Genomic DNA, 56,441 nt, shown 5'->3' with positions numbered 1-56,441 from the left:
GGTTCGGATTACACCTACGAGTCGGTGGGCCGTGTGAGCAACCGGGGTTTTGAGGCCACCTTGCGCTCACAGTGGCGTGCTTACACCATCAAGGCTTCTGCGGTAACTCAGGATCCCTTCAATGAAGTGAGCCAAAAGCCGATGGACCGCAGGGCCAAGAATTATGGTTCCCTCGATATCTCTCGCACCTTTGGCCTTTATGACGCGGGTGCCAGACTGTATGCTTCTGGTGAGCGTCCGGATGGTTCACACACTTTGGTCGGTTACACCCTGTGGTCTTTCTACGCCAGCCGCAAGATTGACGAGAACTGGACGGCTCGCTTGCGTCTGGAAAACGCTTTCGACAAGCAGTACCAGCTGGCCTATGGTTACAACACCCCAGGCCGCGGCTTGTTTGCCACCTTGCAATACAGTCCCAAGTGATGACCCCTGCTGCCCTTGCCCCCCAACGCATCGTGTGCCTGACCGAAGAGGCCACCGAGTGGTTGTACCTGCTGGGGCAAGAGCAGCGCATTGTGGGCATCTCGGGCTACACGGTGCGTCCGCGCCGGGCCCGGGAGGAAAAGCCCAAGGTCAGTGCTTTTTTGAGCGCCAAGATCGACAAGATCCTGGCGCTCAAGCCCGATTGTGTTTTTGGATTTTCTGACCTGCAGGCCGACATTGCGTCTTTGCTCATCAAGGCCGGTGTGCAGGTCACCATCTTCAATCAGCGCAGCGTCGACGAGATTTTCTCGATGCTGTATCAGGTCGCAGCCATGGTGGGCGAGTCCGATCAGGGACTGGTCAAGCTGTCTGCCATGCGCGCTGAGTTGGAGGCCATCGCGCACAAGGCGGCGAGCTTCAAGCGACGCCCCAAAGTGTTTTTTGAAGAATGGGACGAGCCGCACATCAGCGGCATCCGCTGGGTGTCTGAACTCATCGGCATCGCCGGTGGAGACGATATTTTTCCTGAGCTGGCCGTGCAATCGCTGGGCAAGGACCGCATCATTGCCGACGCGCAGACCATCATTGACCGTGCGCCGGACATCATCATTGGCTCGTGGTGCGGCAAAAAATTCCGACCTGAAAAAGTGGCGGCCCGTCCTGGCTGGCAAGACGTGCCAGCAGTGCGCAACGGGCAGTTGTTTGAGATCAAGTCGGCCGACATCCTGCAACCGGGCCCAGCGGCGTTGACCGATGGCGTGGCGCAGTTGCACCGCATCATCAGCCAATGGGAGGCCGAATATGCGTGATTTTTGCTGCACACCTGAGATGAAGCTGGCCCTGCGTCAAGCCCGAAGTGAACGCGCGAGTCTGCACGCGTTTGGCTTGAAAACGCTGCTCTTGTTCATGCCCTTGTTGCTGGCGAGTGCGTGGGCCGTGGCGTTGACCGTGCAAGACGACCGCCAGCAAAAAATCGAGATCAGCAAACCGCCGCAGCGCATCGTGAGCTTGCTGCCTTCACTGACTGAAACCGTGTGTGCGTTGGGCGCCTGCCACCGGTTGGTCGGGGTGGACCGTTATTCCAACTGGCCCGCATCCATTGCGCAGGTGCCCCGCGTGGGCGGCGGCCTTGATCCGAACATTGAAAGCATCGTCGCGCTCAAGCCCGACATGGTGTTGGCGGCGGGCTCGACCCGTGGTGCAGACCGTTTACAAGCCCTAGGCCTGACGGTGTTGCGCCTGGAGCCGCGAACCCATGCCGACGCACAGCGTGTGCTGCGCACCGTGGGCGATGCCTTGTGGGTGTCCCCCGCCGAAAGCGAACGCGTTTGGCGCGGGATCGAGGCGGGCGTGCAAGCCGCCTCCCAATCGCTCAGTCCGCAGGCGCGCCAACAGCGGGTGTATTTTGAAGTCAACGCCGCCCCATATGGCGCCAGCGAAGCGTCCTTCATCGGCGAAACGCTCACGCGCATGGGGGTGGGCAACATTCTGCCGGCCTCGATGGGGCCGTTTCCGCAGGTCAATCCCGAGTTTGTGGTACGTGCCCAGCCTGACGTGATCATGGCTGGAGACAGCAGCCGCATCAGCATGGCGCAGCGCCCGGGTTGGTCCGCTTTGCGTGCCATGCAGGCGCAACGCATTTGCGTGTTCAAACAAGCCGAATCCGACATGCTGGTGCGTGCCGGTCCGCGCATGGCCGAAGGTGCCAGACTCATGGCCGATTGCCTGAACAAAGCCGCAGGGGCAGGGCGATGAGCGATCAGGCCCGTGCGCACCGCTGGGTTGGTTTGTTGCTCTTTGTCGGTGCGACGTCGGTCCTGCTGGGCACCGTTGCGGGCAGCCAGGGCTGGCAAGCCTGGTGGCCTGCTCAGGCCGATGAGGTGTCGCGCCAGATTGTGTGGGACATCCGCCTGCCACGCAGCCTGGGCGCTTGGCTGGGCGGTGGCTTGCTGGGCTTGGCCGGTGCCGTGGCGCAGGGGCTGTTTCGCAACCCGCTGGCCGATCCGTATTTGCTGGGCAGCGCCTCGGGCGCGTCGTTGGGCGTTGGCACTTATTTGAGCCTGTTCGGCGGCAGCGCCTGGGTCATGACTTGGTGGATGGGCTTGGGGCTCACGGGCGCGGCTTTTGTGGGGGCCGTGCTGGCCGTCATCCTGACGTTGCTCTTGGCGCGTGGCGTGCAGCAGACCCTGCGCTTGCTGCTGGCCGGTGTGGTGGTGGGCGTCGTGCTCGGCGCCATCACTTCAATGTTGTCTTTGCTACAGCCGCAGGTGCTGCAAGCCATGCAGGGCTTCATGCTCGGCTCCACCTCTTTTGTCAGCTGGGCGGCTTGTTCCACCCTGGCCATGGTTTTGATCCTTTGCCTGGCCCTGGCCTGGACCTTTGCCCGCGTGCTGGATGCTTTGACCTTGGGCGAGTCCACCGCGCAAACTCTGGGCGTGCCGCTGCGTTCAGCCCGCCTGGTGCTGGTGGGCGTGATTTCTCTGGCCACGGGTGCCGCCGTGGCACACATCGGGCTGGTGGCGTTTGTGGGCTTGGCTGCGCCGCACCTGGTGCGTTCGCTGGTGCGATGCACCCATGCGTGGCGCTTGCTGCTGGCCGCACTCATGGGCGGCGCTTTGTTGTCATTGGCCGATGTGCTGGCCCGTGTGCTGTTTGCCCCGCAAGAGTTGCCGGTGGGCGTGCTCACGGCGGTGCTGGGTGGGGGCTATCTGTTGTGGCGCGTGTACCGGGACACGCACCACGGTGCAGGAGCCGCGCCATGAGCTTCGCCCTGGAAACCCTGCAACTGCTGGTGGACCTGGGCGGCCGCCGCGTGCTGAACGGCCTTGACCTGCAGATCGCCACGGGTCGATGGACTTGCGTGGTCGGCCCCAACGGCGCGGGCAAATCTACCTTGCTCAGGGCGCTGGCCGGTTTGTTGCAGCACAGCGGGCAGGTGCTTTGGCAGGGCCAAGCGCTCGAAACCATCTCTCGCCGTGATCGTGGTTTGCAGCTTTCCTGGCTGGGGCAGGGCGAAGCGACCACGCTCGACCTGCGCGTTTGGGACGTGGCCATGCTGGGCCGGCTGCCGCATCAGGGCTGGCTGGGGGCCGCAACCGAACAGGACCGTCAAATGGTCGAAGCCGCCTTGAAAGCCACCCAAGCCTGGGATTGGCGCGAACGCACGCTGGGAGAACTCTCGGGCGGCGAGCGCCAGCGCGTGCTGTTGGCTCGAGCCATGGCGGGCAATGCGCCGCTCATGCTGATGGACGAGCCCTTGGCCAACCTCGACCCACCGCACCAGGTGGACTGGCTGGAGCAGGTGCACTGCCTGATCGCGCAGGGCACCACGGTGGTCAGCGTGCTGCATGAAATCGGCATGGCCTTGCATGCCGATGAGGTGGTCGTCATGGACGAAGGGCACGTTGTGCACCATGGTGCTTGCAGCGACACCGACACCCACGCGGCCATCGAATGTGTGTTTGATCACCGCATTCGCATTTGTGCGCTGGATGGACAATGGGTCGTGCTGCCGCGTCTTTGACAGCTGTTTGGACGCCATGCAAATCGAACCCGTGCCCACCGAACGTCGAAAACCCGTCGAAGTGGCCGGGCGCCGGGGACTTGTCATCATCCACACCGGTGACGGCAAAGGCAAAAGCACTGCAGCCTTTGGGCTGGCAATCCGCGCGCACGGACGCGGCAAGGCCGTCAAGATTTTTCAATTCATGAAAGTGCCCTCTGCACGGTTTGGCGAGCACCGCCTGTTTGAGCAAATCGGCCTGCCCATCGAGGGCTTGGGTGACGGCTTCAGCTGGAAAAGCCGAGATCTGGAACACTCCGCGCAACTGGCCCGCGAGGGGTGGCAAAAAGCTAAAGCCGCCATTCTGGGGGGTGAACTGTTTCTGGTCGTGCTGGACGAGCTGACCTATCCGCTACGCTATGGTTGGGTGCCGCTGCAAGAGGTCATTGTCACCTTGCGTGGACGGCCCAGTCATGTGCATGTGTGCGTGACGGGCAGGCGTTGCCCACAAGAGCTGATTGATGTGGCCGACACGGTGACCGAAATGGTCAAAATCAAACACGCCTATGAACAAGGCATCCCCGCCCAGCGCGGGATTGAAGACTGAAGGACCGCAATGAGCGCACGTTGCATCATGGTGCTGGGCACGTCCAGCGGTGCTGGCAAAAGCTGGCTGACCACGGCGCTGTGCCGCCATTACGCCCGCCAGGGGCTCAAAGTGGCCCCCTTCAAAGCGCAAAACATGAGCAACAACGCCCGCGTGGTGGCCCGTGCTAAGGGAATGGGTGAAATCGGCAGCGCGCAATACTTTCAGGCACTGGCCGCCAAAGCCGAGCCCGATGTGCGCATGAACCCGCTGCTGCTCAAACCCGAGGCCGACACCCGCAGCCAGGTCGTGCTGCTGGGCGAGGTCAATGAAGTGCTGAGCCATACCCCCTGGCGTGGTCGCAGTGAAAAAGTCTGGCCAACCATTGCCGCAGCACTGGATGAACTGATCGCCGAAAATGATGTGGTCGTGATCGAAGGCGCGGGCTCACCGGCCGAGATTAACCTGATGGACAGTGACATCGTCAACCTTCGCGTGGCCCGTCACGCCAACGCGCAATGCCTGCTCGTGACCGATATCGACAAGGGCGGGGCCTTTGCCCACTTGTACGGCACCTGGGCGCTTTTGCCACCTGAGGACCAGCAGCGCATCAAAGGTTTTGTGCTGAACAAGTTCCGAGGCGATGCCAGTTTGTTGGCGCCCGCGCCCGAGATGCTGCAACAACTCACCGGTGTGCCTACTGTGGCGGTGCTGCCCATGTGGTGGCAACACGGTCTGCCTGAAGAAGATGGCGTCTTCGATGACCGCAGTCGCGCCACTGGGGTGGTGACCCAAACCGTGGCCGTGATCGCCTACCCGCGCATCAGCAACCTGGATGAATTTCAGCCACTCAAAAACGTGCCCGGCCTGCGTCTGCTCTGGGCGCGCAGTCCAGCCGATCTGGCGGGCTTGCTGGCGAGCGATTGGGTGATCTTGCCCGGCAGCAAACACACCAGCAGCGACCTGGCTTGGCTGCGCCAGCAAGGACTTGATGAGGCCATCGCCCATCACGCAAGACACGGTGGTGCGGTGTTGGGCATTTGCGGCGGGCTGCAAATGTTGGGCGAAGCGCTCATCGACACACAGGGCATCGACGGCAATGCACCGGGTTTGGGCTTGTTGCCACTGGTTACGCACTTCGCGCAGGACAAAACCGTGACAAAAACCCAGGCCCGTTTCGCTCAAGTGCAGGGCGCATGGTCTGCCCTGAGTACTGTCGAGGTGTCAGGCTACGAAATTCACCACGGCCAGACCCAGGGACACAGCGCCATGCTGGCGGATGGCGTCGTTGTGCACGAAGTCATGCCCGGTCTGGCCTGGCAAAGTGGCGATGGGCAAGTGCTGGGCACATACCTGCACGGTCTTTTTGAGTGTCCTGCCGTCCTGCAAGCCTTGTTTGGTGCGCAGGCCCCCACGCTGGAGACGGTGTTTGAAGGCCTGGCTGATTACATCGCGCAACATGTCGATGCGGACATCTTGCGCAAACTGATGGAGCCAGCCCCCGCTCAGTGACCGCTGACGACCACCGGGATTTCTGTGGCGGGGGGCGTGTTGCGGCTGCGGCCACAACGCACCATGCCGTCGATCATGACCATGCCAATGCCGGGAATGTCGCCCAGCTGAACGCTCTCCAGCAGAGTTTTGCCTGCGGTGTGCTGAGCTCGGTCCATGAAAACAAAATCGGCTGCCCGACCGACTTCGATCAGTCCGCAATTGAGGTTGCGGATTCGCGCCGTGTTGCCCGTAGCAAAACAAAACACCAACTCGGCCGGGATGTTGGCCAGACTCGACAGCAGCGACACCATGCGCAACATGCCCAGCGGTTGCACGCCCGAGCCCGCTGGGCCATCGGTGCCCAAAATGATGCGGTGCGGGCACTTGAGTTCAAGTGCCGCCCGTGCCGCCGCAATGGCCACCCGCTCGTTGCCGTTGTGCACGATCTCGATGGCGCGTGAGGATTTTTCGCACAACTCACAAACATGGGCTTCGGGCAGCGAGGTGTGCCCGCCGTTGATGTGGCCAATGACGTCGGCATCGGCTTCAAGCACCACGTCCTTGTCGATCATGCCCGAGCCCGGAATCGAGGGGCCGCCCGTGTGGATCGTGCTTTGGATGCCGTGCTTGCGGGCCCAGGCCACCATTTGCTGGGCCTCGTACCCGGCCTTGACGGAACCCAGGCCGACTTCGCCCAGCAACGTGACGCCTGCGTCGGCCAGGTCCTTGAAGTCTTGCTCGGTCATGCCTTTTTCGATGATGGGCGCACCCGCGATCACCTTCACGCCCCCAGGGCGGAAATTGTCAAAAGCGCGTTGTGCCGTGATGGCCAGTGCTTTGAGGCCCACGATGTCTTTGGGGCGGCCGGGCAAATGCACTTCACCGGCCGAGACCATAGTGGTCACGCCGCCGTTCATGGTCGAGTCGATCCAGCCGATCTGGTTTTGGCGCGGTGTCCAATCGCCAAACACTGGATGCACATGGCTGTCGATCAAGCCTGGGCAGACACAAGTTTGCCTGGCGTCGATCACGGTTTGGGCGCCTTCCAGATCGCAATCCTTCTCGCGGCTTACGGCAGTGATGAGGCCGTCATGCACGACGATGGTGTCTGCCTGCAAGATGGGCTGATCAAGATCGCCCGAGAGCAGCAAGCCAATGTTCTTGATGACGACTTTGCCGGATGTGCCGGTGGTGCTGAGGTCTGCCATGAGGGGGTCTCCTTATTGAGTGGGTTGGATGTGAGGGTTGACCACGCGAAACACGGTGTCAATGACGAAAGCTTTCCATTGCGCCACAGCCTGTGGCGCGTCGATGTTCTCGCCCAAAAAGGCCGACAGCGTGTGGCGGTTGGACATGTAGAAATAGCCCGTGGCGGCAATCAGAAGATAAACGTCACGCGCCGAAATGTCTGCGCGAAACAGGCCTTGCGACACACCTGCGCGCAAGATGTCGCCGATCACCGCGATGGCTGGCGAGGAATACTCTCGTGCCCGCAAAGATTTCGCAATGTGTTTGCCCTTGTGCAGGTTTTCGGTGTTGAGCAAGGTGACAAATTCCGGGTGAGCCCGGTAGTAGTCGATCACGAAGTGCACCACCTGCTCCAGCGCGGCCAGTGGCTGGCTCACATCCAGCACCAACTCGGCCTCGGCGTCGTTCATGCGCCGGTAAATCGTCTCCAGCACTTCGATGAACAAGCCTTCTTTGCTGCCGAAGTAGTAATAGATCATGCGGTCATAGGACTTGGCCTGCCGCGAAATCTTTTCGACACTGCCGCCTTCATAGCCGTGCTGTGCAAACACCTTGATCGCAGCACGCAGAATGCTTTCGCGTGTTTGTTGAGCGCTGTGTTCGCGAACGCCTACAACGCGCTTGGCGCCCGCCTTGGCCAGACTGGTTTTGGGTTGGCGTGCAGCAGTCACCATGGGTGTTTATTTCTCGACAAATGCCCGTTCAATCACAAAGTCACCAGGGGTACTGGTGTTGCCCTCGACAAAGCCCTGTGTCTCCAGCATGTGCTTGAGGTCGTTGAGCATGCCCGGGCTGCCGCACAGCATCACCCGGTCTTGCGCTGGGCTCATGGGTGGCAAACCCAAGTCGGTGAACAGTTTGCCATTTTCGATCAGCGACGTCACACGGCCCATGTTGCGGTAAGTCTCGCGTGTGACTGTGGGGTAGTAGCGCAATTGTTTGCTGATCATGTCGCCCAGGAATTCATGCCGTGGCAAGTGGTCAACGATCAGGTCGTGGTAGGCCAGTTCATCGACTTGTCGCACGCCGTGGACCACGATCACGCTCTCAAATTTTTCGTAGGTATCCGGGTCGCGGATGATGCTCAGGAAGGGGGCCAAGCCCGTGCCGGTCGACAGCAGGTACAAGCGTTTGGCGGGCGTCAGGTAGTCGATCAGCAAGGTGCCCGTGGGCTTTTTGCCGACGATGATGGTGTCGCCCACCTGGATGTGCTGCAGGTGTGAAGTCAAAGGGCCTTCTTCGACCTTGATGCTCAAAAACTCCAGATGCTCTTCGTAGTTGGGGCTGGCGATGCTGTACGCCCGCAGCAGGGGCTTGCCGTTCAAGCGAAGGCCAATCATGGTGAAGTGGCCATTGGAAAAACGCAGCGAGGGATCGCGTGTGGTGGTGAAGGTGAACAGGCGGTCTGTCCAGTGGTGTACGCTCAAAACACGTTCTTCAAGAAAGGCGCTCATGGTCGATCAAAGTCTGGTTGAACTGAAGAAAACCCCTTGGCCGAGCCTTGCGGAACAGCTTGGGAAAAACACGGTTGCACTGCAAAACAGGATGCGCTATATTGGTTTTAATGTAGTGAACGCAACATTTTGGTGTTGTGAATGCTACACAGAATAAAACCGTCGTGCAAGCGCGCACTTTGGCTTTTTTGACCAGCAGAAACCGAGATGACCGAACACTCAAAAACCGATGGGCTTCCCGGCATGGAGGCACCCGCGATGCCGCTGGTGCATGAGCGCGCCAAGCCGCGCAATGAGCGCATGAGCGGTGCCAAGATCGAGTGCAATGCCTGCCCCGTCCTTTGCCAAATTTCTGAAGGTCGGCTCGGGGCGTGCGACCGTTATGCCAACCGCGAAGGTCTGCTGGTGCGTGTGGACCCGGTGGTTTTTTTGCGCCGCACGCTGGAAAAAGATGAGCCAGTGCTCGTGCCGTTTGCGGCGGGTGCATCCGATGAAGGCCCAACCGAGTGGAATGGTGACCTGCTCAACACCGATCAGGTGTTTGTGACGGGCGTGGGCTCGTCCACCACTTATCCCGATTACAAACCGGCGCCTTTCATCGTGTCTTCGCAGGTCGATGGGGTGGACATGGTGACCGTGGTCACCGAAGGCATTTTCAGCTACTGCAGTTTCAAGGTGAAGATCGACACGGACCGCTTCCTGGGGGCGGAGCAAGCCAATGTGCGCATGAAGGGCGAGGTGGTGGGCCACGTCACCACCGCTGAATATGGCTCGCAAATGCTGTCGCTCGGTGGGGTGCACCACTTGACCGGGGGCAGTAAAAAAGAAGGCCGCGTCACCGTGGACATGATGCAGGCTTTGGGCAACAAGCAAGCGGTGGAGCTGACCATCGATGGCGGCGCACAGCTGGTGATCCAGGCAGGCCAAGCGCCCATCGTCAACGGCGTGCAGGAGCAGCGCATGCGCGTGGGTTGCGGCTCGGCTGTGGTGGGCATTTTTGCCAAGCAATTTTTGGGCTTGGCCGACGAGGTGGTGGTGCTCGACGACCACATCACCGGCGTGCTGACCGAGCACCAGGCGGGGCGCTGCCTGGACATGAAGCCCTCGGGCATTGACATGCGTGGGCGCAAATCGACCCCCGGGCGGTACTTCCAGGTGGCCAATCCGGGCAATGGCTGGGGAGGCACCGACATTGCCGATCCCTTGTCCATCATCGAAGGCTGGGACCCGCAAGTGGCCTGGCCGGGCTTGCGAATGCTCATGACCTCGACCACGGGTGAGCATGCGGCTTGGTATGTCCTCAACGCGCAATTGCAGGCCGTGCCGCAAGACATGCCTGCGGCAGTGCGGGCCATTGTGGAGCGCATTGGCGAGAACTGCGAACCCTCGCTGTGCAGCGTGATGTTTTTGGGGGGCGCAGGCGGCAGCTTGCGGGCCGGGGTAACTGAAAACCCTGTCTTGCTCACGCGTGCCATCAAGCAGGCCTTGGTCAATGTGACGTGTGGCGGTGCCCCAGCCCTTGTCTGGCCTGGTGGTGGCATCACCGTGATGTCGGATGTGCTGCGCATGCCGGACAACAGTTTTGGCACGGTGCCCACGCCAGCCATCATTGCCCCGATGGAGTTCAGCATGCGACTGTCCGATTACCAGGCCTTGGGCGGGCACATGGCATATGTGCGCTCGCTGCAGGAGGTCTTGAAGCAAGGTGCCTGGCACAGCGACGGCGCCCCAACGGCCCTGTCATGGCAGGCCCAAGCGCAGGCCAACCCCTGGCCGCTCGGGCAAGACCCGATGCTCGGATGAAGGGCTGCGCGTGAGTGCTACTCGTCACCGCTTGCCCGACGGCCGTTGGCATTTCCAGCACGGCCCCATGGACATCGTGATCGGTGCCGACCCTTTGGGGCCGGACGGTGAAGCTGCCGTGGCGCTCGCGCACGAACAAGCCTGGACGCGTTTTGAGCCCTTGCTGGCGGAATTGATGGCTGAATGGCCCGTGTTGCGCTTGCCTGTAAAAGCCGGTGCGCCCTGTCCTTTGCAAGGGGGTGTGGCGCGGCGCATGTGGCAGGCCTGCGCACCCTGGGTAGACCAGACCTACATCACGCCCATGGCCGCAGTGGCGGGCAGTGTGGCGCAAGAGCTGCTGGCTTGTTATGACCGCGCAGGCGTGGCACGGGCCTGGGTCAACAATGGCGGTGACATTGCCTTGCACCTGGCACCCGGTCAGTCGGTGCGGGTGGGCTTGTACGCCGATTTGGCGCGTCTGCAAGTGCACGAGTTGATGCAGGGCTTGAACCTCGATGGTGCATTTGAAGTGACGCAACCCATGCCCGTGCGCGGCGTGGCCACCAGTGGCTGGCGCGGCCGCAGCTTTTCTCTGGGCATTGCCGACAGCGTGACGGTGTTGGCCGCCACGGCGGCGCAAGCCGATGCGGCGGCCAGCATCATTGCCAATGCGGTCAATGTGGCGCATCCAGGCATCGTTCGTCAGCCCGCCAACAGCCTGCGCGACATGACCGATCTGGGTGATTTGGAGGTGACAGTGGATGTGCCGAGCTTGCCTGTAGAGTGCATTCAGCAGGCTCTTGAGGCAGGATGGCAGCGTGCACGAGAATGTCAGTCGCAGGGCTTGATCGCGGCGGCGGCTCTGGTGTGTCAGGGGCAAACGCGCTTGCTGCCCCTGATCGCAGCGACTGAGCCCTTATCCTTTGAGGAAAACCCTCTGGCCTTGGCCTGAGAAATGCTTATGGTGACGAAATGATTGAAATACGACGCGTGTTCACCCAAGTGGAAGAAATCTTCCATGAGTTCGGTCCTGCGCCTGCCCAGCCCCTGCTGCGCGGCGCCATCGGTGCGGTGATGACCAACCCCTATGCGGGCCGTTATGAGCCCAACATCTTGCCGATGATGGATGCCTTGCAGGATGTGGGCATTGACATGGCGCGTCAGCTGCTGGCGGCCATGGACGTGCCTGCAGAGCGCATCGCCACGTATGGCAAAGGGGCAATTGTCGGTGAGCTGGGTGAGCTCGAACATGGCGCGCTGTGGCATGTGCCGGGTGGTTACGCCATGCGCGAATTGCTGGGCTGGAAGGGGGACCGCGCCGCGTACAAGGCAGGCAAGGTCGATGAAAAGCCCACCGGCCAGCCAGGCAATGCCTTGGCCATCGTGCCTTCGACCAAAAAAGTCGGCCCTCCTGGGGCCTCGCTGGATGTGCCGTTGACCAACATCAACGCCTCTTATGTGCGCGGCCAGTTTGATGCCATTGAGGTACGCGTGCCTGGCGCACCGTTGTCGGATGAAATTGTCTTCATACTTGCCATGAGCACGGGTTACCGCATCCATTCACGCGTGGGCGGTTTGCTTGCCGAAGACATCAGCCAATGGAACGGCCTGCGCTGATTCCAAACGACCACACACACCCTCAAGGAGACGTCTTCGATGACCGCCAACATCCGAAAAATAATTGTTCAAGTGGACGAAACACGCCAGGAGATGGGACGTGCCGTCACGCCCCCCACACGCCGCGCTTTGGCCATGGCCGTGATCGCCAACCCCTATGCCGGGCGCTACAGCGAGAACCTGGACGAGCTCATCGCCATCGGTGAAGAGCTGGGCGCCTTGCTGGGGCAAAAATGCGTGAAGGCTTTGGGGATTGAGCCTGGGCAGGCGCAAAGCTATGGCAAGGCCGCCATCGTGGGTGAAGCCGGTGAGCTGGAACACGCCGCCGCCATCTTGCACCCCAAGCTGGGCGCGCCTTTGCGCGCAGCGGTTGAAAAAGGCGCTGCGCTGGTGCCTTCGGCCAAAAAGCGTGGCGGCATGGGCACCGCCATTGATGTGCCCTTGGGCCACAAGGATGCGGCGTTTGTGCGCAGTCATTTTGATGCCATGGAAGCGCGTGTGAGCGATGCGCCGCGCGCACAAGAAATTGTGGTCGCTGTGGTGGTCACCGACAGCGGTCGTCCGCTGCCCCGCATCGGCGGTTTGCAAGTGCATGAGATTCAAGGTCAGGACGGTTTGCGCTGAACAGCAAACCTCTTTTTTTGCGTTCGTTTTTTAACCCACCACAGGAGATCTTTCATGAAAGCAGTCAACCCTTTGCGCCGCGCCGTGGCGCTGGCGGCCCTTGCCTGGGTCGCCGTGCCCGCGCAGGCCCAAAGCACCTTCAAGATCGGTGAGATCAACAGCTACAAAGCCCAACCCGCTTTCCTGGAGCCCTACAAAAAAGGCATGGAGCTGGCCATTGACGAGATCAACGCCGGCGGTGGTGTGATGGGCAAGAAGTTCGAGCTGGTCACGCGCGACGACAACGCCAACCCGGGTGATGCCGTGCGCGTGGCCGAAGAGCTGATCTCGCGTGAAAAAATCGATGTGCTGACCGGCACTTTCCTGTCCAACACCGGCTTGGCTGTGGCCGACTTTGCCAAGCAGAAAAAGGCTTTTTTCCTGGCCGGAGAGCCGCTGACCGACAAGCTGACCTGGCAAGGCGGCAACGCCTACACCTTCCGTTTGCGCCCTGGCACTTACATGCAGGCGGCCATGCTGGTGCCTGAGGCCGTGAAGCTCAAGAAAAAACGCTGGGCTGTGGTCTACCCCAACTATGAATACGGCCAGTCAGCCGTGGCCGCATTCAAGACCTTGCTCAAAGCTGCCCAGCCCGATGTGGAGTTTGTGGCCGAGCAGGCACCACCGCTGGGCAAGCTCGACGCGGGCAGCGTGGTGCAGGCCCTGGCCGATGCCAAGCCCGATGCGATTTATAACGTGTTGTTCGGCGCCGACCTGTCCAAGTTTGTGCGCGAAGGCAACACCCGTGGCTTGTTCCAGGGGCGTGAAGTCGTCAGCATGCTGACCGGTGAACCCGAGTACCTGGACCCGCTCAAGGACGAAACCCCGAACGGCTGGATCGTGACCGGCTACCCCTGGAGCACCCACAACACCAAAGAGCACACCGCCTTCTTGCAGGCTTACCAGGCCAAGTTCAAGGACTACCCACGTCTGGGCTCGATGGTTGGCTATGTGATGATCAAGTCGGTGGCTGCTGGTGTGGCCAAGGCGCAAGGTGCAGATTCAGAAAAATTGCGCGTGGCCTTCCGGGGCCTGCAAGTGGACACCCCCTTGGGCAAGATCACCTACCGCGCTGAAGACCACCAGTCGACCATGGGCGCTTTTGTGGGCCGCACCAAGAACGAAGGCGGCAAAGGCGTGATGGTGGATGCGCGTTACCTCGACGGTGCGCAGTTCCAGCCCTCGGCTGCCGAAGTCAAGAAGTCGCGCAACGCAGACTGATGGATTGGATTCACGCTTGAGTGATGGACATCCCCTGGGGCAGTGCCCCAGGGGATGCCACGACCGGGCCTTTTTCGAAATGATCCCCTCATGAGTTTTTCCGGATTTTTCGTTCAGCTCCTCAACGGACTGGCCGCCGCGTCTTCGCTGTTTTTTGTGGCGGCGGGCTTGTCACTGATTTTTGGCGTGACGCGCATTGTCAATTTCGCGCACGGCTCGTTTTTCATGGCGGGTATCTACATCGCCTACAGCGTGGTGGAGCGCTTTGCCAGCAGCATCGGGTTTTGGCCATCGCTGGCCTTGGCTGCCTTGGCCGTGGGTGTGCTGGGGGCGGTCATCGAAATCTTGCTTTTGCGCCGCATTTACAAGGCCCCCGAGTTGTTCCAGTTGTTGGCCACGTTTGCCCTGGTGCTGGTGCTCAAAGACGCGGTGCTGTGGCTGTGGGGCCCTGAAGAACTGTTGGGGCCACGCGCGCCGGGCCTGGCAGGTTCGGTGTCCATTTTGGGGCGGCAGTTCCCCATGTACGACTTGTTTTTGATTGTGGCGGGGCCGGTGGTGCTGGCCTTGTTGTGGCTGCTGCTCACCCGCACCCGTTTTGGCACGCTGGTGCGTGCGGCCACACAAGATCGTGAAATGGTCAGCGCCTTGGGCGTGAACCAGGCCTGGTTGTTCACCACCGTCTTTGCATTGGGCGCTTTGCTGGCCGGACTGGGCGGTGCCCTGCAGTTGCCCCGCGAGCCCGCCAACCTCGAGATGGACCTGAACATCATCGGCGCGGCCTTTGTCGTGGTGGTGGTGGGGGGCATGGGCTCGATCCCCGGGGCGTATTTGGCGGCTTTGCTGATTGCCGAGGTCAAGGCTGTTTGTATCTGGCTCGGGGTGGTGGATCTGTTCGGGGTGTCGGTGTCTTTTTCCAAGCTCACCCTGGTGGTGGACTTTCTGGTCATGGCGGTGGTGCTGGTGTGGCGGCCCTGGGGGCTGCTGGGCAAAGCGCAAGCGCCCAGCCGCTATGTGGGCATGCGCGAGGAACCTTTGCGCCCCGCCAGCAAGGCCTACTTGGTGGCCGCATCGGTGTTGGGTCTGGTGATGGTGGCCATGCCCCTGCTCACCGCCAGTTCGCCTTACACCACGGTGCTCTTGATTGACCTGCTGATTGCAGCGCTGTTTGCGGCCAGCTTGCACTTCATCATGGGGCCTGCGGGCATGCATTCCTTTGGGCATGCGGCTTACTTTGGCCTGGGGGCCTACGGCGCGGCGCTGCTGGTGCGCGCTTTAGGCTTGTCCATGGAGGTGGCGCTGCTGGTCGCGCCGTTGGTCGCGGCCTTGGGTGCTTTGATTTTTGGCTGGTTTGCCGTGCGCTTGTCGGGCGTTTACCTGGCCATGCTCACGCTGGCTTTTGCGCAGATCACTTGGGCCATCACCTTCCAGTGGGACAGTTTCACCGGCGGCAGCAATGGCTTGACGGGCGTGTGGCCTTCCGAATTGTTCAGCGACAAGCGCATGTACTACTGGCTCACTTTGGGCTTGGTGGCGGCGGGTGTGCTGTGGCTGCGCAGGGTTTTGTTCTCGCCTTTTGGCTACGCCTTGCGCGCCGGGCGTGACTCGGTGTTGCGGGCCGATGCGATTGGCATCGATGTCAAGCGCATGCAATGGCTGGCTTTCATTCTGGCGGGCGGTGTGGCCGGTCTGGCGGGGGCGCTGTATGCCTTTTCCAAAGGCAGCATCTCGCCCGAATCCTTGAATGTGGGCAAGTCGGTGGATGGCTTGGTGATGGTTTTGCTCGGCGGCATCCAAACCCTGGCGGGCCCCGTGGTTGGCGCGTTCAGCTTCACCTGGCTGCATGACGTGGTGGCGCGCAACACCGATTATTGGCGCGCCATGCTGGGCGCCATCATCTTGCTGTTGGTGCTCTTGTTCCCCCAAGGCATTGCCGGTTCGGTGCAGGGGCTGTTGGAGCGCATGCGGTCCAGATCTTCGACCACATCTTCGACTGCAGGGGGGGCTGCATCATGAGCGCACCACTTTTGCAAGTGAACAACCTGGGCAAGTCCTTTGGCGGCGTCAAGGCCGTGGACGGCATCAGTTTTGACCTGGCCCCGGGCGAACTGCTGGCCCTGATTGGCCCCAACGGGGCAGGCAAGTCCACCACCTTCAACATGGTCAATGGTCAGCTGCGCGCCGATCAGGGCTCCATCCGTCTCCAGGGTCAAGAACTGGTGGGTCGCAAACCCCGCGACATCTGGCGTCAGGGCGTGGGGCGGACCTTTCAGATTGCCGAAACCTTCGTCTCGCTCACGGTGGTGGAAAACGTGCAAATGGCTTTGCTCTCGCACGATGACTTGCTGCTGTCCACATGGCGGCGCGCTGCGAACCATCGCCGCGATGACGCCCTGGCCTTGCTGGACCAAGTGGGCATGAAGGCGCAGGCCGACCGGCCTTGCAATGTGCTGGCCTATGGCGATGTCAAGCGGGTGGAGTTGGCTGTGGCCATGGCCAACAGCCCCAAGCTCTTGTTGATGGACGAGCCCACCGCAGGCATGGCGCCCAAAGAGCGCAACGAACTCATGGCCTTGACCAAAGACCTGGTCATTCAGCGCGGCATGGCGGTGCTGTTCACCGAGCACAGCATGGACGTGGTGTTTGCCTACGCCGACCGCATGATCGTGCTGGCCCGGGGACGCTTGATTGCGGAAGGCAAACCGCTGGAAATTCGGGACCACCCCAAGGTGCAGGAAGTCTATTTCGGCACCGGCAAGACATTTGAAAAGAGCAAGGCATGAGCACTTCAGACATTCTGCTCGACGCCAAAGGCCTGGCCGCTTGGTATGGCGCAGCGCAAATCCTGTACGACGTGGACCTGCAGGTCCGCCGTGGCGAGGTGGTGGCCCTCATGGGGCGCAACGGCGCAGGCAAGTCCACCACCCTCAAGGCCTTGATCGGCATGCTTGGTCGCAGACGCGGTCAGATCACGTTCATGGGGCATGACCTCTCACGCAGCGAACCGCACCACGCCGCACGGCTGGGGCTGGGTTTTGTGCCGGAAGACCGCCGGGTGTTCACCGACCTCACCGTGATGGAAAACCTGGAGGTCGGCCGTCAACGCGTGCGCCAGTGGCCCGATGGCACGGCCGCCCCGCACTGGACGCCCGAACGCCTGTTTGAACTGTTTCCCAACCTGGGCGAAATGCCCCAACGCCCCGGCGGGCGCATGAGCGGCGGCGAGCAGCAAATGCTCACCGTGGCCCGCACCCTCATGGGCAATCCGTTTTTGGTGCTGCTGGATGAACCTTCTGAAGGCGTGGCGCCGGTCATTGTGGAGCAGATGGTGCAGATGATTCTGGCGCTCAAGGCCCAGGGCGTGAGCATCTTGCTGTCCGAGCAAAACATGCACTTCGCCGAGCTGGTGTCTGACCGGGCCTATGTGCTCGAAAAAGGCCAGATCCGCTACCAGGCAAGCATGCAGGAATTGGCCGCCAACGAAGAGGTCAGACGCTCGTATTTGAGTGTTTGACCTTGGGGCACATGGTTTTTTCAACCAGGAGCAGCAAATGAGCACGAATGCCCGTAGACAATTTCTCCAAACCTCCGCCGCCCTGTGGGGCGCGGCCGCCTTGCCCCAAGTCTGGGCGCAGGGCACCATTCGACCGAACGAGCGCTCGGCGCTGATCGTGGTCGATGTGCAAAACTGCTTTGTGCCGGGTGGCACTTTGCCGGTCAACAATGGCCATGAAGTCGTGCCGGTGATCAACCGCATTGCCCCCGCATTTGAGAACGTGGTGGTCACGCAAGACTGGCACACCCCCGGTCATGCCTCTTTTGCCAGCAGTTATCCGGGCAAGAAACCTTTTGAAACCACAAAACTGAGCTACGGCCAGCAGGTGCTGTGGCCGGACCACTGCGTGCAGGGCAGTGAGGATGCCGCCGTGCACAAAGACCTCAAAGTGCCGCAGGCACAGGTGATTTTGCGCAAAGGCTTTCACAAGCACGTCGACAGCTACTCTGCTTTTGAAGAAGCCGATCGCAAGACCGCTACGGGTTTGGCGGGGTACTTGCGACAGCGCGGCATCCGCACCGTGTTTGTCACCGGCCTGGCCACGGATTTTTGTGTGGCCTGGACAGCGCTCGATGCCAAGCGCCTGGGCTTTGAGACCTATGTGATCGAAGACGCCTGCCGTGGCATTGACCTCAACGGGTCGGTCGCTGCCGCCTGGAAGCAAATGCAGGCCAAGGGGGTCAAACGCATCCAGTCCAGCGATCTGGCGCTGGGCTGATCCGGTCAGTGCATGCCTACCGCCCAGTCCTTGCAGGTCAACCAGGCATGGCATGCACTGCCAGACGCGGCTGCTCGCGCCACCTTGCTGCAGGTGCTGCGCAATGACCTGCAGCTCAACGGCCCCAAATACGGCTGTGGACTGGGCGAGTGCGGTGCCTGCACCGTGTGGGTCGATGGTGTGGCTGCGCGGGCTTGCGTGATCCCCGCGCACGGTGTGGCTGGGCGCAGCATCACCACGTTGGAGGGCTTACCCGCGCTGCACGCTGAAGGGGGCGAATTGCACCCGGTGCAGCAAGCCTTTGTCGATGCCCAGGCCGCCCAGTGCGGTTATTGCCTCAATGGCATGGTCATGATGGCGGCGGCCTTGCTGGCCCGAAATCCGAATCCGAGTGAGGCCGATGTGCGCAGAGAGTTGTCCGGTAATTTGTGCCGCTGCGGCACGCACCTTGAAATCATCCAGGCGGTGCTGTTGGCTGCCGAACGCATGGGCCAGCCGACATGACCCGGCGAGCTGAGTGGCCCCAGTGGCGCGCTGACTTCCATGCGGCACAGGGCGTGTTGCTCATCACGCGTGAGCCGCCACCTCCGCCGCTGCCCGTCAAAGGCCAGCCCATGGCGGTGCCGGGCAACCCGGCCGAGGGTGTGGAAATTTTGTTGGCGGTGTGGGACGACGGCAGTGTGACGGCACTGAACGGCCATGTTGACTTGGGCACGGGCATTCGCACCGCGCTGTCGCAGCTGGTGGCCGATGAACTCGATGTGGCGCTGTCCGAGGTGCATACGGTACTGGGCAGCACCCCACTGGCCCCCAACCAGGGGGCCACCATTGCCAGTGCCACGCTGCAAATTCATGCCGTGCCTTTGCGAGCCGCTGCGGCGCAGGCCCGCGCCTGGTTGCTGGCTCAGGCCACAGTCAAGTTGGGTGTTCCGGCCGATGATCTGCAGGTGCAAGGCGGTGTGGTGTCCTCGCGTTCGGACCCATCGCGCCAGTGCGCCTATGGCCAGCTGCTGCAGGCGCAACACGTCGCCCTCACGCTGGAGCTGGCGACGCCTTTGAAGCCTGCCAGTGAGCACCGCCTCATTGGTCAGTGCGTGCATCGGGTGGACATTCCCGCCAAGGTCAGCGGCGAGCAGGTGTTTGTGCACGACATGCGTGTGCCCGGCATGCTGCACGGGCGCGTGGTGCGGCCCCCGTATGCCGGGGCTGACCATGGTGACTTCATTGGCAACACGCTGGAGTCGGTGGACGAGTCTTCCATCGCGCACATTCCCGGTGTGCGTGCGGTGGTGGTGATCCGTGATTTTGTGGGGGTGGTCGCCGAGCGCGAAGAGCAGGCCGAGCAAGCCATGCGCGAGTTGCGCGTGCAATGGAAAGACTGGCCCGGACTGCCTGCCCTGGACGATGTGCCGCAAGCCCTGCGCAACAACCCGTCCACCCAGCGCCGACTGGTGGACGAGGGCGATGTGGACGCCGCAATGGCCCAAGCGGCGCAGCGTTTGTCGCGCACCTATGTGTGGCCTTACCAGCTGCATGGATCGATTGGCCCGTCTTGCGCCGTGGCACTGTGGCAGGGTGATGCCGCGTCTCCAGACCAGCCTGGTCTCATCGTCTGGGCGGGCACGCAAAACCCGCATGTCCTGCGCGCTGACCTGGCCCGGCTCATGGGCCTGGCCGACACCGCCATCGATGTGGTCCGCATGGAGGCGGCCGGTTGCTATGGGCGCAACGGGGCCGACGATGTGGCCGCCGATGCCGCATTGCTTTCCCGCGCGGTGGGCGCGCCTGTGCGGGTGCAACTCACGCGCGAACAAGAGCATGCCTGGGAGCCCAAGGGCGCAGCCCAGCTCATGGATGTGCGCGGTGGGCTGAACGCCGATGGTTCGGTGGCGGCCTATGATTTTGAAACCAGCTACCCCTCCAACGGCGCACCCACATTGGCGCTCTTGCTCACCCGCACGGTGGAGCCTCTGGCGCAAGCCTATGAAATGGGCGACCGCACCGCCCGGCCACCCTATGACTACAGCAATTTGCGGGTGAGTGTGAACGACATGGCCCCGATTTTGCGGGCCTCCTGGCTGCGTGGTGTGTCGGCCTTGCCCAACTCCTTTGCCCACGAAAGCTACATCGACGAGCTGGCGGCTGCCGCTGGGGTGGACCCGGTCGAATTCCGTTTGCAATACCTCAAGGACCCGCGCGCTGCCGAGTTGCTGGCGACCACCGCCGAGCGCGCAGGCTGGCAGCAGCGCACAGCGCCCCGGCAGCAAGCGGTGGCGGGCACAAACGGCGAAGTGGTGCGGGGCCAGGGCGTGGCCTATGCGCGCTATGTGCACAGCAAATGGCCGGGCTTTGGCGCTGCCTGGGCGGCGTGGGTGGCCGATGTCGAGGTCAACCGGCGCACGGGTGAGGTGCATGTCAGCCGCGTGGTGGTGGGGCATGACGCAGGCATGATGATCAACCCTGCTGGCGTGGAGCACCAAATCCACGGCAATGTGTTGCAGACCACCAGCCGCGCATTGCATGAGCAAGTGCAAATCGAGCCGCTCAAAAACACCGTGGCCACACAAGAGTGGGGCAGCTACCCGATTTTGAATTTCCGCAACGTGCCGGTGGTCGAAGTCGTCACCATGCCTCGGCAGCACGAAGCCCCCCTGGGTTCGGGCGAGTCGTCTTCGGTGCCCGGCACGGCGGCCATTGCGAATGCGATTTTTGACGCCACCGGCGTGCGCTTTCGGGAGCCGCCCTTCACCCCCGAGCGGGTGCGTGCGGCCTTGAACGAGGAAGCCCCACAAACCGAGCCGCCCACGCCCCAGCCCACACACGCGCCCACGGTGATGCCGCAAGGCCTGATCTGGCCCAAGCCTTGGCCTGTCTGGTCGCGTGCCGGTGCGGTTTTGGTGGGGGTCTTGGGCACCGCTTTTGCGCTGCTGGGCGGGCGTGCGGCGATTGCGCCGGTCAGCTACAGCCCGGGCACTTTGTACACCGCTGAAACGATCGAGCGGGGCCGCCAGTTGGCCGCCACAGGGGACTGCGTGGTGTGCCACACCGCACCGGGCGGCGTGCCCAATGCTGGGGGCCGCGCCATGAGCACCCCGTTTGGCACCGTTTTCACCACCAACCTCACGCCGGACCCTGTGCACGGCATCGGGCAATGGTCGTTCAGCGCCTTTCAGCGGGCCATGCGCGAAGGCATCTCGCGTGACGGTCGGCACCTGTACCCGGCGTTCCCTTTCACCTCATTTTCCAAAATGAGCGACGACGACCTGATGGCGCTGTACGGCTACTTGATGGCCCAGCCTGCCGTGGCGTCGGCGCCGCCCACCACATCGCTGGCTTTTCCTTTCAATCAGCGTGCCTTCATGGCGACCTGGAATGGCCTGTTCCACGATGCACAGCCTTGGGTGCCCGCGCCGGACCGAACCACCGAGTGGAACCGTGGCGCTTATTTGGTCAATGGCGTGGGCCACTGCGGCGCTTGCCACACACCGCGCAACGCGCTGGGGGCAGAGCGCAGCGGCCAGGCGTTTTTGAGCGGTGCCATGGTGGACGGATGGGAAGCGCCAGCCCTGACGGCTTTGTCGCGTGCGCCCGTGCCCTGGAGCGCTGAGGAGTTGTACCGCTACCTGCGCCATGGGCACACCGAACACCATGGCATGGCCGCGGGCCCCATGGCCCCGGTGGTGCAGCAACTGGCCCAGGTGCCCGACAGCGACATCCGTGCCATGGCCACCTACCTGGCCAGCTTCAACCCGCCAGAGACTGACAGCGCCACCTTGGCCCGGCAGGTGGTGCAACAAGCGGCCGAGCAACGCACCCGGCTGGTGGGCAGCGCCGGGCAGCGTTTGTTTGATGGCGCTTGCAGCGCCTGCCACCACGAAGGCGATGGCCCCAAACTGCTGGGCGTGAACCGGCCTTTGGCGCTGAACACCAACCTGCACAGCGAGCGGCCAGACAACTTGCTGCGGATGATCCTGGATGGCGTGCAGGAAGTGCCGGGGCCACAAGTGGGGTTCATGCCGGGTTTCCGCCATGCGCTCAACGACCAGCAAATCGCCGATCTGGCACGCTACATGCGCCAGCGCTATGCCCCTCAACAACCCGCCTGGACTGCGTTGGAAAGCGCTGTAGTGCGGGTGCGCAGCGCCGCCAGCGGGCATTGAGCTCGGCTGCATGCAGCGTCTTGCCCAGAGCTGCTTTTGAGGGGCTTTATCATTTGTTCAATCGGTTTCATTTTTGGAGTTTTTCATGTCCGTGATTTTGAAATCGCCCATCACCGGCCCTGCAGCCTGGAAAAGCAGTGACCACCAGCACCATACGGACTGGATGCATGTCCTTTCTGAGGATGTCATCGCTGTTCTCGATGCGGCCCTTGCGCATGTCAAAGCGCGAGGTTTGCACTTTCCCCATTTCACCCAAGAGGATTTTCCGATCGGAGCATGGGCGCAGGCCCTGAAAATCTACAGCGATGAGCTGGAAAACGGTCGGGGCTTTCTGGTGCTGCGGGGCTTGAAGATCGAGCGCTACAGCGAAGAGGACATCCAAATCCTGTACTACGGCATCGGCCTGCACATGGGCGTGCCCGTGCGCCAAAACCCCAAGGGCGACTTGTTGGGTCTGGTCATGAACGTGGGTGATGTGACGAAGAAAACCACCCGCGTTTATGAAACCAACCTTTACCTGCCGTACCACTCGGACCCCTCGGACGTGGTGGGGCTGCTGTGCATCCGCAAGGCCAAGCAGGGGGGCCTGAGTTCGCTGGTGAGTGTGGCCGCGATTTACAACGAAATTTTGCAAAACCACCCCGAATATCTGGGCTTGTACTACCGCACTTGGTATTTCTCTCACCTTTGTGAAGACCTGCCCAGCCTGTCACCCATCTTCAGCCACCACCAAGGCAAACTTAGCTGCCGCTACCTGCGCCAGTACATCGAGTTGGGCCACGAAATACGCAAGCTCCCGCTGTCCAGAGTAGAGATCGAGGCGCTGGATTTGTTTGATGACATCATGCACCGCGAAGATTTCCGACTGAGCATGATGCTCGAGCCTGGTGACCTGCAGTTTGCCAACAACTACGCGGTGCTGCACTCGCGCAACGAGTTTGAAGACCACGGTGTGCACGAGCTCAACCGCAAGATGCTGCGCCTGTGGGTCAAGATGCCCAATGCACGGACATTGGCGCCAGAGTTTCCTGGGCGCAACGGTTTTCCGGCACCAGCGCTTGTCGGCTAAGACATGGGGCGATCAGCCCTCATGACTCTCGCGTTTTGATTTGTGGCTGGGGCTTGTCTTTTTGGGAAGACCCTTGGCCTGCACCATGCCTTCCAGACTGAGCAGTGTGTCCACATGCGCCATAAAGCGGTTCAGATAGTCCGGTGAGAGGTCGCGCATCAGGCCCAGGGAGCGCAACACCAGCATGTGCGAGTTGATGGGGCCTGCGTTTTGCGGGGCCTGGGCGATGGCTTGCGTGACTTGTTTTTGCACGCTGAGTTTGCTCAGCCGCTGGCGAAATTGCTGGATGGAGGGGCTTTCGGTGCGCCATTCATGGGCGTGACCTGCAGGGCTGCTCGGCGTCTCGCGGGCCATGTCTTGCAGCAGTGCTGACAAGGGGCTGGCCTGCGAAGCCAGGGCAGGGGACTGACTCCGAATATCGGGCTGGCTGGCGGCCGCGGCCATGCTGGCTTTGAAATTCTCCAATGCTTGCTGAAGTTTGTCGCTCAGCAGTGCGTGTGCTTCGCCTGATTGGGTAAGCATGCGCTGGGCCAGGGTCTCGATGTAATGCCAGCCGATGGCGTCGCGTTGGGGTGCATCGCTTGCCCGCAGTTCGTTCAGCAGGCTTTCAAGCCCCGCAGTCTGACCGGATGGGACGTCGCTCATGGGGTGTTTGAGGCTTGGGCGCTGTTGCTGGCTTTGGGCACGGGGGCCATTTCCACGCGGCGGTTCTGGGCACGGGCTTTTTCGTTGCTGTTGGGCACCAGGGGCTGTTCTTTGCCAAAGGCGGCGGCAAACAGCATGGAAGACGGCATGCCTTCTTCGATCAGGGTGCGCGTGACGGTCAGTGAGCGCTGGGCCGAGAGTTCCCAGTTGTCTTCAAATTTGCGGTTGCGGCTTTTGATGGACTGGTCATCGGTGAAGCCGCTGACCATGAGCATTTCGTCACGCGACTGCAAATAACTGCGCAGCGGCAGCACCAGGCTCTTGAGCAATTTGCGGCCTTCGGGTTCGAGCTTGTCGGAGTTCAGCTCAAACAGCAGCTTGCCACTGATGCCGATGCGGCCGTTGTTGAGCGTGATTCGACCACTGGCCAAAGGAATGGCCAGGGCTTTTTCCAGCGACATGCGCTTTTGCTCTTCGGCCTGGCGCTTGTGAACTTCGGTTTCGAGCTTGGTGGCCATGTCCAGCTGAGCCGCCATGACACCCACCAGCAGCAGCACAAACGCGCCCAGCAGGCCCGTCATCAGGTCGGCAAACGACATCCAGGTCGGCGCGGTGGACTCGACATCTGCGTCGTGCTCGAGCATCAGGCGGCTCCTTCAGTGGCCAGGCTGGCGTGGTGTTGCAGGGTCTCCAGCACGTCTTTTTGCGAGGTGATGCTCAGGTCGATGATGTCGCGGGCCTGCGCCACGTAGTAAGCCAGTTGTTCGTCGCTGCGCGTCATGGATTTGTCCATGGCTTGCTCAATGCGTTGCAGCTGGCTCATGAGCTTTTCATTGGCCTCATTGAAGGCACGCACAGCAAAGCTGAAGGTTTCGCCCAGACTGGCCACATCCACGGCGCTGGCCGTGACCTGTGCGGCGATGTCGCCCAATTTGGCCGATTCGCTGCTGACGTGCGCCACGAACTGGCTGTTGGCTTGCTCCAGGGTGACGGCAGAGCTGCTCACCAGGCTGTCGATCACGCCGCGTTGTTCGGTGGACGCGTGGTGTATGGCGTCCAGCAAGCTGCTGAGCGTTGCCATGATGCGGGTGCGCTCTTCGAGCAAGGTGTTGTCGCGCGCCACGCTGACCGAGATTTCCTGACGCAGCTGGCCGATGACTTCGGCGGCGGCTTTGGGCGCCTCAGAGGCGGTTTCGATCAAGCGGGTGATCGGGTCTTCGAGCGCTGTGCCCAGGGTGCTCAGGTGCGCGGTCACGGCAGTTTGCAGCTCGGCCAAACGGGCGACTGCGGCTTGGCCGCGCTCTTCTTCGGCATCGCGCAGGGCCGACAGCTCGGTGCGCAGCACATCGCTCAGTTCGTTGGCGCGTTGTGCATTTTGGTCGGCCCATTGCGCCTCAGAGGCGATGCGCGCTTGCATGAGCGCCTCGCTGCTGGCCATGAGCCGGGTGATCTCGGCCAAAGTCTGGGTGGCCTGTGTCTGTGTGTGGGTGGTGATGTCTTGTGCGGTCTGCGTCAGCGTGTCGCAGATTTGCTGCTGCTGCGCCAGGGTTTGGTCACCCGACTGTTGCCACTGGCTTTGCAGCGCACTGGCCGTGGCTTGCAGGCAGTCTTGCCATGCTTGCAGGCGCTGCTGGTCGCTGCTGGCTTGTTCGGATTGCACGCGTTGCAAATCGGCCAGGGTTTGGCGGGTGTGGGCCTGGACTTGTTCAGTCACCAGACTGGCTGTTTGTGTGAGCGTGTTGCAGATCTGCTCTTGTTGAGCGAGGGTTTGGTCACCTGCGGTTTGCCACTGATTTTGCAGCGAAGCGGCCGTGGCTTGCAGCGATGCTTGCCAGGCCTCCAGTCGTTGCTGATCGGCAGTGGTTTGATGGTCTTGCTGGCGGGTGAGGTCAGCCAATGTCTGGCTGGCGTGCGCTTGGACCTGTTGTGTGATGTCTTGTGCGGTTTGGGTCAGCGTGTCGCAAATGGCTTGCTGCTGCGCCAAGGTTTGCGTTCCCGAGGCTTGCCACTGCTGGCTCAGCGCTGTGGCCATGCCTTCCAGCGATGTTGTCCAGCTCTCCAGTCGTTGCTGGTCGGCGCTGCTTTGCTGCGCCAGTTGCTGGGTGGAGGTGGTGTGGATCGTGGCCACCAAGTCTTGTGCGCGTTGTTCAAACGTTTGGCTGAAGGCGTCCAGCGTCTGGCCGACGCGCTCGATCAGTCCGGTGTTGGCGGCGTCGTTTTGGGCCAGTGCAGTGGTGTAGCTTTGGGCCACCTGGGCCGCCGTGGCGCTGAACTGGTCGTTGAGCGCGCTCATTTGCGCTTGTGTGCTGAGCAGCAAGCGCTCGTTCATGCTTTGGGCTTGCTCGGACAATTGCGCCATGGTGGCCTGCACCACAGGGCGAATGCCGTCGCTGGCCACCTGCATGCTGTGGCTCAGGCTGGTGCGCAGCGATTGGTCCACCGATTGCGCCAGGCCGGTGTAGGCGGTGTGCACTTCCTGGTGAAAGCTTTGCTGGTTGGCCAGCAGGCGCTCATTGATGTGCTCGCTGGTCTTGGCCATCTGCACCATCATGGCCTGCAGTTGCTGCACGACTTGGGGCAGGGCCTGCGTTTGTTGTTGCAGGGCCTTGAAGGTTTCCTGGCGCTGGTGCGTGAGCGAGAAGCCGCGCAGGCGGGTGGCGATCTGCGTGTCCAGAAACTGTGAGGCCTGCGCACGCTCGCGCCGCGCCAAGCTGCTCATCAAGCCCAGCATGGCCGAGGTGGCGACACCAGCGACCGAGGTGCCAAAGGCCAGCCCCAGGCCTTTGATGGGCTCAGAAAACGCGGCGCGAATGCCCGCAAGGTTGCTGGAGCCTTCCAATGCAAACACCGCGCCGTTGAGCGTGACCACCATGCCCAAAAACGTGCCCAGCATGCCCAGCATGACCAAAAGGCCCACCAGATAAGGCGTGAGGGCAGGGCCGGGCAGGCCCACACGCTCGCCCTCAATGCGCTGGCGCACCGGGTTGTGCAGTGCAGCGGGCAGGGTGATCAGCCAGTCGTTCAGCGTGATCAGGTCTTGCGGGATGTCGGTCAGGGCCTGACGCAAGGCGGCGCTGGTGGCCCGGTATTGGCGCAACTCCAGGGCGCCAAAGACATAGACCCCGCCAATGAAGGCGGTCATCACCAGGACCAGCAGGTGGCTGCTGGCCACGGACGCTGCCACCCAGAGGACAGCCAATGCACCCAGACCGAAGGCGGTTTCGAAGGAATAGCGTTTCATTGTTTTGTGGTGTTGTCTGCGTTGAAGGCTTCAAGAAGGCCCAGCGTGGGCTGCATACGCGTGTCCAGCTCGGCCAGCAAGGCGCTGCGCAAGTCCTGGCGCAGCGCCATGAGCCAGATCAGTGGCTGCTCTGGCCTGGCCTCTTCGGCAGCGGGGCTTTCGGCGTGTTTCTTGATGTGTTGTTTGAGGGCTTGCGCAAAACGTTTTTCGAGCAGTTTGGGCACCTTGCCCAGCAAAACCGCTTCGCGTTCGCTCAGGATGTTTTCAAAAGCGGCATCGAGTGTGGCCAGTTGTTGCAAGGCCTTCGAGCTTTTGTTCAGCTGTCCCCGCACTTGCGAGCGCAAATTGCGCACGGCGGTTTCCATTTGCCGCTGGTGGGCGGCATAAAAGCGGCGGTAGGGCTCAAAAGCGGTTTTCAGCTCGACGGGCGCATCCAGCTCAGCCGGCGGCATCTCAATGCGCGTGAGTCCCGGGCCAGGGGCGCCGCCTTGAGCGATGGATTGCACCCACTGCGCCCGGAACTTGTCCACATAGCGGCTCAGCGCCTCGCCGGTCATCACGCCTGCGCGGCGTGTGGGGGCGGCAGACTCGGTGGCTTGCGTTGCAGTCTCGGGGTTGAGCACGCCGTGCAAGGTGATGGCCTGGCGAAAGTCCAGCCATTCGCCCAGCCGCACCCCCACATCGGCGACGGGCACAGCCGCCTCCACCATGCCTTGCTCGGTGAGAAAGCGCATGAGGTGGGAGCGGTGGAGCGGGGTACGCACAGAGGCTTGCGTCATGGATTCAGTCGGAGCATTGCGCTCGGCGGGCCGAGTGCGGGAGGCTCCTTGGGGTCGATCAAGTGGGCGGGGAGTGCGACGGCTGAAGAAAATGGCTGCATCAGGCAGCACCGTCTTGGGGCATTTTACCTTCCCCCAGAGGGGCTGACCGTGTCATCAAGCGCACGACGCATGGATAAAAATGACATCAAAAAACCAATGCAGCACCTTTTCTGGGGTGTTTTGTCGCATTGATGGCAGGCTTGTGCGCCTCACCTGTCGGCGCTGAACCGGATGAAGAGGGCGGGGTGCTGCAGTCTCTGGGGGGAGCACAGAGCGTTATTGAATCGCGCTGGTTTTGGGCTTGAAGTCGCAAAACGCCGCCACCGCGCACTGCCCACACAAGGGTTTGCGGGCCTGGCACACATAGCGTCCGTGCAGGATCAGCCAGTGGTGCGCATCGACCAGGTATTTGGCTGGAATGCGCTTGAGCAGCTTTTGCTCCACTTCCAAGGGCGTTTTTCCGGGGGCCAGTCCCGTGCGGTTGCCCAGCCTGAAGATGTGCGTGTCCACCGCCATGGTGGGCTCGCCAAAAGCGGAGTTGAGCACCACGTTGGCCGTTTTGCGGCCCACCCCAGGCAGGGCTTCTAGGGCTTCACGGGTGCGGGGCACTTGGCCGCCGTGCTGCTCCACCAGAATGCGGCAGGTTTCCATCAGGTGCTTGGCTTTGCTGCGGTACAGGCCAATCGTTTTGATGTAGCTCTGCAGCCCCTCCAGCCCGAGGTCCAGAATTTTTTGCGGTGTGCCCGCCACCGGGAACAGCTTGCGCGTGGCCTTGTTCACGCCCACGTCGGTGGCCTGGGCCGACAGCAATACGGCGGCCAGCAACTCGAACACGCTGGTGTATTCCAGCTCGGTCACGGGCATGGGGTTGGCCGCTTGCAAGGTGGCAAAAAAAGATTCAATTTGTGCGGGTTTCATGGGGCGTCCGGATGTTGGCAAAATGTCGGCCAAGACAACACGGGAAGATACACCATGCCTTTGCAATTTGCCGACCGCCTCAACAACGTCGAAACCTCCGCCATCCGAGAGCTTTTCAAGCTTTTAGGCAAGCCGGGCATCATCAGCTTTGCGGGTGGCTTTCCCGACAGCGCCATGTTTGATGTGGACGGCATCCGCGAAGCCAGCAATGCCGCGCTGACGCAAGACCCAGGCGCGGCGCTGCAATACGGCGCGACCGAAGGTTTTGGCCCGCTGCGCGAGCAACTGGCCCACTTCATGGGCCAAAAGGGCGCCCAAGACGTGACCGCCGAACAGCTGATCGTGACCACCGGCAGCCAGCAGGCGCTGGATTTGATCGGCAAGACCATGATCAGCCCGGGCGACAAGGTGATCGTGGAAGGCCCGACCTTTTTGGCCACCATCCAGTGCTTCCGTTTGTATGGGGCGGAACTCATCAGCGCCCCGGTGGACGGCCACGGCGTCAAGACCGATGAGCTGGAAAAGCTGATCGCTGAGCACAAACCAAAATTTGTTTATTTGATCCCCACCTTTGGCAACCCTAGTGGTGCCTTGCTCAGCGCCGAGCGCCGCCAACAGGTGCTGGAGATGGCTGTGAAGCACCAGACCCTGATCGTGGAAGACGACCCCTATGGCGATTTGTATTTTGGTGAAGCGCCGCCGCCCAGCCTGCTGGCCATGAGCGCATCGGTGCCCGGCAGCCGCGAGCTGCTGGTGCATTGTGGATCTCTCTCCAAAGTGTTGTCGCCCGGCTTGCGCGTGGGCTGGATGATCGCCCCGGCCGAGTTGCTGTCGCGTGCCACCATGTGCAAACAGTTCAGCGACGCCCACACCAGCACCTTTGCCCAGGCCACGGCCGCGCAATACCTCAAGGCCGGCCGCATGCCCGCCACGCTGGACAAAGTGCGTGCCGTCTATGCCAAGCGTGCTCAAACGATGGGCGACGCGCTGCGCCGTGAGCTAGGTGATGCGGTGGAATTTGTGCAGCCCCAAGGCGGCCTGTTCGTCTGGGCGCGTCTCACGGGTTCGGGCGGCAAGGTGAATGACGGCAACGTGTTCGCCAAACGCGCCATCGACAATGGTGTGGCCTTTGTCCCGGGCACGCCGTTTTTCTGCGCCAACCCGGACCACGCCACCTTCCGCCTGAGCTTTGCCACCGTGGGCGAAGACAAGATCCTTGAAGGTGTTTCGCGTCTGGCCAAGGCGTTGGACTGAGTTTGGGGTGTGTCTTTTGTAGGAGCGGCGACCTCGCCGCTATTTGGGGGGCTTTCCTTTTGTAGGAGCGGCGCCCTCGCCGCGATAGACCCCTCGCAGACCACAAACCATCGCCCCGGGGGCGGGGCTCCTACAACAACAGCCCGTGCCCATTTTTTTCAGGACTTGTGCCATGAGTTCCAACACCACAGACATTTGCATCACCGTCCACGACACCGAAGTCTGGCTGCAAGGCCAGGGCGACGAAGTCATCCTCATGCTGCACGGATGGCCCGACACCCGTGCGCTTTGGGACGGCACCGTGGCCGCTTTGCAAGACCGTGCCACCTGCGCGCGCCTGACGCTGCCGGGTTTTGAAACCGGCCCCTCTGCCACCAGCTTGGCTGACATGTGCCAGCTGCTGCGCCAGATCGTGGACCGGATCAGCCTTGGCAAAGCCGTGACCCTGATGCTGCACGACTGGGGCTGCATCTTTGGTTATGAGTTCGCCATGCGCCACCCTGATTGTGTGGCCCGCGTGGTGGCGGTGGACGTGGGTGACCACAATTCAGGCGCCTTGCTGCGCAGCTGGGGCGCCAAGGAAAAACTGTCTGTGATGGGCTACCAAGTCTGGTTGGCTTTGGCCTGGAAAATCGGTGGCAATCTGGGCAGCCGCATGACCCGCGCCATGGCGCGCTGGCTGCGTTGCCCGACCGACCCAGAGCGCATCACCCACAAGATGAACTACCCCTACGCCATGCAGTGGTTCGGCACAGCGGGTGGATTCAAAGGCGCGGCTCAAATTCAGTTGCCCATGCCGCTCCTGTTTGTCTATGGTGAGCGCAAGCCCTTCATGTTCCATTCCGCCCAATGGCTTGAAAAAATTGCCGCCACGCCCGGCAGTGCGGTGCAGGGCTTGCCCTGCGGGCATTGGGTGATGATTTCACGGCCCGAAGCATTTCATGCGCGTGTGCGGGCTTGGCTTTGGGCCGAGTTGTGAAGCGAGGCGTGAGGCGTGAAGTGAGGGCGCAAGCATGAAACCCGACGATCTGATGAAGCTGGTCAGTACGCCCATGCCCTTTGGCAAACACAAGGGCACGTTGATCGCCGACTTGCCCGGTCACTACCTCAACTGGTTTGCGCGGGAAGGCTTTCCCAAAGGCGAGGTCGGCCAGTTGTTGCGGCTTATGCAAGAGATCGACCACAACGGTCTGAGCGATTTGCTCAAACCCCTGCGTACCCCACGGTGAGCCTGATCACTCCAGCCCGTACATGATGTTGATGCGAGCCACGTATTTGGACGCCCCGGCACCCACCTGACGGCCTTCGTGCACCACCGAGTGGGGGCCAAAGCCGTGGCGAAAGAACAGGGCAGAGCCCTTGCGGGGCAACACATCGACCCCGCTGCCATCGGGCCTGAACAGCCGGGTGCAGCCACCGCTGACGCCGTCTTCCGGGCCATTGAGGTAAAGGATCATGGTCAGGCCAGAACGCACGCTGTCGCCCCACTGCAGCATGTCGCGGCGGTCATCGCTCAGGCTGTAGCCGGGCCATTGTCCATCCACATGGCGGTTGAAGACGTCGTTGGCGTCGTAGCGGTACATGTTCAGGCGCTGGCTGAGCAGGCCGTAAAGAGGTTGGCCGTCGATGCTGGGGGGCAGCAGATGCCGCATGCGGCTCATCAAAGGGTCGAGCAAACGGTCGTCGGCCACCCAGTGCACCGATTTGTTCATGCGCATGCCCGGGGGCGTCTGGATGCCGGGGGCTTCGTCGCGGTAGCCCAGCAGTTCGCTGGCGGTGACGATGGCATCGGCTTCTTCGGGCGTGATCAACTCTGAAATCTCAAACGCCAGCAAGCCACCGAGTTCAATGTCGTGGCGGACCGATTTCAGGCTGGTTTGCGTTTTCAGTTGCAGCGCACGGGGGCTGCTGCTGAAGGCATGAATCGGCGTCATGGGCACCACGCCGCCCATGGGCAAGGAGCCGGGCATGTAGGCCACGGCCCAATGGGGCGGCCAGTCTTGCTGGGCCTCGTGGTCGTGGCTGATGGTGTCGAGTGTGGGGGATACGGTGCAGTTCATGGCCGTGGCGGGTGAGTCAGGGTGAGGGTGATTTACCACTGGCCGATGTTGGGCATGGACACCCAGGGCTCGGCCGGAGGCAGGGGGGCGCCGCTTTGCAGCAGCTCAATGGAAATGTGGTCGGGTGAGCGCACAAAGGCCATATAGCCATCACGGGGCGGCCGCACGATCTGCACGCCGTGGTCTTGCAGCCGTTGGCAGGTGGCATAAATGTCGTCCACGGCGTAGGCCACATGACCGAAGTTGCGGCCTTGTGTGTAGGACGATTCGTCCCAGTTGTGGGTCAGCTCGATTTGCGCCTGGCTGTCGCCGGGGGCGGCCAGAAAAGCCAGCGTGAAGCGGCCACTGGGCACATCGAATTGCCGCAGCAATTGCAGCCCCAGCGCATCCCGGTAAAAGCGCAGCGATGCGTCGAGGTCTGCGACCCGGACCATGGTGTGCAGGTATTTCATGGCTGATCGCCTTTGCTCATTTGGACTTGAGCACCCAAAGCGCCAGCTTTTGGGCATCGGCTGCAGACAGTTGGCTTTGAGCAGGCATGGCCATCTGCCCCCACTTGCCCTTGCTGCCTTGGCGAATGCTCTGGATCAGCTGGTCTTTGGCGTCGGCTTGGTCTGCGTATTTGGCGGCCACATCCTTGAATGCCGGTCCGACCAGGGTGCTGGCCATGGCGTGGCAGCCCGTGCAGCCGTTTTTCTTGGCCAGCGCTTCATTGGCCCAACTGTGGCTGCCCAGCAGCAAGCCAGCGCTCAAAAGCAGTGCGGTTTTCATTCAGCGCCCCAGGTTCATGAGCAGATCAGGCTGGACGATTTCGATCCAATAGCCGTCGGGGTCCTTGATGAAGGCCACGTCCTTCATCTTGCCTTGGTCGGGACGCTTCACATAAGTCACCTGGTTTTCGTCAAACCAGGACACGGCCGCAGCCAGGTCGGGCACAGAAAAGCAGATGTGGCCAAAGCCTTGGGGCTGGGCGTTGCCGTCGTGGTATTTGAAGTCCGGGTCGCTTTCGGTGCCCCAGTTGTGGGTCAGCTCCAGGATGCCGCGCTGGCTGAAGGTCCAGGCGGTGCGCTCACCTTCGTCGCTGGGTGGGGTGTCGCCGCTTTGGCGGTGCAGAAAATACAGCGAGAACTTCATCTCGGGAAAGTCCAGCTTGCGCAGCACCAGCATGCCCATGATGCGGGTGTAAAAGTCAAGGCTGACCTCAGGGTCCTTGATGCGCAGCATCGAGTGGTTGAACACAAAGCCGCGTGTCTGTTCGGGGGTGGTGGGGCTCACGCCAGGGAGGTTTTCCGTGCGAAATGTCATGGCAAAAGGATGGATGGAATAAGGAATGGGATGGCTGACAGACTCGCCGCGCACGGCGCGTGGCAAGGCCTCTGGCAATCGCTCCGATCGCCAGGTCAGTGCAGTGATGAGATGAATTACCTGCCCACTGCCGCGAACATCTTTGGGGGCAAATGAGCCTCCTCAATGCGCGGGTGCAAGTTGGCAACGCTTTGCTGCTGTGGGGGTTGGAGCTGCTTTTCCAGGTTCATCATCGAGCGGTGCAGGTACCGCATGCTGGTCACCCGCAGGAAAGAGGCGAAGTTGGGCACCTCGCCCCGGTGCGCCATGATTTCTTCGTGAAATTTGGCAATCAGGGCATTGGTGGTGCAGCCTTCTTCTTCGGCCATTTCGGCCAGGATGTCCCAGACCATGTTTTCCAGCCGGATGCTGGTCAGCACGTTTTTGATGCGCACCGTGCGTGAGCGTTGCTCATACTGGATGGGGTCAGCTTTGACAAAATATTCACACATGGTGCGCTCCTGTGACTACAGCAATCTGGGACATCTTGGGTGGCGCTTTCAGCTCAAAGCGCTTTTTCGGTCATCAATTTGGCGATCTGATCGGCCTGGCGGATGGCCAGCGTCACGATCGTCAAAGTGGGGTTTTCTGCGCCGCCAGTGGTGAACTGGCTGCCGTCGCTGACAAACAGGTTGCTGATGTCATGCGATTGACCCCATTTGTTGACCACCCCGTCTTCGGGTCTGGCGCTCATGCGACAAGTACCCATGTTGTGGGTGGACGGGTAGGGTGGCGTGCGGAAAGTCTTGATGGCCCCGGCCGCGCCGTAAATGCGTTCGGCCTGTGTGAAGGCATGGTTGCGCATGGCGATGTCGTTGTCATGGTCATCAAAGTGGACGTTGGGCGCGTAGTTGCCGTACTGGTCCTTGACGTTCTTGTTGAGCGTGACGCGGTTGGTTTCGCGAGGCATGTCTTCACCCACCAGCCACATACCGGCCAGGTTGGTGTAGTGGTCCATCCACCAGGCAAATTCAGGGCCCCAGCCACCGGGGTTCAAGAAGGCGGCCATGAAGGGGATACCCAGCGACAGGGTTTCCAGCTCGTAACCGCCCACAAAGCCCCGGCTGGGGTTGTGCGCAGCTTCGTCGCGCACGATACCGGCCATGGTGGTGCCCCGGTACATGTGCACCGGGTTTTTGAAGGCGGCATACACCGAGCCGGTCATGTGGCGCATGTAGTTGCGGCCCACCTGGCCCGAAGAGTTGGCCAGGCCGTCCTTGAACTTGCTGGACTCCGACATCAACAACAGGCGGGGCGTTTCGATGGCGTTACCGGCCACACAAACCACGCGGGCTTTTTGGCGCTGTTCCTTGCCGTCCTTGTCGAAATACACCACGCCGGTCACTTTGCCTGCCGCGTTGTGCTCGATGCGGGTGACGTGCGATTGGGGGCGCAACTCAAAATTGCCCGTGGCTTCGGCCTTGGGAATCTCGGTGTAGAGCGTGGACCATTTCGCACCGCTCTTGCAACCCTGAAAGCAAAAGCCCAGCTGCATGCAGCGGCCTCGGCCATCGCGGGGCTGGCTGTTGATGGCCATGTTGCCGGTGTGCACTTCCTTGTAGCCCAGCTTGGTGGCGCCCGCGTGCATGACCTTGAAGTTGTTGTTGCCGGGCAGGCCGGGGATGCCGTTGGTGCGGGTCACGCCCATTTTGTTTTCGGCTTTGGCGTAATAGGGGGCCAGCTCGTCCAGTGTCACGGGCCAGTCGAGCAGGTTGGCGCCAGCCACGTTGCCGTAAACGGATTTGGTGCGGAACTCGTGCTCTTGAAAGCGCAGTGAAGCCCCGGCCCAGTGGGTGGTGGTGCCGCCCACGGTTTTGCAGATCCATGCAGGCAGACCCGCAAAGTCTTTGGCCACGCGCCAAGAGCCCGAGGTGGTGCGGGCGTCCAGCCAGGCCAGCTGGCTGAACGACTTCCATTCGTCGTTGATGAACGATTCTTGCGATTGGCGTGCGCCCGCTTCGAGCGACACCACCTTGATGCCTTTTTGGCACAGTTCGTTGGCCAATGTGCCGCCGCCTGCGCCTGAACCAATGATGACGACCACGGAGTCGTCATTGAAATCAAATTTAGCCATGTCAATCCTCTGTATTCGGTGTGGAGTCAATGTGGAGAGCAGCCGGGATCAGCCCATGAAGGGCGGTGGGCTGGCTTCTTTGGACGGGGCGGGCAACCATTTCAGGTCCTGAAAGCCCCGGGTGATGTAGCCGCCTTTTTCCCAGGCCGAGCCGGGGTAGCCGAACACCGCATAGGCCATGTCGTTGTCATAAAGGGACGTGACGCACTGGCCGCGCACGGTGGCAAAAAACGCCGTGCCTTCCATGCTCAGCACCAGCTCGTATTGCTGCTTGGCGCTGGCCTTGGCAAAGTTGCCGCCGGTGGATTTGTTCAGGTAGGCCACGCCGTCCTGGATCATCTTGGCGGCGCCTGCGTCACCAGCGGCTTTGGCGTCCAGGTCTTTGGACAGCAAGGCATAGACCGCATCGGGCAGTTTTTTGTGGGGGAACAACACCCGGCCCATGGCCATCAGGGTCTGGCCCTCGGCGGTGGAGAGTTTTTTCAGCTCCAGCGCCCAGGCGGTGGACGGGGCCAAAGCTGCGAGCATGGTGCCCGAAGCGAGGCTGCCAAACAGCAGGCCGGACCCTTTGAGGAAATCGCGGCGGGCCAAAGGCATGTTGACTTTGCGGACAACGCCGCTTTCTTCGTCGCAGCCAGCGGCTTCGACATTCTGGGTGATGGGTATGACGCGCATGAAAGTCTCCGTTGATGTGGATGTCTTTGCATGGTTTGCAAATGACAGGTCCAGTATTTCATCGGAGACCGTTTGGCGGGTGATAGCTGGCTACTTACAAAGCAGAAAACCCCTCAGGGTTAACGCTAGGAACCAGTCACGTAAATGACTGATTTTGGGGCGTCTCAGACTTTGACGACTTCCAACAGCCGGTCCAGCCCGCCTTCTTGAATAGCCACCATGGCCTGCTCACGCACCTTGGGTTTGGCGTGGTATGCCACTGACAAACCTGCGGCACCCATCATCGGCAGGTCGTTCGCGCCATCGCCCATGGCAATGCACTCGTGCGGCTTGATGCCCAGCAGGGATGCCACTTCGAGCAAGGTGCGGCGTTTTTCTGCGCCATCACAAATATCGCCCCAGCTTTGCATCACCAGGCCACCCGTGAGTTCGCCACCCACGATCTCCAGTTGGTTGGAACGGGCGAAGTCGATGTTCAGGCGATCTTTGACACGGTCGGCAAAGAAGGTGAAGCCACCTGACACCAACAGCACCTTCATGCCCACCTTCTGGCAAGCGGCGATCAGCTCGGCCGCGCCGGGATTGATCTTCAGGCGCTCGGTGTACACGCGCTCCATGTCGGCCAGCGTCACGCCTTTGAGCAGGGCCAGGCGCCGACGCAGGCTTTCTTTGAAGTCGGTGATCTCGCCGCGCATGGCAGCCTCGGTGATGGCCGCCACCTCGGCCTTGCGACCCACGGCATCGGCGATCTCGTCAATGCATTCAATGCTGATGAGTGTGGAGTCCATGTCAAACGCGATGAGCTTGAACTGGGACAAAGACAGGGGGGCGGTGAAGCCTTGGATGGCGAGGCCGGGGGCAAATTCTGTGGGGTAGGAGGTGGCGGTGGTCATGGGTCAGGATTATCGCGTCTGGGGCATCACGTTTTGGGCAGCGCGTGGGCTTGGGCCAGCAGTTCATCCCAATCACCCGGCGGGTGTCCGCTGTCCAGCATATTGCGAAACACGCGGTAGGCGTCGTCTGGGCTTTCGTAGGCGCGGAGGGTGTCTTCGTCGTTCACCCAGGCCAGCACGATGATGCGGCTGGCCACATGGAACCGAAAAAACAGCCGGTACTGCTGAAAGAACTTGGCCCGAAACCAATGCCGATGGGCATCCCTCTGTGAGTTGCCTTGGCGGTATTCGGGCCGTGTCGGGTCTTGCGGAATGACCTCTAACGCGAGTTGCCGGATGGCGGCCAGGCGTTTGGTGGCGTTTTTGCGGGTGTAACCCTGTGGGTCTTTGGCCTGCAGCGCGGCCACCTGATCGGTCAAGGCCTGTAACTGCGCCACAAACAGCGGGTGGGCAAACACCGTCCAGCCGTTAACGACCAGCGCTTCATCTGCGCTGCTCATTCATCGTCTGCCGACAAAGGCGCTTCCAAGTCAACGGCCACACCCGCCGTTAGCGCCTGCACGCGCTGCACCAGCGCCTTGTCCAGCGCTTGCAGGCGCTCGGGGTGCTGGGTCATGTCCTTGGCCAAAAAGCCCAAAAACGCATCCATCGCCGGGTCGGTGTCGGTATCTGCCGCACGGGTCAGCAGCACATTACCGTCGGGATGTACGGTGTAACGCAGCTTGTCGCGCTTGCCCAAATTGAGTGCCCGGCGCACGGCATCGGGCACCGTGGTCTGGTAGCGGTCGGTGAGGGTGGATTCGGCAGCGATCAGGGCGGGCATGTGGCGTTCTCCATTGGGGAATGGCGATGGTAATGCAATTGCATTGCCTTATCAAGTTGATATTCACTAGACTTGCTGAATTTGCCAATAAAACAAATGCGCATGCCTTTGAAAAACATCCATTTTTCGGGCGATTGACCGACGGCAAGCGGTTGGCTCACGTTACAGTTGTTGGATTCAATTTTCGACAGTTGCACGCTAGAAAAACGAGCCCATGGCCATCAAAAAATCAGACCTGTATTCCTCTCTTTGGGCCTCTTGCGACGCATTGCGTGGGGGCATGGATGCCAGCCAGTACAAGGACTACGTCCTGTTCATGCTGTTCATCAAATACGTGAGCGACAAATACGCCAACAGCGACGACTTTGCCCCAGCGGTGGTCATCCCCCAGGGGGCCAGCTTCAAGGACATGATTGAGCTGAAGGGCAAGAGCGACATTGGCGACAAGATCAACACCCAGATCATCCAGCCGCTGATTGATGCCAACAGCAAGCTGGCCCGCAGCGACTTTCCGGACTTCAACGACCCCAACAAACTGGGCGAAGGCAAGGAAATGGTGGAGCGTCTTGGCAACCTGATCGCCATCTTCCAAAAGCCCGAGCTGGACTTTTCGCAAAACCGCGCTGACCACGACGACATCCTGGGCGATGCGTATGAATTCCTCATGCGCCACTTTGCGCAAGACTCGGGCAAAAGCAAAGGCCAGTTCTACACGCCCAGCGAAGTCAGCCGCATTCTTGCCAAGGTGCTGGGCGTGGGACCAGACAACACCAGCGCCAAAACCACCGCGTATGACCCGACCTGTGGGTCCGGATCGTTGCTGCTCAAAGTGGCTGCCGAAGCGGGCAAGCAAATCACCCTCGAAGGCCAAGAAAAAGACGTGACCACCGCGGGCTTGGCGCGCATGAACATGATCTTGCACGACTTCCCCACGGCCAACGTGCTGAGCGGCAACACGCTCACCGCGCCCAAGTTCAAAGACGGCGAACAGCTGCGCACCTACGACTACGTGGTGGCCAACCCACCTTTCAGCGACAAAGAGTGGAGCACGGGTCTGACGCTTGGCGACAGCGGAAAAGGTGACCCTTACCAGCGCTTTGGCTGGGGCGTGCCGCCACCCAAGCAGGGCGACTACGCCTACCTCATGCACATCATCCGTAGCATGAACAGCACCGGCAAAGCCGCTTGCATCTTGCCGCACGGGGTGTTGTTCAGGGGCAATGCCGAAGCGGTGATCCGCGAAAAGCTGGTCAAGTCTGGTATTTTGAAAGGCATCATCGGCCTGCCAGCCAACCTGTTTTATGGCACGGGGATTCCGGCCTGCGTGTTGGTGCTGGACAAACAAAACGCCAACGCCCGCAAGGGTCTGATGATGATTGACGCCAGCAAAGGCTTCATCAAAGACGGCAACAAAAACAAACTGCGCGAGCAAGACATCCACAAAATCGTCGATGCGTTTGACAAGCTCGAAGACCTCGCAGGCTATGCCCGCATGGTGCCGCTGGATGAAATTGCCAGCGACAAAAACGCCTACAACCTCAACCTGCCGCGCTACATCGACAGCACAGAGGCCGAAGACATTCAAGACCTGCAAGCCCACATGACGGGCGGCATTCCCCACCGCGACTTGGACGCACTGGCCGCCTACTGGAAGGTCATGCCCGGCTTGCGCAACATGCTGTTCAAGCCCCTGCGCGAAGGCTATGCCCAGCTGCAACAACCCATGAACGAGGTGAAAGCCGCCGTACTGGCCCACCCCGAGTTTGTGGCTTTCAATACCCAAGCCACCAGCAGCTTTGCCGCATGGCAAACGCGCAACTTGCCTGCACTGCAAGGCATCCAGCCCGGCGACAAACCCAAAGCCCTGGTGGCGCAACTGGCCGAAGACCTGCTGGCCACCTTCAAGCCCGTGCCCTTGGTGGATGCGTATGACGTGTACCAACACCTCATGGACTACTGGGCCGAAGTCATGCAAGACGACGTGTACCTGCTGGTGCAAGATGGCTGGGCCAGCGCACGCACCCTGCGCGAAGTGGGGCAAGTCAAAAACAAAGACAACAAACTGGTGTGGCCCGAAGCGCACGACTTTGTGATCAACAAACGCCGCTACAAGAGCGACCTGATTCCCCGCGCCTTGCTGATTGCCCGCTACTACGCCGCCGAACAAGCCGCGCTGGATGCCAAACAGGCAGAGCTGGACGCCGTGAGTGCCCAACTGGCCGAGCTGGAAGAAGAAAACAGCGCCGAAGACATGGCCTTTGCCGGGTTTGAAAAAATCAACGACAAAGAAGTGAAAAGCCGCATCAAAGAAATCGGCAACGACCCGGATGCCGCCGACGAGCTGGCGGTGCTGAAAGCCTGGCTCAAGCTCAGCGACGAAGAAGCCACCCTCAAGAAAAATGTGAAAACGCTTGACGCCGCGCTGGAGCAAAAAGCCTACGACCGCTACGCCACGCTGACCGAAGCCGACATCAAACAACTGGTGGTGCAAGACAAATGGTTGGCCACCCTGAATGCCAGCCTATCTGCCGAGCTGGACCGCGTGAGTCAAACCCTGACCCGCCGCATACGCGAGCTGGCCGAACGCTATGCCACACCGCTGCCTGCGCTTGCCGATGAGGTGGAAGCCCTGTCGGCCAAGGTGGGCGAGCACCTGAAAAAAATGGGGGTGGTATGGTGAGTTCGAATGATTCAAACACTCGAAAAAACAGGGGGCGCAAGCTTCCCGATGTGCAACTCCCCGTGGCCGAAGGGGTGAGCCAAATGCCGGCTGACTATGGCACTTGGTTGCTTCATATCAAGCAGCTTGTGGCGCAAGAACGTGTCCGTATGGTCATGTCCGCCAACGCTGCGTTGGTCTTGCTGTATTGGGACATTGGGCGAGCCATCCTTAACAAGCAAGAAGCCCAAGGCTGGGGCACGCGTGTCATTGACCGGCTTTCGCACGATCTCAAGCAAGCTTTTCCGCAGATGAGCGGTTTTTCGCCCCGCAACCTCAAATACATGCGCAGCTTTGCCAGCGCATGGCCCGAGCGAGCAATTGTGCAACGCACCGTTGCACAATTACCTTGGCGAAGCAACCTCATCCTGCTGGAGAAGCTGGACACGCCCGAGCAGCGCCTTTGGTACGCAGAAAAAGCCATTGCCCAAGGTATGAGCAAAGACGTTCTGGCGTTGCAAATTGAATCGCAATGGCACGCACGCCAAGGCAGCGCGTCACACAACTTTGCTGTTGCGCTGCCGCCTGCTGAATCTGACATGGCCGCGCAAGCCTTCAAAGACCCCTACCTGTTTGACTTTTTAGGCACAGCCCCACTGCGCCGCGAAGCCGAGTTGGAGCAAAAACTGGTGGATCACATCCAGCATTTCCTGCTGGAACTGGGGCAAGGCTTTGCCTTTGTGGGTAAGCAAGTGCACCTTGAACTGGGTGGGCGTGACTTTTACCTTGATCTTTTGTTCTACCACCTGCATTTGCGTTGCTATGTCGTTGTCGAACTCAAGGCAGGTGAATTTGAGCCAAGTCACGTTAGCCAGCTCAATATCTACCTGAAAGCTGTGGACGACCTGCTGCGCCACCAAGACGACAAACCCACCATTGGCTTGCTGCTGGTGAAGAACAAAAATAAAACACTGGTCGAGTACGCCCTGTCAGGCCACACCAAACCCATGGGCGTGGCCAACTGGATGCAGCAACTCCAGCAAGCTTTGCCTGACGAGTTCAAGACCAGCCTGCCTACGGTGGAAGAAATCGAATCCGAATTGCAAATCGACTTTGGCTCAGGGGACGGGCATGACAATTGAACACAGCCCCAGCCTGTGCTCCAGCCTGCAAGCCGAGCTGGACCGCGTGAGCCAAACCCTGACCCGCCGCATCCGCGAGCTGGCCGAGCGCTACGCCACGACGCTGCCTGCGTTGGCTGGTGAAGTGGAAGCGGGGTCGGTGAAGGTGGGAGTGCACCTCAAGCGAATGGGGGTTATATGGAAGTGATGGTTCGAGAAGTATGGCAAGTTGCGACGCTCTCGTCTTTAGCCGAAAAAATAATGGTTGGTATTGCAAGTGCTGCTACCCATGCGTATCGCGCTAAGGGCATACCAATGTTTCGCAATCAGAATATTAAATCCGGATATTTGGAAGACAGTGATTTGTTGTTTATCACCCCAGAATACGAGGCCGCTTTTCGAAATAAGCGGCTGCGCACTGGTGATTTAGTCACGATGCGGACTGGATACCCGGGTGTGACCGCCATAGTTCCTGCTCAGTATGACCAATCCCAGAGTTTTACGACACTCATCACTCGTCCCAAAAAAGATGCGATTGATAGTTTGTTTTTGTGCCATTACATAAACTCTGAGTTTGGAAAAAAATTTTTTGAGCAGAGTCAAATCGGCGGAGCACAAAAGAATGTGAACGCAAGCACTTTGCGAGGAATGCCAATACCGGTTCCGCCGCGTCAAGAGCAACTTGCAATTGGCCTAGCCATTTCAGACCTCGATGCCCTGATCGCCGGACTGGAAAAACTGATCGCCAAAAAGCGCGACCTCAAACAAGCCGCCATGCAACAACTCCTCACCGGCCAAACCCGCTTGCCGGGGTTCAGTGGGGAGTGGGAGCTGCGACAGCTCGTGCAGTTAGGTACATTTTTAAAAGGCAGTGGTGTCAAACGTGATGAAGCAATGTCGGGTGAGCTTCCATGCGTTCGATACGGTGAGATTTATACCGTTCATAGCGACGTGGTGCGAACATTTCATTCACGCATATCTCCGCAAGTTGCAGCAAAAGCAACGCGCATCCAAAAAGGCGATTTGCTGTTCGCAGGATCTGGTGAAACCAAAGCCGAAATTGGGAAATGCGTTGCAATGGCGTTACCGATGGAGGCCTATGCCGGCGGCGACATCGTGATCTTGCGTCTTCGAAGCGGTAACCCATCATTCTTTGGCTACCTCTTGAATACACCCGCGGTCGTGCGCCAGAAATCTAATCTTGGGCAGGGCGATGCTGTCGTTCACATCAGCGCGCTTGCACTATCGAGCATAGAGGTAGGAGTGCCAAGCATAGAGGAGCAAACTGCCATCACTACAGTCCTTTCTGATATGGATCTAGCGCTCTCAGCACTCAAAGACCGCCTTGCCAAAACCCGTGAACTCAAGCAGGGGATGATGCAAGTGCTTCTGACTGGTCGAACTCGCTTGGTCTGAACGAAAGAAATACGTGTCTATTCTTCAAAATGCAATCGACTCCATTCAAATCGGGGTTGAAGACTTTCAGAGTACAGATCAAAGACGGCAGGTATCCGCATTGCGCAACATCGTCGCTGGTATGTTGCTTTTGATGAAGGAAAAACTCTGTGAGTTGTCACCCGCCCACGACAAAGAGCTGCTGATCAAAAAAGAAATTCTTCCTGAACAGTTGGCAGATGGAACTGTTGTGTTCAAGGGCAGGGGCAAGAAAACGGTTGATGTTTTACAGATTGAAGAACGCTTATCCAGCCTGAATGTGGTTGTTGACTGGAAGCGTTTGAATGAGATAACTAAGCTGCGAAATGATTTGGAGCATTACTACACCGACAGATCACCGGACGCGGTCCGTGAGATCGTTGCCAAGTCGTTTTTAATTCTGCGTGACTTTGCGGTGAGTGCGCTGGATGAAGATCCAATTGAATTGTTTGGCGTTGACTGCTGGAGTGCCTTGTTAGAAACCAATGATGTCTACGCGGCAGAGGAGAAGGCTTGCCACGAAAGCATCCAGAAAATTAATTGGAAATATTCGACTGTTGAGGATGCGCTCAAAGAATTACGCTGTCCCGCTTGCCATTCCTCGCTGATTGAGTCAACAAATGAAACGGATACCTACCCAGATATCGGGCTTCGTTGCAAATCCTGCAGTCATGACTTCCAGTTTGAGGAGGTAATTGAAGAGTGCATAAGTGACTTGCTTTCAGGCGCCGCACATCATGCGATTAAAGATGGTGGTGATTCACCTTACGGAAAGTGTCCGCATTGCTTCAAAGACACCTACATCTTTGAAGAAAACTGCTGTGTTGCTTGCGAAGATGAGCTTGAATTCACTGAATGCATTCGATGCGAGACTTCGCTTGGTTTAGATGATCAGTTCAATGATGGTCTTTGCGGATATTGCCAATACGTTTATGAAAAAAGCATGGACGATTGATCGTTGCTGTGCATGAACTAAGCCAAGACATTCAACAGACTGATTCACATGACCGAAACCGACCTCCAGCAAGCGTTGGCCCGTTGCGAAGACAGCCACCACCAGTTCAAGCGCGATGCCACCAATGCCGACGGCATGGCGGCCGAGCTGGCTGCGTTGGCCAATAGCGGCGGGGGCACGGTGTTTTTGGGTGTGGCTGATGACGGCAGCATAGCCGGGCTGAATGCGGCCGATGTGCGGCGTTTGAACCAGCTGATCAGTAACGCGGCCAGCCAGCATGTGCGCCCGCCGCTGCACCCGCAAACCCACAACGTGCAAACCGCCCAAGGCTTGGTGCTGGTGGTGTCGGTGCCCGATGGGCTGAACAAACCATATATGGACCTGCAAGGCCGTGTGTGGGTGAAAAGCGGGGCCGACAAGCGCCATGTGACGGCGCGTGAAGAAATGCAGCGCATGTTCCAGCGCGGCGGGCTGCTGCAGGCCGACCAGGTGCCGGTGCGCAACGCCACGGTGGCCGACATCGACGAGCGGGCCTTTGGCCGCTACTTCGAGCGGCGCTATGGCCAAAGCCTGAGCGCAGCAGGCTTGTCCGTGGCCCAGCTGATGGAAAACCTGCAACTGGCGCACGGTGGTGTGCCCAACTTGGCGGGCGTGCTGCTGTTTGGCAAGCACCCGCAGCGGCTGCTGCCGGTGTGCCAGATGGGCGCAGTGTGGTTTCCGGGTACGCATTTGGGCGACACGCGCTACCTGGACAGCGAAAACATCGACGGCCCGCTGGACGAGCAGTTTGAGCGGGGCATGGCTTTCATCAAGCGCAGCTTGCACAAGGTTCAGGCGGGCAGGGGCTTTAACACGCTGGGCCAGTTGGAGCTGCCCGAAGAGGCTTTGGTGGAGCTGCTGGTGAACGCCTTGGTGCACCGCGACTTTTTGGTCAGCGCCACCATTCGGCTGTTTGTGTTCTCCGACCGGGTAGAGATCATCAGCCCCGGCCATTTGCCCGACAGCCTGACGCCCGAGCAAATCCGTACGGGTGTGTCCAACCGCCGCAACCAGGTGCTGGCCGAGCACGCGGCGCATATCTTGCCCTACCGTGGCATGGGCACGGGCGTGCCCCGGGCACTGAACGCTTGGCCCCAAATTGATTTGGTGGATGAGCCAGAAATCAACCAGTTTCGGGCGGTGGTTTGGCGGACGGTGGCTGCTTCGGTGGTTTCTACCGAAGTCACCCCCGAAGTCGCCCCCGAAGTCACCCCCGAAGTCACCCCCGAAGTTGGGCGATTGCTGCAAGTGTTGGTTGGGGAGATGAGTCGGGCCGAGCTTATGGCCAGTCTGGGTCTCAAGGATGAAAAACACTTCCGTGAAAGTTACCAGCAGGCCGCAGTGACCACGGGCTTGGTGGAAATGACCATCCCCGACAAGCCGCAAAGCCGCAACCAAAAATACCGGCTGACTGCAGCTGGCAGGGCCTTGGCTCGAGATGGCGATGCCAACGGACCAGCTTAATATGGGTAAAACTGGTGCTTATCATGCACAGGTGATGCGTGCGCTTGCCAGCAGGGTGTGCTGGCAAAATGGCAAGTAATTTTCCGAAAATAGATAAAACTTTTAATCGACAGGTTTACTCATGATCCGAACCATTCAAATAGACGGTTTCAAGTCCGTTCATTCGCAAGAGTTATCGTTGGGCAGATTGAATTGTTTTATTGGTGCCAACGGTGTGGGTAAAAGCAATGTGCTCGAAGCTATTGGAGTCCTTGGTGCTGCGGCCAATGGGGTCGTGGACGATGAAGCGCTGATGCGGCGTGGTGTGCGTGCTGGGTTGCCTCGGTTGTTCAAAAGTTCGTTTGCCTCAGAGCGCACACCTGCGCACATTGGTGTTTCAGCGCAAGGCGGGCAAGCGGAGACTTACCGCGTGTCACTTCTCAATCCATTGGATGCACCTGAACCTGCCTGGTCATTTAAAACAGAGTTTTTGAGTGATGGACAAAATGACATCGTTTCTGACGGTGTGCGCAACAAGAAAAACCTTAATCCTCAAGCAGGCCTTGCCGCATTGAAGTTGGTTGATGTGGCGTCAGATAATCCTGCAGCCAAATTGATGCAGTGTTTGCAAAACTATGCCATTTATTGCCCCAACACACCTACGTTGCGAGGCATCAGCCCTGACCTTCAAGCCCGTGATCCAGTGGGGCTCAGCGGCGGTCAATTGGCTGAGGGATTTGAAGATATCCAGAGACGATTTTTTGATGACCCTAGCGGCGTGCTGGATGAAGTCTTGGAGCTGATCGATTGGGTTGCGGATGTTCAATCCACAAGTCACGGTGCAGGTTTGCTGTCACCCAAGGTGCCCCGCACCAAAGTGATGCTGAAATTTACCGATCGTTTCATGATGAAGAGTCGAAACGAGTTGACAGCTTATGACGCCAGTGAGGGCGCTTTGTATGTGATTTTTTGTGCTGTGCTGTGCCTGGCTTACAAGTCACCTTCCTTGTTTGCCATTGACAACTTGGATCAGGCGCTGAATCCGCGGTTGGTTTCAAGTTTGGTGCGCAGGCTTTCGGGTTGGTTGCGTGCTGGCGGAGAAGATCGGCAAATGCTTTTCACTGCGCACAACCCAGCGGTGTTGGACGGCTTGGATTTGACCGATCCTGAGATTCGCCTTTTTGTGGTGGAGCGCAACAGCAATGGCTTGACGTGCATTCGTCGGTTGGAAATGACTCCAGAACTGACGGCGCTGAATCAAAACTATCCGCTATCGCGCCTTTGGATGATGGGCAATTTAGGAGCGGTGCCCAATGTCTGATTTGCGCATTGCCTTGGTGGCGGAGGGGCCAACAGATTACGTGCTCATAGAAGCTGCATTGAAAGCGGTTCTTGGTCCACAAACTTTTATCTTGACTCAGTTGCAACCAGAGGTCACAAGCCCCTCTTTTGGCGGTGGGTGGGGCGGTGTCTTGAAATGGTGCGTGGCCACGGCTCAGCGTTACACGGGATCATTGGATGATGACCCGTTGCTGAAAAACTTCGATTTGTTGATCATCCATTTAGACACAGATGTTGCTCACCAAAATTACGCCGATTGTGGGGAGACTGTTGAAGCCATAGCTGCGAACAAGAATTGGCCAAGATTGCCTTGTAGTCAGCCATGCCCACCTGTCGCTGCAACATGCGTGGCGCTGCAAGCTGTACTGATGGGCTGGCTCAATCCTGCTGTATTGGGATCTAAAACAGTCGTGTGCTTACCTGCTCAATCTACAGGAGCTTGGTTGGCGGCTGCGGTGCTGCCTTCCACTCATGCGTTGTTGAGTAACGTGGAATGCAATCTGGCTTTAGAGGATTCCTTGGGGTACTTACCAAAGCAGCTGAAGGTCAAGAAAAGTGTTCCTGGATACCGAGCCAAGGCAGATGCTATTCACCAATATTGGAGTCAAGTTAAAGCGTTGTGCAGTCAAGCCGCACAGTTTGAAAGCGCTGTTCAAGCTGCATTGCCTTGATCCCTGCTGCGAGAAACGCCCAACTTAAAAATTGAATAAAAAAGGATGTCTGCATGAGCACAGCATTGCGGCCCGAGCGCGTCACTCAAAACCGCTTGGTCGAGCGCATCACCCGGCCTGTGGCCCAAGGTGGCTTGGGTTACGCCTATTTGGGCGACTGGAGCCAGCGCGACGGCAACCGCTGTGTTGAGTTGGACCTGTTGCGTGCCAGCCTGCAAAAGCGGGGTTATTCAGCGGCTCATATTTCGCAGGCCTTGACCAAGTTGCAAGCAGTAACCGATGTGACGGGCATCACGCTGTACCAGGCCAATTTGCGCACTTACCAGCTGCTGCGCTACGGCGTACCCGTGCAGGTGGCTGCAGGCGCTGCGCACGAGACTGTGCACCTGATTGACTGGGCCAACCCGCAGGCCAATGACTTTGGTTTGGCCCAAGAGGTCACGCTCAAAGGTGGTCACGAACGTCGCCCTGACGTGGTGCTGTACATCAACGGCATGGCCGTGGTGGTGCTGGAGCTCAAGCGCGGCTCTGTGGAGGTGGCCGATGGCATTCGCCAGCTCAACACCAACCAGGAGGCGATCTTTAACCAAGGCTTTTTCAGCACGGTGCAGCTGACTTTGGCGGGCAACGATTCGCAGGGCTTGCGCTATGGCACGGCGGGAACGCCAGAGAAGTTTTATGTGGAGTGGAAGCACCACCCCCTGGGCATGCCGGGTGCGGCCAGCGATTTGGCCGCTGGCAGTTTGTTGGATGAGCCTTTGGCGCAAATGTGCGAGCCCACTCGTTTGCTGGATTTGATGCGCAATTTTGTGGTGTTTGACGCGGGCCAAAAGAAGGTGCCGCGCCTGCACCAATACGAGGGCATCAAGGCGGCGCAGTTGCGCATCAAGATGCGCGAGGGCGGTGTGATCTGGCACACCCAGGGCAGCGGCAAGAGCATTTTGATGGTGCTGCTGGCCAAGTGGATTTTGGAAAACGAGCCCGATGCGCGGGTGCTGATCGTGACCGACCGGGACGAGCTGGACAAGCAGATCACCGGGGTGATGAAAAACGCTGGGGTAATCAGTGCGGATGCACCGTCACCACGAATCACCAGCCGCCGCGAGTTGGTAGACATGCTGTCCCAGCCTGCGCCCAGGTTGATGTGCGCCTTGATCCACAAGTTTGATGCCGCCGACCTGAAGGGCGACCCGCCGCCCGTGAAGGGCCGCTTTTATGTGTTTGTGGACGAATGCCACCGCACCCAGGGCGGCGACATGAACAAGCAGATGAAGCGCTGGATGTCGTCGGCCGTGTTCATTGGCTTCACCGGCACGCCGTTGCTGCGCAAAGACAAGCAAACCACACGCGATGTGTTTGGCACCTACATCCACACCTACAAGTTTCACCAAGCGGTGGAAGACAAGGTGGTGCTGGACCTGAAATACGAAGCCCGCACGGTGCCCCAGCAGCTGACCAACAAAAAGGCGGTGGACGATTGGTTTGAAACCAAGACCCGTGGGCTGAACAATTACAAAAAGTCGGAGTTGCGCCGTCACTGGGCGACGATGGAAAGCTTGATGAGCGCGGGTGAGCGCAAGGGCCGCATCGTGGCAGACATCATTCACGACTTTGGCGTGAAGCCCCGACTGGACAACAATCGGGGCACCGCCATTTTGGTGGCGGCGTCCATTTACGACGCCTGTCACTATTTGCGCTTGTGCAGGAATACGAGCTTTGGTGATTACTGCGGCATCATCACTTCGTACCAGCCTAACCACAACGCGATTTCTCGTGAACCGCCCAAGAGCGATGAGCGTTACAAGTTCGACACCTACACACAGCATGTGCTGGCCAAAGACCAGACGACCAAGCAGTACGAAGACGAGATGAAGCGCCGCTTCATCGATGAGCCTGCCAACCTGAAGCTGTTGATTGTGGTGAGCAAGCTGCTCACGGGTTTTGATGCGCCCAGCTGCACCTACATTTATCTGGACAACGAACTGCGGGACCACAACCTCTTTCAGGCCATTTGCCGCACCAACCGCCTGGATGGTGAGGACAAGGATTACGGCCACATCGTTGACTACAAAGAGTTGTTCCAGAATGTGCAAAACGCGATTGCGGTCTACACCTCTGACGAGTTGGACATTGACGACACCGATGGCGATGACGGCAACGTGATCGTGAAAGACTGGCTCAAAGAAGGCAAAGCGAAGCTGGATGCGGCACGCGAGGCGTTGAGCTATTTGTGTGCGCCCGTGTCTTCGCCCAAAGACATTGAGCAGTTCATTCACTACTTTTGTGGCCACGCCAGCGACTCCGAGGCGCTGACCAACACCGAGCCGCTGCGCATCACGTTTTACAAATCTGTCTCCACCTTTGTGCGGGCCTATGCCGATTTGGCGCAAAACTTGGCCGAGGCTGGCTACTCGCCTGCCGATGTGCAGGCCTTGCAAAAAGAGGCTGACTTTTACGCCGAGGTGCGTGAGGCCATCAAAATGCACTCGGGCGAAGAGTTTGACATCAAGCCTTACGAGGCCGACATGCGGCACTTGATCAATACCTACATTCAGGCCGATTCGGCTCATGTGCTGGGTGACCTGGAAACCTTGTCGTTGACCGACTTGATCATCAAAACCGGCATTCACGACGCGATTGCCCAAAAGCTCAATGCCAAGGGCAAGGCGTCTCGGGATTCGATTGCCGAGGGCATCATCAACAACGTGCGAAAAACCATCATTCGCGACCGTCTGACCGACCCGCGTTTTTACGACCAGATGTCCAAGTTGTTGGACGATCTGATCAAGCAAAAGCGTGACGATACCGAGGCTTATGAAGCGTTCTTGCTCAATGCAGAGGTGCTGGTGAAGAAGTTGGCCAAAGGCCAATCAGATACGGGTTTGCCGCAAGCCTTGCAGGGCAACCGCGAAGCGACGGTGCTCTACAACAACTTGATCAACATCCTGCAAGCGGATGAGGAAGGGTTGCAGGCGGCAGAGCCAAGGCCGGAATATGGCGATGAGCGTGCACAAATGGCCTTGCGCCTGGACATTGCCATCAAAGCACAAGCCCCTGCGGGCTGGCGCGGTGACCAGGTCAAAGAAAGCGTGGTGCTCAACACCATCCACCGAACACTGGGAAAGGGTCGCGAGGCGACTTTGGCCGTGTTTGACATCGTCAAAAACCAAGCGGGTTATTGATGACCGATGTGATCGAGCTGGGTGACATCACGATCTCGGTGACGTTCAAGGCCATCATGAACGTGCATTTGACGGTGCACCCGCCAGATGGACAGGTGTCTCTGGTGGCCCCGCTAGGAACCCGGCCCGAGGTGGTGCGGGCTTATGCCATCACGCGCTTGGGTTGGATTCGGCAGCAACAAGCCACGCTGGGTGCCCAGGCCCGGGAAACCCCACGCCAGTATGTGGAGCGCGAAAGCCATTACCTGTGGGGTCGGCGTCATTTGTTGAATGTCGTTGAAGGGGAGGGCAAGGCCTTTGTAACGTTGGACCACAAACGCATCACCTTGCATGTGCGCCCGGGCAGCGATGCAGCCAAACGCGCCGAAGTGCTGCACGAGTGGCGCAAGCGGCTGTTGCACGATGTGGTGCCGGGCTTGATCGCCAAATGGCAGCCGCGTCTAGGCGTGCAGGTGTCGGGTTACTTTTTGCAGCGCATGAAAACGCAATGGGGCAGCTGCAACCACGCGGCGGGCAATATCCGGCTCAACACAGAGTTGGTGAAAAAGCCCAAGGATTTGCTGGAATACGTGGTCGTTCACGAAATGGCTCACTTGCTAGAGCCGACCCACAGCGAGCGCTTTGCGGCGCTGCTGGATTTGCATTACCCGACATGGCGAGAGGCCAGGGCAGAGCTCAACGAGCTGCCGCTGGCCTCGTAACAGAGGCTAAAAGCCTCAAGCCGCCGAAGCCTCTACCTTCGGCTGCCCCAAACTCCGCAACACATCCCGCACCATCTGCGCTCGCGCTTTCGGGTCGGGCAGTTCGCGTTCGATGCGAATTTTGTCGTTGCCCGCCAGCTTAATGTGTTTGTTTTTCTGGATCAAACCAATGATGGCCATGGGGTCCACGGGTGGGTTGGGCTTGAAGGTGATCTGGATGACGCCCGGCGCGGCGTCGACCTTGATGACGCCATAGGGCTGGGTCAGCACGCGCAGGCGGTGCACATCCACCAGCGTTTGCGCTTGAGGGGGCAGTTTGCCAAAGCGGTCGACCAGCTCTTCGAGCAGGGCGTCGATCTGGTCGCTGGTTTTGGCGGTGGCCAGCTTTTTGTAGAAAGACAGGCGCAGGTGCACGTCGCCGCAGTAGTCGTTGGGCAGCAGGGCGGGGGCGTGCAGGTTGATGTCGGTGGTGACCGACAGGGGGCTGAGCAAATCGGGCTCTTTGCCTGCTTTGAGGCTGCGCACCGCTTCGGACAGCATTTCGTTGTAGAGCTGAAAACCCACTTCGAGCATGTTGCCACTCTGGTTTTCTCCCAGTACCTCGCCCGCGCCGCGGATCTCCAGGTCGTGCATGGCCAGGTAAAAGCCGCTGCCCAGCTCTTCCATCTGCTGGATCGCATCCAGCCGCTGGGCCGCTTGTTTGGTCAGGCCTTCGATCTCAGGCACCATCAAATACGCATAGGCTTGGTGGTGCGAACGGCCCACACGCCCGCGCAGCTGGTGCAGCTGGGCCAGGCCAAATTTGTCGGCGCGGCTGATGACGATGGTGTTGGCCGTGGGCACGTCGATGCCGGTCTCGATGATGGTCGAGCACAGCAAGATGTTGTAGCGCTGGGCCACAAAGTCGCGCATCACGCGCTCCAGCTCCCGCTCGGGCATTTGGCCGTGGGCCACGGCGATGCGGGCTTCGGGCAGGATCTCTTCGAGCTTTTGCTTGCGGTTCTCGATGGTCTCGACCTCGTTGTGCAAAAAGTAGCACTGGCCGCCGCGCTTGAGTTCGCGCAGCACCGCCTCGCGGATCACGCCCGTGCCTTCGTTGCGCACAAAGGTCTTGATGGCCAGGCGACGTTGCGGCGCAGTGGCAATCACGCTCAAATCGCGCAGGCCCTCCAAAGCCATGCCCATGGTGCGGGGGATGGGCGTGGCGGTGAGTGTGAGTACATCGACCTCGGCCCGCAGGCCTTTCATGGCCTCTTTGTGGCGCACGCCAAAGCGGTGTTCCTCGTCGATGATGAGCAGGCCCAAGTCGTGGAATTTGGTCGATTCGCTGAGCAGCTTGTGTGTGCCCACCACGATGTCCACCGTGCCGTCGGCAAGGCCTTTGAGGGCGGCGGTGACTTCTTTGCCCGAACGAAAGCGCGAGACTTCGGCCACCTTGACAGGCCATTTGGCAAAGCGGTCTTTGAGCGTCTGGTAGTGCTGCTCGGCCAGCAGCGTGGTGGGTGCCAGCAGGGCGACTTGTTTGCCGCCCGTGACGGCCACAAAGGCGGCACGCAGCGCCACTTCGGTCTTGCCAAAACCCACATCGCCGCAGACCAAGCGGTCCATGGGGCGGGGGCTGATCATGTCTTGAATCACGCAGTGGATGGCCGCCTTTTGGTCGGCGGTTTCTTCAAAGCCAAAGTCGTTGGCAAAGGTTTCGTAGTCTTGTGGGCTGTAGCGGAAAGGGTGGCCTTCTCGGGCTGCGCGTCTTGCATAGATGTTGAGCAACTCGGCAGCGGCGTCGCGCACTTGCTCGGCGGCGCGGCGTTTGGCTTTTTCCCATTGGCCAGAGCCCAGTTTGTGCAGGGGCGCTTCGTCGGCGCTCACGCCTGTGTAGCGGCCAATCAGCTGCAACTGGCTCACGGGCACATAGAGCGTGGCCTGGTCGGCGTATTCCAAGTGCAAAAACTCTTGCAAGGCGGGCGTGCCGTCGGGGTTTTTCTGGCCCATGTCCATGTTGACCAGACCCCGGTATCGGCCAATGCCGTGGGCACTGTGCACCACCGGGTCGCCCACATTCAGCTCGCTCAGGTCTTTGATCAGCGCTTCAACGTCGCTGACCTGTTCCTGTTTTTTGCGGCGGCGGGTGACCGCCCCAGCCGCGAAGAGTTCGGTTTCGGTGACCAGGTCGATGTTGTGCTCGAACCAATGGAAACCGCTGACCAGTGCAGCGGTGGCCATGCCAACCTTTTCGTCGCCGGTCAAAAAATCTTCGAGGCTGTCAAAGACGGGGGGCGTGAGGCCGCTGGAGCGCACGAAGTCGAGCAGGCTCTCCCGTCGGCCATCGCTCTCGGCCAGGATCAGCACGCGGCTGGCACTGCTGCGGATGTGCGCCTGCAGTCGCGACAGCGGATCTTCGGCACCGCGCACCACCGTCAGCTCGGGCAGGGTTTGGGCAAGGGCGTTGTCCGCCACATCGCTGGTGCCTGAGCGCAGTGCCAGTTGCGCATGACCGTTGGTCAGCGTGTAGAACTGCTCGGCGCTCAAAAACAGCGATTCGGGCGGCAGCACAGGCCGCTCAGGGTCGCCTTGAACCAAACGGTAGCGGTCTTTGGTGTCTTGCCAAAAGCGCTGGAAGGCCGGTTCCAAATCGCCATGCAGCACCACCGTGGCGGCATCCGCTTGACCTGCGCCCAGGTAGTCGAACACCGTGGCGGTTTCTTCAAAAAACAGTGGCAGGTAGTACTCGATGCCCGCCGTGGCCACGCCGTTGCCCATGTCTTTGTAAATGCGGCTTTTGGTCGGGTCGCCTTCGAGCAGTTCGCGCCAGCGGCTCCTGAATCGCGCACGCGCTGTCTCGTCCATCGGAAACTCGCGCCCGGGCAGCAGGCGCACCTCGGGCACGGGGTAGAGGCTGCGCTGGCTGTCGGGGTCAAAAGTGCGGATGCTGTCGATTTCGTCGTCGAACAGGTCCACCCGGTAAGGCACCAACGAGCCCATGGGGAACAAATCAATCAAGCCGCCGCGCACCGCGTATTCGCCAGGGCTGACCACCTGGCTCACATGCGAGTAGCCCGCCAAGGTCAGTTGGGCCTTGAGCTGCGCTTCGTCGAGTTTTTGCTTGACCTTGAATTCAAAGGTGTAGCCCGCCAAAAAAGACGGTGGCGCCAGCCGGTACAGCGCGGTGGTGGCGGGCACCAGTACCACGTCGGCGCTCTCGGCATGGTTGCGCTGCTTGATGCGCCAGAGCGTGGCGAGCCGCTCTGAGATCAAGTCCTGGTGCGGCGAGAAGGTGTCATACGGCAGAGTTTCCCAGTCGGGGAACATCACGCAACGCAGATCGGGTGCAAAAAACACCAGCTCGTCCATCAGGCGCTGGGCGTCTGCCGCGTCGCTGGTGACGATCGCGGTCAACTTGCCTGTTTTTTTCTCGCGCTCGGCCAGTTGGGCCAGCAAGACCGCATCGGCTGACCCAGCAGGGCGGGGCAGGGTGAATCGTTTGCCGGTAGAAAGACTTGGAAGTTGCATGACAGACGCGATTGAAAAAAGCAAAGCACCCCCCGCTGAGGAGGCGGGGGGTGTGGGAATTTTGAATTGCGGTGATTTTAGGGGCTTCGTGCCAGTCTTGTAGATCGGCGGATGAAGAGCCCAGCATCTTTAGAAGTGCTAAGCGGCGAGAGGTGGTGCGATCGAAAGCCGTGAATTTGTCGGCTGACTTTTCCCTCATGATCTGCGTGGCTTGAAGAAAGCCGCGCAACCAGAACATAAAAAAAGCACTTGGCGTTTCCGCGAAGTGCTTTTTAATTCCTACCAAATTTGGTAGGCGCGACTAGATTCGAACTAGCGACCCCCACCATGTCAAGGTGGTGCTCTAACCAACTGAGCTACGCGCCTAAGAGACTTGAATTATAGCAGTGATTTTTCGTGTTTCTAAGCTGGGTTGAAAGATTGAAGCACTTTTAATCAGCGTCTTCGGGCATGGCGCACACCTTTGACGCCCCGCACACTGCCAAGTACCTTGGTGAGCAAGGCCGAGTCTGAAATTTCGACCGTGAAGGTCATCCAGGCCATGCCTTTGATGGACTGGGTTTGCACGCCAATGACATTCATCTTTTCTTTGGAAAAAACTTCTGAAATGTCACGCAGCAAGCCTTGGCGGTCAATCGCCTCGACCGCCACATCGACGGGATAGACCGATGCATCGGGTCCGGGTTTGCGCTCGCCCCAACGAACTTCGATCACACGTTCCGGATTGCGCCTGGTCAGTTCGCGAAAGTTGCTGCAATCTTGCCGATGAATGCAGACCCCCTTGCCTCGGGTCACAAAGCCCTGGATGGCGTCAGGTGGGGCAGGTTTGCAGCAACGGGACAGTTGCGTGAGCAAAGAGTCCACGCCCACGACGAGCACGCCCGAAGGGGATTTGTTGCGGCTGCCACGCGATTTGCGCAAGACGATTTCATCGGGCGTGAGCGCAGGTTCTGGCGGTTTGAGCAATACCTCGATGTTGCGCAGCGAATATTCGTCTTTGCCCACCACCTCAAACAGACCGTCTGCCGACTTGAAGCCCAATTGGCTGGCCAGGTCTTCCAGGCGCATGGCTGTGCGGCCTTCACGTTGCAGCAGTTTTTCGACCGCCTCACGGCCGCGTGCAATGTTTTCGCTGCTGATTTGCGCA

General features: G+C 60.0%; 53 protein-coding genes and 1 tRNA gene (2 of these 54 cut by a window edge). 32 read left to right on the top strand and 22 right to left on the bottom strand.

The genetic code is table 11. The features are described from left to right. The 7 genes from B9Z51_RS08280 to B9Z51_RS08250 all read left to right on the top strand — a co-directional run. Positions 1–423, top strand: the end of a protein-coding gene (locus tag B9Z51_RS08280; protein WP_108373585.1) for a TonB-dependent receptor domain-containing protein. 1,449 nt of this gene lie to the left of the window's left edge; 423 of the gene's 1,872 nt are visible here — the last part of the coding sequence; its start codon lies beyond the left edge, outside the window; its stop codon occupies positions 421–423. After that, positions 423–1,232 (top strand): ABC transporter substrate-binding protein, encoded by an 810-nt coding sequence (locus B9Z51_RS08275; protein ID WP_108373583.1) that lies wholly within the window; start codon positions 423–425, stop codon positions 1,230–1,232. The genes B9Z51_RS08280 and B9Z51_RS08275 overlap by 1 nt, the downstream gene beginning before the upstream one ends. A 97-nt stretch (positions 1,233–1,329) precedes the next feature. Beyond that, entirely contained in the window at positions 1,330–2,178 is an 849-nt protein-coding gene (locus B9Z51_RS08270) for an ABC transporter substrate-binding protein (protein WP_108374876.1), read from the top strand. Next, the gene (locus tag B9Z51_RS08265) at positions 2,175–3,185 is read left to right on the top strand and encodes an iron ABC transporter permease (RefSeq protein ID WP_108373582.1); all 1,011 of its coding nucleotides are present in this window, start codon (positions 2,175–2,177) and stop codon (positions 3,183–3,185) included. The genes B9Z51_RS08270 and B9Z51_RS08265 overlap by 4 nt, the downstream gene beginning before the upstream one ends. Beyond that, positions 3,182–3,946, top strand: coding sequence for an ABC transporter ATP-binding protein (locus B9Z51_RS08260; protein ID WP_108373580.1), 765 nt, complete (start codon positions 3,182–3,184; stop codon positions 3,944–3,946). The genes B9Z51_RS08265 and B9Z51_RS08260 overlap by 4 nt, the downstream gene beginning before the upstream one ends. Positions 3,947–3,962: 16 nt before the next feature. Next, positions 3,963–4,532, top strand: a complete 570-nt coding sequence (gene cobO, locus B9Z51_RS08255) for a cob(I)yrinic acid a,c-diamide adenosyltransferase (protein ID WP_108374873.1) — start codon at positions 3,963–3,965, stop codon at positions 4,530–4,532. 9 nt (positions 4,533–4,541) lie between these two features. Next, the gene (locus B9Z51_RS08250) at positions 4,542–6,023 is read left to right on the top strand and encodes a cobyric acid synthase (protein ID WP_108373578.1); all 1,482 of its coding nucleotides are present in this window, start codon (positions 4,542–4,544) and stop codon (positions 6,021–6,023) included. On the opposite strand, the gene B9Z51_RS08245 is transcribed toward B9Z51_RS08250, so the two are convergent. From B9Z51_RS08245 to B9Z51_RS08235, 3 genes are read right to left on the bottom strand one after another with little or no spacing between them, the layout of a single operon-like run. Further along, positions 6,017–7,213 (bottom strand): amidohydrolase family protein, encoded by a 1,197-nt coding sequence (locus B9Z51_RS08245; protein ID WP_108373576.1) that lies wholly within the window; start codon positions 7,211–7,213, stop codon positions 6,017–6,019. The two genes, B9Z51_RS08250 and B9Z51_RS08245, sit on opposite strands and share 7 nt — an antisense overlap. Positions 7,214–7,225: 12 nt before the next feature. Further along, positions 7,226–7,927, bottom strand: coding sequence for a TetR/AcrR family transcriptional regulator (locus B9Z51_RS08240; protein WP_108373574.1), 702 nt, complete (start codon positions 7,925–7,927; stop codon positions 7,226–7,228). Positions 7,928–7,933: 6 nt separating this feature from the next. After that, positions 7,934–8,707 (bottom strand): ferredoxin--NADP reductase, encoded by a 774-nt coding sequence (locus tag B9Z51_RS08235; RefSeq protein WP_108373572.1) that lies wholly within the window; start codon positions 8,705–8,707, stop codon positions 7,934–7,936. Between the two features lie 207 nt (positions 8,708–8,914). Between B9Z51_RS08235 and B9Z51_RS08230 the strand changes: the two genes are divergently transcribed. The 12 genes from B9Z51_RS08230 to B9Z51_RS08175 all read left to right on the top strand — a co-directional run bounded on the left by B9Z51_RS08230 (position 8,915) and on the right by B9Z51_RS08175 (position 23,490). After that, positions 8,915–10,510: a 6-hydroxynicotinate reductase gene (locus B9Z51_RS08230; protein ID WP_108373570.1), complete on the top strand. Its 1,596-nt coding sequence runs from the start codon at positions 8,915–8,917 to the stop codon at positions 10,508–10,510. A 10-nt stretch (positions 10,511–10,520) separates the two neighbouring features. Next, a complete protein-coding gene (locus B9Z51_RS08225; RefSeq protein WP_108373568.1) occupies positions 10,521–11,441 on the top strand; it encodes a UPF0280 family protein in 921 nt (306 codons plus the stop codon). A 20-nt stretch (positions 11,442–11,461) separates the two neighbouring features. Further along, a complete protein-coding gene (locus B9Z51_RS08220) occupies positions 11,462–12,106 on the top strand; it encodes an amino acid synthesis family protein (RefSeq protein WP_108373566.1) in 645 nt (214 codons plus the stop codon). Between the two features lie 39 nt (positions 12,107–12,145). After that, complete coding sequence (locus B9Z51_RS08215; protein WP_108373564.1) at positions 12,146–12,730, top strand: amino acid synthesis family protein; 585 nt, start codon at positions 12,146–12,148, stop codon at positions 12,728–12,730. 54 nt (positions 12,731–12,784) lie between these two features. Then, complete coding sequence (locus B9Z51_RS08210) at positions 12,785–13,990, top strand: ABC transporter substrate-binding protein (protein ID WP_108373562.1); 1,206 nt, start codon at positions 12,785–12,787, stop codon at positions 13,988–13,990. A gap of 90 nt (positions 13,991–14,080) precedes the next feature. Continuing rightward, complete coding sequence (locus tag B9Z51_RS08205) at positions 14,081–16,003, top strand: ABC transporter permease (protein ID WP_108373560.1); 1,923 nt, start codon at positions 14,081–14,083, stop codon at positions 16,001–16,003. Then, complete coding sequence (locus B9Z51_RS08200; protein ID WP_108373558.1) at positions 16,000–16,770, top strand: ABC transporter ATP-binding protein; 771 nt, start codon at positions 16,000–16,002, stop codon at positions 16,768–16,770. Before B9Z51_RS08205 ends, B9Z51_RS08200 begins: the two co-directional genes overlap by 4 nt. Then, positions 16,767–17,501, top strand: coding sequence for an ABC transporter ATP-binding protein (locus tag B9Z51_RS08195; protein WP_108373556.1), 735 nt, complete (start codon positions 16,767–16,769; stop codon positions 17,499–17,501). Before B9Z51_RS08200 ends, B9Z51_RS08195 begins: the two co-directional genes overlap by 4 nt. Before the next feature lie 37 nt (positions 17,502–17,538). Continuing rightward, the gene (gene pncA / locus B9Z51_RS08190) at positions 17,539–18,261 is read left to right on the top strand and encodes a bifunctional nicotinamidase/pyrazinamidase (protein ID WP_108374870.1); all 723 of its coding nucleotides are present in this window, start codon (positions 17,539–17,541) and stop codon (positions 18,259–18,261) included. Between the two features lie 12 nt (positions 18,262–18,273). Beyond that, a complete protein-coding gene (locus B9Z51_RS08185) occupies positions 18,274–18,765 on the top strand; it encodes a (2Fe-2S)-binding protein (RefSeq protein ID WP_108373554.1) in 492 nt (163 codons plus the stop codon). Continuing rightward, positions 18,762–22,421, top strand: a complete 3,660-nt coding sequence (locus B9Z51_RS08180; RefSeq protein WP_108373552.1) for a molybdopterin cofactor-binding domain-containing protein — start codon at positions 18,762–18,764, stop codon at positions 22,419–22,421. Before B9Z51_RS08185 ends, B9Z51_RS08180 begins: the two co-directional genes overlap by 4 nt. A gap of 85 nt (positions 22,422–22,506) precedes the next feature. Then, on the top strand, positions 22,507–23,490 hold the full coding sequence (locus B9Z51_RS08175; RefSeq protein WP_108374867.1) for a TauD/TfdA family dioxygenase: 984 nt from the start codon (positions 22,507–22,509) through the stop codon (positions 23,488–23,490). A 12-nt stretch (positions 23,491–23,502) separates the two neighbouring features. On the opposite strand, the gene B9Z51_RS08170 is transcribed toward B9Z51_RS08175, so the two are convergent. From B9Z51_RS08170 to nth, 5 genes are all read right to left on the bottom strand, one after another. Continuing rightward, positions 23,503–24,135 (bottom strand): DUF2894 domain-containing protein, encoded by a 633-nt coding sequence (locus tag B9Z51_RS08170; RefSeq protein ID WP_108373550.1) that lies wholly within the window; start codon positions 24,133–24,135, stop codon positions 23,503–23,505. Next, entirely contained in the window at positions 24,132–24,779 is a 648-nt protein-coding gene (locus B9Z51_RS08165) for an OmpA family protein (RefSeq protein WP_108373549.1), read from the bottom strand. Before B9Z51_RS08165 ends, B9Z51_RS08170 begins: the two co-directional genes overlap by 4 nt. Beyond that, positions 24,779–27,376 carry a DUF802 domain-containing protein gene (locus B9Z51_RS08160; RefSeq protein WP_108373547.1) on the bottom strand — a complete coding sequence of 866 codons (2,598 nt, stop codon included), beginning with the start codon at positions 27,374–27,376 and terminating at the stop codon, positions 24,779–24,781. Before B9Z51_RS08160 ends, B9Z51_RS08165 begins: the two co-directional genes overlap by 1 nt. Beyond that, entirely contained in the window at positions 27,373–28,155 is a 783-nt protein-coding gene (locus B9Z51_RS08155) for a DUF3348 family protein (protein ID WP_108373545.1), read from the bottom strand. Before B9Z51_RS08155 ends, B9Z51_RS08160 begins: the two co-directional genes overlap by 4 nt. 318 nt (positions 28,156–28,473) lie before the next feature. Next, positions 28,474–29,115 carry an endonuclease III gene (nth, locus tag B9Z51_RS08150; protein ID WP_108373543.1) on the bottom strand — a complete coding sequence of 214 codons (642 nt, stop codon included), beginning with the start codon at positions 29,113–29,115 and terminating at the stop codon, positions 28,474–28,476. A 54-nt stretch (positions 29,116–29,169) separates the two neighbouring features. Here nth and B9Z51_RS08145 point away from each other — a divergent pair, with 54 nt between their 5' ends. The 3 genes from B9Z51_RS08145 to B9Z51_RS08135 all read left to right on the top strand — a co-directional run bounded on the left by B9Z51_RS08145 (position 29,170) and on the right by B9Z51_RS08135 (position 31,598). Continuing rightward, a complete protein-coding gene (locus tag B9Z51_RS08145) occupies positions 29,170–30,369 on the top strand; it encodes a PLP-dependent aminotransferase family protein (RefSeq protein ID WP_108373541.1) in 1,200 nt (399 codons plus the stop codon). Positions 30,370–30,541: 172 nt separating this feature from the next. Beyond that, a complete protein-coding gene (locus B9Z51_RS08140; RefSeq protein WP_108373539.1) occupies positions 30,542–31,348 on the top strand; it encodes an alpha/beta fold hydrolase in 807 nt (268 codons plus the stop codon). Between the two features lie 34 nt (positions 31,349–31,382). Beyond that, a complete protein-coding gene (locus tag B9Z51_RS08135; protein WP_108373537.1) occupies positions 31,383–31,598 on the top strand; it encodes a DUF3820 family protein in 216 nt (71 codons plus the stop codon). Positions 31,599–31,604: 6 nt separating this feature from the next. Here the strand turns inward: B9Z51_RS08135 and B9Z51_RS08130 are convergent, their stop codons facing one another. The 11 genes from B9Z51_RS08130 to B9Z51_RS18805 all read right to left on the bottom strand — a co-directional run bounded on the left by B9Z51_RS08130 (position 31,605) and on the right by B9Z51_RS18805 (position 38,399). Continuing rightward, complete coding sequence (locus B9Z51_RS08130) at positions 31,605–32,429, bottom strand: 2OG-Fe(II) oxygenase (RefSeq protein ID WP_108373535.1); 825 nt, start codon at positions 32,427–32,429, stop codon at positions 31,605–31,607. A 32-nt stretch (positions 32,430–32,461) separates the two neighbouring features. Then, the gene (locus tag B9Z51_RS08125) at positions 32,462–32,881 is read right to left on the bottom strand and encodes a VOC family protein (RefSeq protein WP_233254884.1); all 420 of its coding nucleotides are present in this window, start codon (positions 32,879–32,881) and stop codon (positions 32,462–32,464) included. Between the two features lie 16 nt (positions 32,882–32,897). Then, a complete protein-coding gene (locus tag B9Z51_RS08120) occupies positions 32,898–33,200 on the bottom strand; it encodes a c-type cytochrome (RefSeq protein ID WP_108373531.1) in 303 nt (100 codons plus the stop codon). Then, positions 33,201–33,734, bottom strand: coding sequence for a lactoylglutathione lyase (gene gloA, locus B9Z51_RS08115; RefSeq protein WP_108374864.1), 534 nt, complete (start codon positions 33,732–33,734; stop codon positions 33,201–33,203). Between the two features lie 116 nt (positions 33,735–33,850). Next, complete coding sequence (locus B9Z51_RS08110) at positions 33,851–34,225, bottom strand: ribbon-helix-helix domain-containing protein (RefSeq protein ID WP_108373529.1); 375 nt, start codon at positions 34,223–34,225, stop codon at positions 33,851–33,853. A gap of 53 nt (positions 34,226–34,278) precedes the next feature. Next, on the bottom strand, positions 34,279–35,847 hold the full coding sequence (locus B9Z51_RS08105; RefSeq protein ID WP_108373527.1) for a GMC family oxidoreductase: 1,569 nt from the start codon (positions 35,845–35,847) through the stop codon (positions 34,279–34,281). Between the two features lie 48 nt (positions 35,848–35,895). Beyond that, complete coding sequence (locus tag B9Z51_RS08100; protein ID WP_108373525.1) at positions 35,896–36,522, bottom strand: twin-arginine translocation signal domain-containing protein; 627 nt, start codon at positions 36,520–36,522, stop codon at positions 35,896–35,898. A 164-nt stretch (positions 36,523–36,686) separates the two neighbouring features. Continuing rightward, positions 36,687–37,415 (bottom strand): phosphoserine phosphatase SerB, encoded by a 729-nt coding sequence (gene serB, locus B9Z51_RS08095; protein ID WP_108373523.1) that lies wholly within the window; start codon positions 37,413–37,415, stop codon positions 36,687–36,689. A 26-nt stretch (positions 37,416–37,441) separates the two neighbouring features. After that, a complete protein-coding gene (locus tag B9Z51_RS08090) occupies positions 37,442–37,915 on the bottom strand; it encodes a type II toxin-antitoxin system YhaV family toxin (protein ID WP_108373521.1) in 474 nt (157 codons plus the stop codon). Continuing rightward, positions 37,912–38,238 carry a type II toxin-antitoxin system PrlF family antitoxin gene (locus B9Z51_RS08085; protein ID WP_108373519.1) on the bottom strand — a complete coding sequence of 109 codons (327 nt, stop codon included), beginning with the start codon at positions 38,236–38,238 and terminating at the stop codon, positions 37,912–37,914. The genes B9Z51_RS08090 and B9Z51_RS08085 overlap by 4 nt, the downstream gene beginning before the upstream one ends. After that, positions 38,226–38,399, bottom strand: coding sequence for a hypothetical protein (locus B9Z51_RS18805; RefSeq protein ID WP_233254883.1), 174 nt, complete (start codon positions 38,397–38,399; stop codon positions 38,226–38,228). The genes B9Z51_RS08085 and B9Z51_RS18805 overlap by 13 nt, the downstream gene beginning before the upstream one ends. Before the next feature lie 53 nt (positions 38,400–38,452). Between B9Z51_RS18805 and B9Z51_RS08080 the strand changes: the two genes are divergently transcribed. The 10 genes from B9Z51_RS08080 to B9Z51_RS08035 all read left to right on the top strand — a co-directional run bounded on the left by B9Z51_RS08080 (position 38,453) and on the right by B9Z51_RS08035 (position 51,784). Beyond that, positions 38,453–40,918, top strand: a complete 2,466-nt coding sequence (locus B9Z51_RS08080; protein ID WP_108373517.1) for a class I SAM-dependent DNA methyltransferase — start codon at positions 38,453–38,455, stop codon at positions 40,916–40,918. 50 nt (positions 40,919–40,968) lie between these two features. After that, complete coding sequence (locus B9Z51_RS08075) at positions 40,969–42,039, top strand: YhcG family protein (RefSeq protein ID WP_233254882.1); 1,071 nt, start codon at positions 40,969–40,971, stop codon at positions 42,037–42,039. Continuing rightward, positions 42,029–42,226, top strand: a complete 198-nt coding sequence (locus tag B9Z51_RS08070; RefSeq protein WP_108373514.1) for a hypothetical protein — start codon at positions 42,029–42,031, stop codon at positions 42,224–42,226. Before B9Z51_RS08075 ends, B9Z51_RS08070 begins: the two co-directional genes overlap by 11 nt. Further along, positions 42,217–43,434, top strand: a complete 1,218-nt coding sequence (locus tag B9Z51_RS08065) for a restriction endonuclease subunit S (RefSeq protein WP_108373512.1) — start codon at positions 42,217–42,219, stop codon at positions 43,432–43,434. Before B9Z51_RS08070 ends, B9Z51_RS08065 begins: the two co-directional genes overlap by 10 nt. A gap of 13 nt (positions 43,435–43,447) precedes the next feature. After that, positions 43,448–44,407, top strand: coding sequence for a hypothetical protein (locus B9Z51_RS18395; protein WP_158272850.1), 960 nt, complete (start codon positions 43,448–43,450; stop codon positions 44,405–44,407). Between the two features lie 48 nt (positions 44,408–44,455). Next, positions 44,456–45,910, top strand: coding sequence for a Fic family protein (locus B9Z51_RS08055; protein ID WP_108373510.1), 1,455 nt, complete (start codon positions 44,456–44,458; stop codon positions 45,908–45,910). A gap of 121 nt (positions 45,911–46,031) precedes the next feature. After that, on the top strand, positions 46,032–47,210 hold the full coding sequence (locus tag B9Z51_RS08050; RefSeq protein ID WP_108373508.1) for an AAA family ATPase: 1,179 nt from the start codon (positions 46,032–46,034) through the stop codon (positions 47,208–47,210). Continuing rightward, entirely contained in the window at positions 47,203–47,901 is a 699-nt protein-coding gene (locus B9Z51_RS08045) for a hypothetical protein (RefSeq protein WP_108373506.1), read from the top strand. The genes B9Z51_RS08050 and B9Z51_RS08045 overlap by 8 nt, the downstream gene beginning before the upstream one ends. 53 nt (positions 47,902–47,954) lie before the next feature. Next, positions 47,955–51,083 carry a type I restriction endonuclease subunit R gene (locus B9Z51_RS08040; protein WP_108373504.1) on the top strand — a complete coding sequence of 1,043 codons (3,129 nt, stop codon included), beginning with the start codon at positions 47,955–47,957 and terminating at the stop codon, positions 51,081–51,083. After that, positions 51,083–51,784: a M48 family metallopeptidase gene (locus B9Z51_RS08035; RefSeq protein WP_108373502.1), complete on the top strand. Its 702-nt coding sequence runs from the start codon at positions 51,083–51,085 to the stop codon at positions 51,782–51,784. The genes B9Z51_RS08040 and B9Z51_RS08035 overlap by 1 nt, the downstream gene beginning before the upstream one ends. Positions 51,785–51,799: 15 nt before the next feature. Here B9Z51_RS08035 and mfd read toward each other — a convergent pair whose 3' ends face one another. The 3 genes from mfd to B9Z51_RS08020 all read right to left on the bottom strand — a co-directional run. Next, positions 51,800–55,294 (bottom strand): transcription-repair coupling factor, encoded by a 3,495-nt coding sequence (gene mfd, locus B9Z51_RS08030; protein ID WP_108373501.1) that lies wholly within the window; start codon positions 55,292–55,294, stop codon positions 51,800–51,802. A 289-nt stretch (positions 55,295–55,583) separates the two neighbouring features. After that, positions 55,584–55,660, bottom strand: a tRNA-Val gene (locus tag B9Z51_RS08025). Positions 55,661–55,729: 69 nt separating this feature from the next. Continuing rightward, positions 55,730–56,441 carry the final stretch of a bifunctional (p)ppGpp synthetase/guanosine-3',5'-bis(diphosphate) 3'-pyrophosphohydrolase gene (locus tag B9Z51_RS08020; RefSeq protein WP_199227485.1) on the bottom strand. 1,529 nt of this gene lie beyond the right edge of the window, so the window shows 712 of its 2,241 coding nt (coding positions 1,530–2,241); its start codon lies beyond the right edge, outside the window — the gene reads right to left on this strand; it ends in the stop codon at positions 55,730–55,732.

The sequence above is a fragment of the Limnohabitans sp. T6-5 genome (genome assembly GCF_003063315.1).
Classification (GTDB): domain Bacteria; phylum Pseudomonadota; class Gammaproteobacteria; order Burkholderiales; family Burkholderiaceae_C; genus Limnohabitans_A.
The sequence above is the reverse complement of the archived record's forward strand: the minus strand, read 5'-3'. Positions and strand labels throughout refer to the sequence as shown.

What these genes read in the sequence shown, in the direction of transcription:
- B9Z51_RS08145 (WP_108373541.1), top strand. Translation starts at nt 29,170, where the DNA reads ATGCCTTTGCAATTTGCCGACCGCCTCAACAACGTCGAAACCTCCGCC.
- B9Z51_RS08240 (WP_108373574.1), bottom strand. Translation starts at nt 7,927, where the DNA reads ATGGTGACTGCTGCACGCCAACCCAAAACCAGTCTGGCCAAGGCGGGC.
- pncA (WP_108374870.1), top strand. Translation starts at nt 17,539, where the DNA reads ATGAGCACGAATGCCCGTAGACAATTTCTCCAAACCTCCGCCGCCCTG.
- mfd (WP_108373501.1), bottom strand. Translation starts at nt 55,294, where the DNA reads ATGCAACTTCCAAGTCTTTCTACCGGCAAACGATTCACCCTGCCCCGC.
- B9Z51_RS08080 (WP_108373517.1), top strand. Translation starts at nt 38,453, where the DNA reads ATGGCCATCAAAAAATCAGACCTGTATTCCTCTCTTTGGGCCTCTTGC.
- B9Z51_RS08105 (WP_108373527.1), bottom strand. Translation starts at nt 35,847, where the DNA reads ATGGCTAAATTTGATTTCAATGACGACTCCGTGGTCGTCATCATTGGT.
- B9Z51_RS08155 (WP_108373545.1), bottom strand. Translation starts at nt 28,155, where the DNA reads ATGACGCAAGCCTCTGTGCGTACCCCGCTCCACCGCTCCCACCTCATG.
- B9Z51_RS08200 (WP_108373558.1), top strand. Translation starts at nt 16,000, where the DNA reads ATGAGCGCACCACTTTTGCAAGTGAACAACCTGGGCAAGTCCTTTGGC.
- B9Z51_RS08065 (WP_108373512.1), top strand. Translation starts at nt 42,217, where the DNA reads ATGGAAGTGATGGTTCGAGAAGTATGGCAAGTTGCGACGCTCTCGTCT.
- B9Z51_RS08055 (WP_108373510.1), top strand. Translation starts at nt 44,456, where the DNA reads ATGACCGAAACCGACCTCCAGCAAGCGTTGGCCCGTTGCGAAGACAGC.
- B9Z51_RS08180 (WP_108373552.1), top strand. Translation starts at nt 18,762, where the DNA reads ATGACCCGGCGAGCTGAGTGGCCCCAGTGGCGCGCTGACTTCCATGCG.
- B9Z51_RS08120 (WP_108373531.1), bottom strand. Translation starts at nt 33,200, where the DNA reads ATGAAAACCGCACTGCTTTTGAGCGCTGGCTTGCTGCTGGGCAGCCAC.
- B9Z51_RS08170 (WP_108373550.1), bottom strand. Translation starts at nt 24,135, where the DNA reads ATGAGCGACGTCCCATCCGGTCAGACTGCGGGGCTTGAAAGCCTGCTG.
- B9Z51_RS08050 (WP_108373508.1), top strand. Translation starts at nt 46,032, where the DNA reads ATGATCCGAACCATTCAAATAGACGGTTTCAAGTCCGTTCATTCGCAA.
- B9Z51_RS08130 (WP_108373535.1), bottom strand. Translation starts at nt 32,429, where the DNA reads ATGAACTGCACCGTATCCCCCACACTCGACACCATCAGCCACGACCAC.
- B9Z51_RS08260 (WP_108373580.1), top strand. Translation starts at nt 3,182, where the DNA reads ATGAGCTTCGCCCTGGAAACCCTGCAACTGCTGGTGGACCTGGGCGGC.
- B9Z51_RS08230 (WP_108373570.1), top strand. Translation starts at nt 8,915, where the DNA reads ATGACCGAACACTCAAAAACCGATGGGCTTCCCGGCATGGAGGCACCC.
- B9Z51_RS08205 (WP_108373560.1), top strand. Translation starts at nt 14,081, where the DNA reads ATGAGTTTTTCCGGATTTTTCGTTCAGCTCCTCAACGGACTGGCCGCC.
- cobO (WP_108374873.1), top strand. Translation starts at nt 3,963, where the DNA reads ATGCAAATCGAACCCGTGCCCACCGAACGTCGAAAACCCGTCGAAGTG.
- B9Z51_RS08250 (WP_108373578.1), top strand. Translation starts at nt 4,542, where the DNA reads ATGAGCGCACGTTGCATCATGGTGCTGGGCACGTCCAGCGGTGCTGGC.
- B9Z51_RS08125 (WP_233254884.1), bottom strand. Translation starts at nt 32,881, where the DNA reads ATGAAATACCTGCACACCATGGTCCGGGTCGCAGACCTCGACGCATCG.
- serB (WP_108373523.1), bottom strand. Translation starts at nt 37,415, where the DNA reads ATGACCACCGCCACCTCCTACCCCACAGAATTTGCCCCCGGCCTCGCC.
- B9Z51_RS08270 (WP_108374876.1), top strand. Translation starts at nt 1,330, where the DNA reads ATGCCCTTGTTGCTGGCGAGTGCGTGGGCCGTGGCGTTGACCGTGCAA.
- B9Z51_RS08185 (WP_108373554.1), top strand. Translation starts at nt 18,274, where the DNA reads ATGCCTACCGCCCAGTCCTTGCAGGTCAACCAGGCATGGCATGCACTG.
- B9Z51_RS08035 (WP_108373502.1), top strand. Translation starts at nt 51,083, where the DNA reads ATGACCGATGTGATCGAGCTGGGTGACATCACGATCTCGGTGACGTTC.
- B9Z51_RS08245 (WP_108373576.1), bottom strand. Translation starts at nt 7,213, where the DNA reads ATGGCAGACCTCAGCACCACCGGCACATCCGGCAAAGTCGTCATCAAG.
- B9Z51_RS08215 (WP_108373564.1), top strand. Translation starts at nt 12,146, where the DNA reads ATGACCGCCAACATCCGAAAAATAATTGTTCAAGTGGACGAAACACGC.
- B9Z51_RS08140 (WP_108373539.1), top strand. Translation starts at nt 30,542, where the DNA reads ATGAGTTCCAACACCACAGACATTTGCATCACCGTCCACGACACCGAA.
- B9Z51_RS08235 (WP_108373572.1), bottom strand. Translation starts at nt 8,707, where the DNA reads ATGAGCGCCTTTCTTGAAGAACGTGTTTTGAGCGTACACCACTGGACA.
- B9Z51_RS08165 (WP_108373549.1), bottom strand. Translation starts at nt 24,779, where the DNA reads ATGCTCGAGCACGACGCAGATGTCGAGTCCACCGCGCCGACCTGGATG.
- B9Z51_RS08110 (WP_108373529.1), bottom strand. Translation starts at nt 34,225, where the DNA reads ATGTGTGAATATTTTGTCAAAGCTGACCCCATCCAGTATGAGCAACGC.
- B9Z51_RS08220 (WP_108373566.1), top strand. Translation starts at nt 11,462, where the DNA reads ATGATTGAAATACGACGCGTGTTCACCCAAGTGGAAGAAATCTTCCAT.
- B9Z51_RS08175 (WP_108374867.1), top strand. Translation starts at nt 22,507, where the DNA reads ATGTCCGTGATTTTGAAATCGCCCATCACCGGCCCTGCAGCCTGGAAA.
- B9Z51_RS08210 (WP_108373562.1), top strand. Translation starts at nt 12,785, where the DNA reads ATGAAAGCAGTCAACCCTTTGCGCCGCGCCGTGGCGCTGGCGGCCCTT.
- B9Z51_RS08085 (WP_108373519.1), bottom strand. Translation starts at nt 38,238, where the DNA reads ATGCCCGCCCTGATCGCTGCCGAATCCACCCTCACCGACCGCTACCAG.
- B9Z51_RS08135 (WP_108373537.1), top strand. Translation starts at nt 31,383, where the DNA reads ATGAAACCCGACGATCTGATGAAGCTGGTCAGTACGCCCATGCCCTTT.
- B9Z51_RS08040 (WP_108373504.1), top strand. Translation starts at nt 47,955, where the DNA reads ATGAGCACAGCATTGCGGCCCGAGCGCGTCACTCAAAACCGCTTGGTC.
- B9Z51_RS08100 (WP_108373525.1), bottom strand. Translation starts at nt 36,522, where the DNA reads ATGCGCGTCATACCCATCACCCAGAATGTCGAAGCCGCTGGCTGCGAC.
- gloA (WP_108374864.1), bottom strand. Translation starts at nt 33,734, where the DNA reads ATGACATTTCGCACGGAAAACCTCCCTGGCGTGAGCCCCACCACCCCC.
- B9Z51_RS08090 (WP_108373521.1), bottom strand. Translation starts at nt 37,915, where the DNA reads ATGAGCAGCGCAGATGAAGCGCTGGTCGTTAACGGCTGGACGGTGTTT.
- B9Z51_RS08070 (WP_108373514.1), top strand. Translation starts at nt 42,029, where the DNA reads ATGACAATTGAACACAGCCCCAGCCTGTGCTCCAGCCTGCAAGCCGAG.
- B9Z51_RS08265 (WP_108373582.1), top strand. Translation starts at nt 2,175, where the DNA reads ATGAGCGATCAGGCCCGTGCGCACCGCTGGGTTGGTTTGTTGCTCTTT.
- B9Z51_RS08160 (WP_108373547.1), bottom strand. Translation starts at nt 27,376, where the DNA reads ATGAAACGCTATTCCTTCGAAACCGCCTTCGGTCTGGGTGCATTGGCT.
- B9Z51_RS08195 (WP_108373556.1), top strand. Translation starts at nt 16,767, where the DNA reads ATGAGCACTTCAGACATTCTGCTCGACGCCAAAGGCCTGGCCGCTTGG.
- B9Z51_RS08045 (WP_108373506.1), top strand. Translation starts at nt 47,203, where the DNA reads ATGTCTGATTTGCGCATTGCCTTGGTGGCGGAGGGGCCAACAGATTAC.
- B9Z51_RS08275 (WP_108373583.1), top strand. Translation starts at nt 423, where the DNA reads ATGACCCCTGCTGCCCTTGCCCCCCAACGCATCGTGTGCCTGACCGAA.
- nth (WP_108373543.1), bottom strand. Translation starts at nt 29,115, where the DNA reads ATGAAACCCGCACAAATTGAATCTTTTTTTGCCACCTTGCAAGCGGCC.